Below are 57,671 nucleotides of genomic sequence, written 5' to 3' on the forward strand. Positions count from 1 at the left end.
TCCGCGGCGTGCCCGCCGAGCAGGCGGACCACCGCCGTCACGCCGGAGTAGAGCCCGTCCAGCAGACCGAACTGGAACGGGCTCAACCCGAGCGCGACCACGAAGTACAGCGGCAGCACCGCCGTCACCATCTCCGACGACACGTCGGTGACCAGGCTGACCAGGCCGAGCGCGAGCACGTTGCCCGCGACCCGACCCCGGTCGGCCTTCTTCTCGGACGGCGTCTGCCGCGCGGTCGCGATGTACATGTCAGTGGCAGGTGTAGGTCGGGGTGCTGTCGATCGGCTTGCCGTCCAGGCCCAGGTACTGCCAGGAGTAGGTGTTGTCGGTCAGCGTCATCTTCATCACGCCGTGGATCGACTTCGCGAACTCCGTGATGGCCGGGTTCGCCGACACCTTGTACAGCGCGGCGCCGCCACCGCCGCCGATCACCGAGCGGGTGCCCTTGGGGTCCGCCTTGCCGTCGGCGTTCAACGGCTTGAACCGCTCGTAGTGGTGGTCGTGGCCGGAGAGCACCAGGTCGACCTTGTTGGCCACCAACGTCTCCCACATCGTCGCGCTGCTGGTGTTGTTGCCGTGGCTGCCGGAACTCCAGCGCGGGTGGTGGAAGTACGCGGCCACGCAGCCCTTGTCGTTGGCCGCGAGGTCGCGCTTGAGCCACTCGTGCTGCGCCGAGCCGGGCTTGCTCGACTCGGTCGAGTCCAGGGCGATGAAGTGCCAGTTGCCGTGCTCCCACGAGTAGTAGGTCTTGCCGTTGGGCGTGGCGATCGAGCCGAAGTAGCCCTTGTAGCCGGACAGCGGCGGGTCGGAGTAGGTCTCGTGGTTGCCGGGGATCGGCTTGGTCTTGGCCTTGAAGCGGCCCCACGTCTTGTCGTAGTACTTCTGGAAGTCCGACAGGTGGGCGTCGTCGTACTGGTTGTCGCCCATCGTGATCACCGCGACGGGGTTCATCTGCTCGACCAGCTTGGCGGTCTTCGGGTGCACGCAGGAGGAGCTGCTCGCGGTGCACTGCTCGGCGATGTCGCCGGCCGCCGCGATCACGAACGACCCGGAGGACGCGCCGGTCGTGACGCGGACCTTGTTGCCGGGCGGCGACGTGTTGCCCGCCGCGTCCCTGGCCCGCACGGTGTAGTCGTACGCCGTGCTCGGCGCGAGGCCGCTGTCGGTGTACGCCGTGCCGGTGGCGGCGCCGACCACGACGCCGTCGCGGAGCACGTCGTAGCCGGCGACGCCGACGTTGTCGGTGGCCGCCGTCCAGGCGAGCGACGCGCTGCTCGCCGTCGTGCCGGTGACGCGGAGGTTGCCGGGTACGGTCGGCGGGCTCGTGTCGCCGCCGCTGCGGACCCCGTACACCTCCAGCTCCCAGATCGAGTAGCCGTAGTCGGTGGCCCGCTCGGTGCCCAGGACGCGGAGGTACCGGCCGGTGCCGTTGAGCCCGGAGTGGGTGTCGGAGTCACCGTCGCCGCTGCTGCGGCTGCTGAGGTCGGTCCAGGTGGAGCCGTTGGCGGAGAGCTGCACCTTGTACTTGGTGGCGTACGCGTCCTCCCAGCGGACGATCACCTCGTGGACCTCGGCTGCGCCGCCGAGGTCCACGGTGAGCGACTGGGGGTCGATGCCGGGCGCGCTGGCCCAGCGGGTGTCGGCGCGGCCGTCGACCGCGAACTGGCCGGCCAGCGAATCGTCCTCGACGGACGTCACGGTGACCGGTCTTCCTTGGGAGAGAAGGGAATCGGCTGGTGCGCTGGCGGCGGTCAGCGGATGCACGAGCAGGATGCACACCGCCACCGACGCCAGTGGGGCGACTCGGCGCACTGGGTTCTCCTCACGGTCCGTGGCGGCGGCTCGGGAGCAGGATCGTAAAGGTTGTTTACAATTCGCAGGCTAGCGCTCCGCCGACAGGGGTGTCAACGACCCGGTGGTGAACGCGCGCGGACCGGTGCGCGGCGCGCCACGCCCGCGGCGGGCACAACCCCTCACCAGCGAACCCTCGTCGAACTCGCGGCGACGCCGACCACAACGGACGGACGCGGGACGGCCGGGCGACCGCCCTCGGTCCGCGGTTCCGACGACCGCGGACCGGGGGCGGTCCAGGGCGGCCGGGCGCGGTCCCCGACGACCGCCCACCGGGCGCGATCCAGGACGACCGGTGCCGCGCGGTTCCGGACGACCACCGGCCGGGCGCGAGCCGGGAGCCGTCCTCGCGGCACCGCGCCGGCCTGCGCACCGCACCGCCCGAGTCGGCCCACCGCGCTCGGACCACCGCGCCTGGTCCACCGCGCCTGGTCGGGGTCGCCGCACCGGGTCCGAGCCACTCCGGGCACGTGCCGCACGCGAAGTCCCGACAACACCACCGACCGGGGTGCGAAGGCGGCAGAATGGTCCGATGCGGCGCGCATCGGCTCGGCTCGTTCTGCTGGTAGCGGTGGTACTCGTGGCCTCCGGGTGCACGCGGTGGGTCGACGGCCACCCGGGCGCGGGCAAGGTCGTCGCCAAGGGCGGCGTCGACCCCGGTTTCATCCGGGGCACCGACGGCGGACCCGTCGACCGGCTCGCGGCGACCGCCATCACCGACATCGACGCGTTCTGGGAGGCCGCCTTCCCGGACGCCTTCGGCGAGAAGTGGCGCCCCCTGGAGGGCGGCATCTACTCCGTCGACACCGCCGACCCGTCCGCCAAGCCGCCGCCCTGCACGGAGAAGGCGAGCGACGTGGAGGGCAACGCGTTCTACTGCCCCAGCGCCGACGCCATCGCCTGGGACCGGGCCGCCCTGCTGCCCGTCCTCCAGGACCGCTTCGGGGACGCGGCCGTGGTGATCGTCCTGGCGCACGAGGTCGGGCACGCGGTGCAGCGCCGCATGGGCATCACGCCCGAGGCGGAACGCCGCGACCCGCAGAAGTACCCGACGATCCTCACCGAGGCGATGGCCGACTGCTTCGCGGGCAGCTTCGTCAAGTGGGTGAACGACGGCAAGTCCGAGCACCTGGCCATCGGCACGGACACCCTCGACTCGGCGCTGGGCGCGCTGATCACCTTCCGCGACCCGGTCGGCACCTCGCCGCAGGACCGGGCGGCGCACGGCAACGCGTTCGACCGGGTGTCCGCGTTCCAGGACGGCTACCAGCAGGGCACCCGGTTCTGCGGCGCGATGACCGTGGAGAACCGGCCGTTCACCCAGCAGGCGTTCACCACGCTCGACGACCGCGACCGGGGCGGCAACCTCCCGTTCGACGAGATGCTGGAGGCCGTCACCGACGACCTGGGCAGGTACTACGGGGCCCTGGTGACCGCCAGGGGCAAGGCGTGGACCCCGCCGAAGACCACGCCGACCAGGGAGGAGCCCGACTGCTCCGGTGACCAGGGCCCGGTCGCGTTCTGCCCGAAGGACGGCTCGGTGGAGGTCGAGGTCACGCGGGAGCTGCCCGAGCTGCACGCCGAGATCGGCGACTACGCGACCGGTGTGCTGCTGGCGTCCCGCTACGGGCTGGCCGCGCGGTCGGCCGCGGGCGAGGGGGTCGAGGGCGCCGACGCGGCGGCTTCGGCGCTGTGCCTGGCCGGCGCGTACACCCGCGAGGTGTTCACCCGCCGGCAGGGGTTCGGCCTGTCGCCCGGCGACCTGGACGAGGCCGTGCAGGTGCTGCTCGCCCACGACTACGCGGCTCGGGACGCGACGGGCAGGCAGGCCGTCGAGCCGGGTTTCCAGCGGGTGGACGTGTTCCGCGGCGGTGTCTTCGAGGGCGTCAAGGCGTGCGGGCTGGGCTGACCGGCGCGGCCCGCTCGCGGCGCGGGCCCGCCCCGGTGCGGGAGTGGTGCCCCGGACAAGCGCCGGACCGGTCCCGCGGCGGCCGTTCGCCCAGTAGGGTTCGGGCGGACCGACGGAGCGGGATGGGGCTGGGGCATGGCTCGACGGGTGTTCACGGTCGCGGCGGTCGTCGCGGCGGCGGCGTTGGCCGGCGGGTGCACGCAGGCGGTGGACGGGCTGGCGCGCCCCGCGCGGCCGGACGTGTCGAAGGTGTCCGGCCTGGAGATCACCACCGGCGAGAGCGGCGCCAAGCCCGGCGTGCCGGACGCCGACCTGCGCGTGGAGAACGGTGACGGCGGCGAGATGGACCGGCTGGCCATCAACGCGCTCGCCGACGTGGCGGAGTACTGGACCGAGCAGCTGCCGGCGAACTTCGACGGCAAGGAGTTCGAGCCCGTCAAGCGCCTGGTCTCCTACGACTCCAACGGCGCGGGCGTCGAGATCTGCCGCACCAACACCAAGGGCGTGGCGAACGCGTTCTACTGCTCGCTGGACGACAGCATCGCGTGGGACCGCGGCGACCTGCTGCCGATGCTCGACGACGCCTTCGGCCCGATGGCGGTGGTCACCGTGCTGGCCCACGAGATGGGCCACGCCGTGCAGTACAAGCTGGGCGCGAAGGGCGGCGTCACCCAGGCCACGCCGTCGATCATCAAGGAGCAGCAGGCGGACTGCTACGCGGGCAACTTCTTCCGGTGGGTCGCGGAGGGCAAGTCGAAGCACTTCCGCATCTCCACCGGTCCCGGCCTCAACCAGGTCCTGGCGACGATGTTCTTCATCCGCGACGCGGCGGGCACCTCGGCCGAGAAGCAGGGGGCGCACGGCAGCGCGTTCGACCGCGTGGCCGCGTTCCAGTTCGGGTTCGAGGGCGACCCCGAGCGGTGCGCCCGGATCGACGAGCAGGAGATCAAGAGCCGGATCACGCAGCAGAAGTTCGACTCGCAGGACGCCGACTCCGGTCAGGGCAAGGGCAACCTGAAGGTGGACGAGCGCAGGCACCTCGAACTGCTGGAGACGAGCCTGCGCAACGCGTTCAAGCAGACCGGCGCGGCGCCGCCCGCCATCAAGACCGGCGGCTCGTCGTGCTCCGACGACCGGCCCACCTCGCCGGCGTCGTACTGCCCGGCCACCAACACCATCGCCGTCGACCTGCCCGACCTGGTGAAGATCGGCACGCCGCCGAAGCGCGGCCAGAAGGGCGGCATCGGCGACTTCGCGGCGTTCGCGGAGATCGCTTCGCGGTTCGCGCTGTCCATCCAGAAGGCGACCGGCTACTCGCTGGAGGGCCCGGCGGCGGGGTTGCGCACCGCGTGCCTGACCGGGGCGTGGGCCGGCACCACCACCGAGGCGTCCGCCCGGCTGAAGCTCTCGTCGGGCGACCTGGACGAGGCGGTGGCGGAACTGCTGGCGGACAAGAGCCTCATCGCGGCCGACGTGCGGGGCGCGGTCGTGCCGTCGGGCTTCGCCCGCGTGGAGGCGTTCCGGGACGGCTTCTTCGAGGGCTCCGGCCTCTGCACCCGGAAGTACTACGGCTGATCCCGCGCGGAGCGGTCGGCCCTCGCGCGGGGCCCTCGACCCCGGCGCGGGCCGGCCGAGTCCCGCGCGGTGCCCGACGGCGCGCGCCGGCGCGCACCCGCCCCGCACGCGCCGGACGTCACGGGGTCGCCCGAACCGCGGTGCGCCGGGGCATCGCCGCCGGACCGCACCGCGACCCGCACCGGGCACCAGCCGACGACCGCGCACCGACCGCGACCGCACCCGGTCCGGTGATCATCGCCCGGACCGGCCGTCACCCGGACCGGCGGTCCGGGTGGGGCAGCGGTCGCGCGCCCGGTGCGGTGGCCGCGCTCAGAACAGCGCGCTGGCCAGGTTCCGCCGTGCCTTCGCCACCCGCTCGTCGTCCGCCGGGAACAGCTCGAACAGCCCGACCAGGTGCTCGCGCACCTTGTCCCGGTCGTCGCCGAACACCCGCCGGACCGTGTCGACCAACCGCTTGAACGCGGCCTCCACGTCCTGGCCCGCCAGTTCCGCGTCGGCGGCGGCGAGCTGGGCGTCCACGTCGTCCGGTGCGGCGTCGGCCTTCGCGACCACGTCCGGGGACAGGCCCTCCGCCCGCGCGGTGAACCGCACCTGCGCCAGCGCGGCCTTCGCCTCGGCGTTGGCCGGCTCCGCGGACAGGATCGCCTCGTAGGCGGCCTCGGCGGCGGCGAAGTCGCCCCGCTCGAACGCCTCCTCGGCGGCGGTGAACCGCGGGTCCTCGGGCGTCTCGGCGGGCGCCTGCCCGGCCTCGGCTGCCTTGATGCCCGGCAGCCGGTCGCGCAGCGCGTCCAGCAGCCGGTTGATCCACTGGGTGAACTCGGCTTCCGGCAGCGGCCCGGCGAACGCGTCCACCGGCTGGCCGGCGGCCACCGCCACGACCGTCGGCACGGACTGCACGCCGAACGCCTGGCCCACCCTGGGGCTGGCGTCGAGGTCGACGCGCGCCAGGAGCCAGGCTCCGTTGCCCGCCCGCGCGGCCCGTTCCAGGATCGGGGAGAGCTGCCCGGCCTCGGGGCTCCACGACGCGGTCAGCTCGACCACGACCGGGACGTCCAGGGAGCGCTCGACCACCGACTGGAAGGTCGCCTCGGTGACGTCGAGCACCCACGGGCTTGGTCCGCCGCCGTCGGTGGGCGCGGGCGCGCCCGGCGGCGGCGCGGTGGCGCGCTGGCGGGCGGCGTCCGCCCGTGCCTTCAGCGCGCCGAGGTCGACCGCCCCGGACAGCGCGGCGGACAGTGCTGCGGTCTTTCGAGGGTCTGGCCTTGTCACGGTTCCATCCTGGCACGAGACCCGGAGTGGACGGCGACCGGTCAGGCGGTCAGTTCGCGCACCGCGTCCAAGCCCATCGGGTTCGTGCGCATGGCGTCGTTCCCGCGGCCCAGGGCCAGCGCGATCGGCGTCATCAGCGCCACGAACCGCGCGGTGCCCGCCTCGCCCAGGGCGCGCCACGGCGCGGCGGCGGCCTCCTCGGTCCGCCGCTCGACGTCGGCGCGCAGCGCGCGGCCCGCCGGCGTGAGCCCGTCGGCGAGCAGGCCGCGCGCGGCCAGCGACGCCTCCGCCGCGCGCCACTCGTCCTCGTCCCACCCGCGCGCCGCCCGCAGGTACGCCGCGTCGAGGCCCTTGTCCGCCCCGTACAGGACGAGGGCCTCGCACGCCGTCAACCCGGCCGCGACCAGCGCCGCCACGTGCCCGTCGCCGCGCGACTCGCGCAGCGTCGTACACGCCTGCCAGAGCGCCAGGTGCGGCTCGTCGGGCAGCGGGAGGGCTGCGTTGGCCGCGCCGAGCACCCGTCCCGGCAGCGGTGCCGCCGACGCGGCCCGGACCGCCAGCTCGGCGGCTTCCGCCACGTCCAGCGACGGCAGCAGCCGGCGCAGCGCCCCGTCGACGCCCCGCAGCCGCGCCGCCAGGAACTCCTCCGGCGACGCGACCCGCCACGCGTCGGGCAGCGCCCGCGCCACCCGGCGCGGGTGGAAGCTGAAGAACGCGGCCGTCACGGTCTCCGGGGCCGCCGCGCCCAGCGGCGCGGCGCGCATCCCGAAGTACCCCATCCAGCCGCCCCGGCAGCCGAGCGCGTCGGTGACCGCCCGTGATTCCGGCGTGAAGTACGTGACGTCGTGGTACGTCTCGAAGCGCAGCCAGAGGTCGCGGGGTGACATGGTCACCAAAGTAGTAGGACTTCCGACTATTCGCCAGAGGCGAGGTGCTGCTCCACGCGCTCGACCTTGGCCCGCAGCTGACCGGTGTGACCGGGCCGGATGTCGGCCTTGACGACCAGGCTCACGCGCGGCGCGGTGGCCTGCACGACCTCGGTCGCCTTCTTCACCACCGCCATCACCTCGTCCCACTCGCCCTCGACCAGCGTGAACATCGCGTTGGTCTCGTTGGGCAGCCCGGACTCCCGGACCACCCGCACCGCCTCGGCGACGGCCGCCGCCACGCTGTCGGACTCCCCGCCGAGCGGGCTGACGCTGAACGCGACGAGCACTGGTGCCTCCTGATAGTCGGGTACCCACTGGTAGCTTCAGCGCCATGACGTCCCAGCCGCTCCCGTTCGACCCCATCGCGCGCGCCGCCGAGCTGTGGGAGAAGCGGATCGGGCCGTCGACGTCGATGGCGGCGGTCACCAGCGTCATGCGAGTACAGCAGATCATCCAGTCCGCCGTGGACGCCGCCCTCAAACCGCACGGCCTGACCTTCGCCCGGTTCGAGGCGCTGGTGCTGCTGACCTTCGCGCGCACCGGCAGCCTCCCCATGCGGGTCATGGGCGAACGCCTCCAGCTGCACCCGACGAGCGTGACGAACATCGTGGACCGCCTGGAGGCCGACGGGCTGGTCCGCCGCAACGCCCACCCGACCGACCGGCGCACCACGCTGGTCGAGATCACGGAGGAGGGCCACGTCCGGCGCGAGGCCGCGACGCAGGCCGTGACCGAGGTCGACTTCGGCCTGCGCGGGCTCACCGAGCGGCAGACCGAGCAGCTGACCGAACTCCTGGCGAGGGTCCGCCGGGCCGTCGGCGACTTCCAGGACTGACCGCTCCCCCGGCTTATCCCCTCGACGCCGCGCGCGGGGTGGTCCACGCTGCACACGTGCGAGAGGTCTTGGCGTTGCTGACGGTGGACGGCCGCCACGTGGGCACCGTGCCGCCGTTCACGGTGGACAGCCCGTGGTGGAACGACGTCGAGCCGGTGACGGCCCACTTGGACGCGGTGCTGGGCGTGCCCACGAGCGTGCTCCGCCTCGTGTCCGCGACCGGTTCCGGGATGCGCGACGGCACGGTCACCTACCAGGTCGAACTCGCCGCCGCGCCGGACCGCCTGTCCACACCGGACCCGTCGACCGGGGCCCGGCACGACTTCCCCGACACGCCGCTGCGGATGCCGTGGGCCCGACCCGGCGGCCCGGCGGCGCTCGTGGCCTGGGCGGAGCGATCCGTGACCCGCACCGGTCCCGCCGTGCAGGTGAAGACGTGGAACCTGTCCTGCCTCTACCGCCTGCCGACCGACAGCGGGCACGTGTGGGCCAAGGAGTTCCCCTCGTTCATGGCCGACGAGGCCGAGGTGATCGCGCTCGTCGCGGCGGTCGACCCCGCGCTGGTGCCCCAAGTGCTCGCGGCGGAACCCCGACGGCTGCTCATGGCGGAGTCCCCCGGCGCCGACTGCTGGCACCCGGCACCCGAGGTGATCACCGACATCGTGCCCCGCTGGGTCGCGGTGCAGGCGGCCCTTGCAGGGCCCGCCCGCCTGCGGGTGCGGGGCGTGGACGTGCCCGCCTTCGGCCTGCCGCACACCCTGCTGCACGGCGACTTCCACCCCGGCAACTGGCGCTCGGGCGGGACGGTCCTGGACTGGGGCGACGCGCACTGGGGCCACCCGGCCCTGGACGCGGCCCGCCTGATCGACTTCGCACCCGCCGAGACCCGGCCGCTGATCGAGCGGACGTGGGCCGAGGCGTGGCGACGGCACCGACCCGACAGCGACCCGGAACGCGCGCTGGACCACGCGCGCTCGGCCGTGCACCTCGTGGGCGCGCTGGTGTACCAGGAGTTCCTGGACAACATCGAGGAGAGCGAACGGGTCTACCACGCCGGCGACCCGGAACGGGAGCTGGCGCTGGCTCAGTCCCGAGCGGTCCGCACCTCGTCCAGGTGACCCTTCCGCTGCGCCCAGCGCTCGAACACGACGGTGCCGAACGGCGGGATGCTCGCCAGCAACGCCCAGATCGTCGTCCTGCGGTCCCAGCGGTGGGCGACCATGAGGGTGACGACCACGTACCCCACGAAGATCACCCCGTGGAGCGGGCCGAACACCTTGACCCCGATCTCGTTGTTGACCACGACGTACTTGAAGAACATGCCGATCAACAACCCGGCCCACGACACGGCCTCGGCCAACGCAAGAAGACGGAAACGACCCTCGGGGGTGCTCAGCATGCCCCCATTGTGATGAGTGACCCCGCTCACCCCCGCCCAGGGTCCACCACCACGCAGCACCGCGCAGGACAGACCCAGGCCCACCGCACCGCGCCGCGCAGACTTCTGGTCTCGTGTTCTCCCCGTATGGCCTGCCCGCAGGGCAACCACAGTCGGTCAGGGGGCGCAAGCACGCTTCACCGCTTGCGCCCCCTGACCGACTGTGGTGGTCTTTGACAGGCCATGCGGGGAGAACACGACGCCCTTGGCTTTTGTTTTTCCTCCCCGGAGGTCTGCCCAGCGGCGAGCGCCTTCTTTTTCTTTCGGCTGAGATCAGCACGGAAGTTCATCGGTTTTAGCGGGTCAAAGCCTAAAGAAGGGCGCTCGCCGCTGGGCAGGCCACCAAGGATGAGGGCAAAGCTTCTTCGAAGCTTTGCAAGCTTTTCAAGCTTCTTCGAAGCTTGAAAAGCTTTGGCTGCGTGTCATCCCCGTACGACCTGTCAAAGACCACCACGCTCGTCAGAGGGGCGCAAGCGGTGAAGCGTGCTTGCGCCCCTCTGACGAGCGTGGTTGCCCTGCGGGCAGGCCGTACGGGGATGACACGCAGCCCGCCCGAAGTGTGCCCTTGCGGGCGGGCTGGTGGCGTTGGTCAGTCTTCCCAGCGGAAGACCTTTGCCGCGATGAAGCCCACCACGAGGGTGAAGCCGATCAGCACGGCCGACGGCAGCAGCAGCGCTTCCACGCCCTTGCCCCGCACGAGGACGTCGAGCATTCCGTCGTTCATGTGGCGGAGCGGGAAGATGTTCGACACCGCCTGGAGCCAGCCCGGCGCGTTCTGCACCGGGAAGAACGTCCCCGACAGGAACGCCATCGGCAGGATGACGATGTTCGCCGCGCCGCTCGCGGCTTCCTCGGTCTTGCAGAACGCACCGACGAGCATCCCGATGGCGAAGAACGCCGTGGTGCCGAGCACGAGCAGCGGCAGCGCCAGCCACCACTGGCCGGTCAGCTTCAGCCCGAACGGCGGCGTCAGGGCCACCGCCACGAAGACCACGCCCTGGGCGACCGCCGTGCCGATGCTGACCAGCACGCGCGAGCTGAGGACCGTCGTCGGGCCGACGGGCGCCAAGCGGATACGGCGCAGCACCTGCTTCTTCCGCCACGCCACGAGGGTGATGGACGCGCCGAAGACACCGGAGATCGACACCGCCCACGACAGGATGCCGGGTGTCAGGTACTGGATGGGCTTGAGCGACGAGTCCTCGACGGGCCTGGCGTCGAGCGTGAACGTCGGCCGCGTGCCGGTCGCCGCCAGGTTGGCCTGGTCGACCACGCCGGAGACGATCCCGACCACGGTCTGGGCCTGAACCTGGTCACTGGCCGCGAAGGTCAGCTCGACGTCGTCGCCGGTCACCGCCAGGAGCGCGGGCAGGTCGCCGTCGTGGACCTTCCGCCGCGCCGCGTCGGCGCTGTCGTGCCGCTCCAGCTCCAGCGCGCCGGTCCTCTCCAGCGCCGCGATCACGGGACCGTCGCCGACGACGGCGATCCTGGTCCGGTCGCCGCCGCCCTCCCGGAACAGCAGGCCGAACACGACCAGGAACATCAGCGGGAACAGGAAGACGAAGAACAGCGTCGTCCGGTCCCGCAGGAAGCCCTTCACCATCGCGGTGGACAGGCTCTTGAACGCGGTCACGCGCGGTACTCCCGTCCGGTCAGGCTGAGGAACACGTCCTCCAACGTGGCCGTGCGCACCTGGAGACCGTCGAGCGTCCCGCGCTCGGCGAGCGCGGACAGCACGGGCGCGGGTTTGCGGGTCGAGATGGTCAGCGAGACCTCGTCCTCCTGGGCCTGCTCGACGCCGGCGATCGCCTTCGCCTCCGCCAGCGGCAGGCTGCCCTTCTGGAGCACGACGTGGGTCGGCGCGTCGAGGCCGCGCACGAGGGTGGCGGGCGCGTCGAGCGCCAGGACCCGGCCCCGGTCCATGATCGCCACGCGGTCGCACAGGATCTCGGCCTCGTCGAGGTAGTGCGTCGTGTAGACGATGGTCTTGCCGCGCGCCTGGATCGCCCGCAGCACGTCCCACAGGTTGCGCCTGGCCTGCGGGTCCAGGGCCGCGGTCGGCTCGTCCAGGAAGACGACGTCCGGGTCGTGGACCAGGGCGCAGGCGATGGACAGGCGTTGCCGCTGGCCGCCGGAGAGCTTGTTCTCCTGCACGTCGGCCTTGTCGGTCAGCCCCACCAGTTCCAGCATCTCGTCGGCCTTCGCGGCGGTGACGCCGTACAGCGAGCCGAACGTCTGCAACTGCTCCCGAGCGGTGAGCTTCTCGAAGAAGCTGGACGCCTGGAGCTGCACGCCGATCCTGGGCAGCAGGTCCGCGTTGCGCGGCCACGGGTCCAGGCCGAGCAGCGTCACCGCGCCCGAGTCCGCCTTGCGCAGGCCCTCGACGATCTCCAGGGTGGTGGTCTTGCCCGCCCCGTTCGGCCCGAGGATGCCGAAGAACTCCCCCTCGGCGACGGTGAACGAGACACCGTCCACCGCCTTCAAGTCACCGTAGTGCTTGCGGATGTCCGCGACCACGACGGCTGGTATGCGCGCCCCTGTCATGGCCAGGAAGGTAAGCCCTCGCGACCGCCCCGCGGGGCCATCTCGACCATCCGAGAGACAAAAGTGAGCAAATCTCGTACCTTCCATCGACCTCGCGGTCCCGCGAACGACACCTTGATCGCACCGCGCACCCGCTCGGTCGCCCGGCGTGAGGTCAGGCGTCGGAGCACGGCGACGGCGGCGCGGCGGCCGGGTCGGTGCCCCAGGTGGCCTCCGCCGGGTCGGAGGTCAGGTCGAAGGCCACCTCGGCGCCGGCGACGAGGGTCTCGTGGTCCAGCCAGATCCGGTCGTGCGGCGCGCCGTCCACGGTCGCGGCCTTGACGTACTGGAGGCGGGCGGTGTCCGTGCCGGGCGCGGTGAGGGTGAGGTCGCGGCCCGGTCCCAGGTGAACCACGGCCCGGCCGAACCTCGGCGCGTGCAGCAGGAACCGGCCGGTGCCCGGTGTCGGCGGGTAGAGGCCGAGGGCGCTGAACACGTACCAGGCGGACATCGTGCCGAGGTCGTCGTTGCCGGTGACGCCGTTGGGCGCGTCGACGAACAGCGTCTGCGCCGCGCGGTTCACCGCCGAGGTCTTCCACGGCTGCCCGAACAGCGCGTACATCCAGGGCGCGTGCAGGTCCGGCTCGTTGTTGGGGTTGTAGCGGAACTGGTTGTAGTAGTCGTAAGGACCGACGACCCACTTCTTGCGCACGGTGCCGGCCGGGTCGGCGACCAGGTCCGCGTAGGCGAAGAAGTCGTCCAGCCGGGCGGCGGCCCGCTCCCGGCCGCCCAGGCGGGCCACCAGGCCCGGCACGTCCTGCTGCGCCAGCCACTGGTACTGCCAGGCCGTGCCCTCGTGGAAGCCGTCCTTGCCCTGCGGGGTGAACGGGTCCAACCACCGGCCGTCGGCGGTCTTCGGCCGGGGGAAACCGGTGAAGCCGCGGTCGGCCACCGCGTCGTCCCACAGGACGCGGTAGTTGCGACCGCGCCGGCACAGCTCCGCCGCGTCCCCCGGGTGGCCCAGCGCTTCCGCCATGATCGACAGCGACGCGTCGGCCAGCGCGTACTCCAGCGTGGCGGACGCGCCGTGGTGCGGGTCGACGTCCTGCCCCTTCTTGGGGAAGTCCCGGTCGAACTGGACGAACCCGTTCGCCAGGTACGAGGGGTTGCCCGCGCGGCCCTCGAACGGCGACCGCGCGGGCGGCACCCCGGTGGCGTTCTCCAGCAGCGCCGCGTAAGCCCGGTCCGCCAAGCCCTCCAGCGCGCCGAACCGCCAGAGGTCCACCAGGAAGGGGGTGACCGGGTCACCCGTCATCGTGTTCGTCTCCTGGTTGGCGTACGCCCAGCGCGGCAGCCAGCCGCCCTGCTCGCGGATCGCCAGGACGGATCGCGCCACGTCCTTCGCGCGGTCCGGGCGGAGCAGGGCGAGGAGCTGGTTGTGCGCGCGGTAGGTGTCCCACAGGGAGAAGTACTCGTAGTACGTCCAGCCGTCGGCGGTGTGCACCCGGTCGTCGAAACCCCGGTAGCGGCCGTCGATGTCGTTGCCCGTCAACGGTTGCAGCAGCACGTGGTACAGCGCCGTGTAGAAGACGGTGCGGTCGCGCGCGTCGGCCGCGTCGACGTCGATCGACCGGAGCTCGTCCCGCCACGCCGATTGCGCGGCGGCGCGCAGCGCGTCGAACGGCTTGCCGCGCGCCTCCGCCAGGTTCTTCACCGCGCCCTCGGCGTCGACGTGCGAGATCGCCGTCGCGGCGGTGACGGGTCCGCCGTCGAACGCCACCCACTGGCCGCGCAGCCCCTCGCCGCCCTCGGGGCCGCCCCAGTTCCCGGTCCGCGTGAACGGCCGGTCGAACGTCGTGGTGAAGTACGTCGTGTACGGCTTGCCGCCGCAGAACGCCTGTGCCGTCACGTGACCCGCGAGCGTCCGGTCGTCCACCACGCGGATCGCGCTGCCGGACACCGGCTCCCGGTCGTTGGCCTGCCCCACGTTCACCAGCACGTGCGGTGTGCCGCCCGCCGGGAACGTGAACCGCTCGACCCCGGTCCGCGTGGTGGCGGTGCTCTCCACGCCGACGCCGGACGCCAGCCGCACCCGGTAGTCGCCGGGCCGGCCGACCTCGCCGTCGTGCGAGTAGCCCACGCCGTACCGGCGGTGGTCGAACGTCGACGGCAGTCCGGTGGTCGGCAGGATCGACACGAGGCCGCCCTGTTCCGAGCAGCCCGCGCCGGACAGGAAGAAGTGCCCGAACCCGCGGATCACCGGATCGTCGTAACGCCAGCCCGCGTAATGCGAGCCGATCGGGCTGGAATGCGCCATGCCGAACGGCATGGAGGCACCGGGGAACGTGTTGCCCTCGTCCTTCGTGCCGATGAACGTGTTCACCGACTCGACCGGGTCCGCCCACGCGTCCGCCGCCACGGGTGTCACCATAGCGGCCAAAACCGGGAATACCAGCAGCATCCGCGACACGACGGCCACGTTATTGCGGACGGGTGCGCGCGGCCACCCGGATGGACGACCGCGGTGTGCGGCCACCCGGAAGGAGGGCGACCGCACGTGTCCCGATCAGCGCCAGCGCTGGTTCGCGCCACCGTGGTAGTCCCACTGGACGATCTTGCCGCCGTTCTGCTGCGACCAGTCGTAGACCTCCAGCGCCTTGCCGCTGTGCTTGCTGATGTACCGCAGGCTGTTGGTGTCGTTGTTCCACGACTGCGCCCAGCGCTGGTTGTTGCCCCCGTGGCAGTCCCACTGGACGATCTTGCCGCCGTTGGCCGTCGACCAGTTGTAGACGTCCGCGCACTTCCCGCTGTGCGCGCTCTTCAGCGAGTAGCTGCCGTCGTCGTGCCGGATGAAGGTCCACAGCTGGTTGTTGCCGTAGTGGCAGTCCCACTGGACGAGGTCCCCGCCGTTGGCCGTGGACCACTCGTAGACGTCCAGGCACTTGCCGCTGTTGTCGTTGCGCAGGGGGTAGGTGCCGTTCACCGCGAGTGCGCGGCCCTGGTCCGTCGCGACGGAGACGTCCTGGGGGTCGGCGGACGCGCCGGCGGGCGCCACGAGCAGCGCCAGCACCGCCGAGGCTCCCGTCAAGAAACTCACCGTGATTCGCCTCATCGGGTCTTCTCCCAATAGTAGAGGTAACGACCGGCACAGTCTGGGAGAACGTCCTTAAAGACGGCTGATTCTGGGCTGAACAACCGCCATCGACGGGACTCGGGAGGCAGCGGGTGAACTTCAAGGTGCTCGGTGAAGTGAGCATGTGGAAAGGGCACCAGGTAATTCCATTGGGTGGTCCTCGGATACGAGCGCTACTGGCTGTACTACTGCTGGAAGCCGACCGGGTGGTATCCGTAGATCGAATCATTCGGTTGTTCTGGGAAGACGACGTGCCGGTCACGGCGCGCAACGCCGTCCAGGGGCTGGTGGCGGCCCTGCGCCGGACGCTGCGCGCGGCCCCGGAGGTGCACCTGGTCACGCGCGGCCCCGGCTACCTGCTCCAGGTCGACCCCGATCGGGTGGACGTGTTCCGCTTCCGCGCCGAGGTGGAGCGGGCGCGCACGCTGCCCGATCGGGAGGCGGCGGTCGTGCTGCGGGACGCGCTGGCGCTGTGGCGGGGCGCGCCGATGGCCGACATCCCGTTCGAGTCGGTGCGGGTCCGGCTCGGCGGCGTGCTCGAACAGGAGCTGCTGGCCGCGCGGGAGATGCGCGCGGAGGTCGAGCTGCGGCTGGGCAGGCACCGCGACCTCGTGCCGGAGCTGACCCGGCTGGCGGACGAGCACCCGGTCCGCGAGTCGCTGCACCGGCTGCTGATCCTCGCGCAGCACCGCAGCGGGTGCACGGCGGAGGCCCTGGAGACCTACCGGCGGCTGAGCCACCGGCTGGTCACCGAGTACGGCATCACCACCGGCCCGGCGCTGCGCGAGCTGCACGAGGGGATGTTGAGGAGTTGTGTTTGAGGTGTGTCTGATGGCCCGACTCCGTCGGGCGGCTGTGTTGGATTGGCCCGACTCCGTCGGGCGGCTCGGCCGCCTGTTAGTCGGCGGCTCGCGGGGCGGGTTGCGCCGATCGAAAAGCGTGATCGGCGAAACCCGCGCCGCGAACCGCCGACGCGGCTGTGTTGAATGGCCCGACTCCGTCGGGCGGCTCGGCCGCCTGTTAGTCGGCGGCTCGCGGGGCGGGTTGCGCCGATCGAAAAGCGTGATCGGCGAAACCCGCGCCGCGAGCCGCCGACGCGGCCTCGCGTGCGAGCGGCGGCGAGCAGGGGCGGGAGGGAGAGGGGGAGAGGCGCGAGGAGGGGTGAGGAGGGGTGAGGGGGTCAGGTTGGGGACACGCCGATGGCGAAGACGTGGAAGGTGCCGCCGGTTACCGATGTTGGCAGGGTTACGGATCGGATTTGCTTGGCTTGCAGGGTGATGGGCGCGGTGGCGAAGACGAAGACCTTGACCGGTTGCGACTCGCCGCTCGGGCTGTTGCGGTACGGCGTGGTGGCCACGACGCGGTTGTCGAACGACGGCGGTGTCGACGGGTTGCCGCCCAGCGCCCAGTCCGAGAAGCCGACCTCCGCCTTCTGCTCCGTGCCGTCCGCGTAGGTGATGGTGAGCGTCCCGGAGGACCGGCCGTTCGCGGCGCTGCCCAGCAGGCCGAGCCGCGCGCCGGTCGCGTTCAGCGTCACGGTCTGGCCGGACGCCGTGACGTTGTCCGGCTCGCCGACCGGCGACGTGGGCCACGAGTAGGTGATGCCGTCCCGGCTGACCGGCGCGCCCGGCGTCAACCCGGCCTTCGCCAGCGCGTCCCGCGAGTAGCTCCAGCCCTGCCCGTCGAAGTTGCCGCTCGCCTGCTGGTCGTCCGGCGAGGTGCCGGTGTTGTCGAACGCCGCCCGCAGGCTGCCCGGCTCGGCCACCAGCACCGAGATGGTGCTGCGCTGACCGTTGGAGAACGCGACCGGCACCCGGTGGGTCAGCTCCGCGGCGTCCGGCGCGACGGTGACGGTGACCCGCTCGCCCGCCTTCTCCCCCGGCGGCAGCGCGACCTGGCCGTGCGCCGGTGTCACGGTGAGGCCGGCCGGCGGCTGCGCGCTCCAGCCCACCTTGCCGCCCTGCCCGGAGAAGTCCTGCGCGCCGACGGTCACCGCGCCCGTGCCGCCGGCGGGCAGCACCAGCCGCCCCGGTTCGACGAAGCCCTGCTGCCCGACTTCACCGTCCCGGAAGGACGGTGGCGCGTCGGCCGGGCCCGTGCCCCAGGTGGTGGGCGTGACCGAGCGGCGGAACTCGACCGTGCCGCCGTTGGCCGCGAACGACTCGGGCAGCCACGTCCGGGTCTGCGCGCGGCCGTCGAGGGTCAGCTCCGCGACGTGCTCACCCGTGCCGGACGCCTTCACGACGATCGGCTTGCCGTTCGGCCGGGTGATGGTGACCTCGTCGAACAGCGGCGTGTTGACGACGAGTTCGGCGCGGCCGGGTATCACCGGGTACATGCCGAGCGCCGCCCACACGTACCAGGAGGACATCTGGCCGAGGTCGTCGTTGCCGACCAGGCCGTCGGGCCCGGGGCCGAACAGCTCGCCCATCGCCTTGCGCGCCACCGCCTGCGCCTTGGCCGGCGCGCCCGCCCAGTTGTAGAGCCACGGGGTGTGCATGGTCGGCTCGTTGCCGAGGAACGCGTGCGGCTCGTGCGGGCCCGCGTCCAGCTCGGTGAAGAAGAAGTCCAGCCGGTCGCGGACCTTCGCGTCGCCGCCCATCGCGGTGAACAGGCCGCGCGCGTTGTACGGCACCATCCAGGTGTACTGGGCGGCGTTGCCCTCCACCCAGTTGTCGGGGTTGCCGGGCGCGAACGGCTCGACGAACGACCCGTCCCGGTTGCGCGGCTGGGTGTACCCCGTGGCGGGGTTGAACACGTTCTGCCAGTACTGGGCCCGTTTCATGAACGCCTGCCAGGTCGCGCCGTCACCGAGGCGGCGGGCCAGCTGGGCGATGGAGAAGTCCGCGGTGGTGTACTCCAGCGTGGTCGAGGGCGCGCCCCACACGCCCTTCGCGCCCACCGGCACGTAGCCGAGGTCCTGGTACTCCGGGAGACCGGGTCGCTCCTCGTAGCCCTGCGTGGGCTGGGTCGCGCCGCGCAGCATCAGCAGCAGCGCCTTGGCGGCGTCGAAGTCCCTGGCCCCGAAGGCGTACGCGCTCGACACCATCACGTGGTAGGGGTCGCCCGACATCACGCCGGTGTAGCCGTTGGCCACGGTCCAGCGGTCCCACGAGCCGCCCTGCTCGGCGAACGCCACCATCGAGCGGACCATGTCCGCCGTTTCCCCCGGCGCCAGGAGGGAGAGCAGTTGCATCTCCGACCGGTAGACGTCCCACCCGGAGAAGTTGGTGTAGATCGCGTGGCCGTCGTCCGCCCGGTGGACGCGGCCGTCGAAACCCGGGTAGCGGCCGTCGACGTCGGAGAACACGTTGGGCTGCAACAGGGAGTGGTACAGCGCCGTGTAGAACGTCGTGCGCTGCGCGTCCGTGCCGCCGGTGGCCCGGACCTGCCCGAGCCGGTCGTTCCACGCCTGGCGGGCGACGGCGCGGACCGCGTCGAAGGACTTCCCCGCGCTCTCGGCGTCGAGGTTGGCGCGCGCACCGTCGACGGACACGAACGACAGGCCGACCCGCATCGTCACGTCGGGGTCGTCGAACGTCACGTAGCCGCCGCTGCCCGGACCCGACACGGTGGTGTCGCGGGTGGCGACCTCGCGCTGCTCGGTCTGCGCCGCGAGGGTCTTGCGCGCGTCGCCGGGCTCCCGGCGCGGCGAGCCGCCGCGCTCGCTGGTCCGACCGGGCGTGACCGCGCCGTTCTTCCACGTGCCGACGGAGGCGAACGGCTGGTCGAAGCGCGCGTGGAAGTAGACGCGGTAGCGGTGGTCCGCGCCGCAGAACCGGCCGCTGGTGGCCCACCCGCTGATGGTGCCGTCGCCGATGACGACCTCGGCGTCGTCCGCGCCCGCGATCGAGCCGGCGGTGTTGACCAGCAACGTCGAGGTCGCGCCGCCGGGGTAGGCGAACCGGCCGACGCCGGTCCGCTGGGTCACGCTCAGCTCCACCCGCGCGCCGCTGTCCAGCGTCACGCCGTAGTAGCCGGGCGTCGCGCTCTCCTTCGCGTGCGAGAAGGTGGACACGTACCGGTTGGGGTCGGCCGCGGGCGAGGTCGTCACCTCGCCGACGAACGGCATGATCGGGACGTCCTGGTAGGTCGAGCAGCCCGCGCCGGACAGGTGGGTGAGGCTGAAGCCCTTGATCCGGTTGTCCTGGTAGTAGTAGCCGCCGTGCTGGCGGGTCACCGTGTCGGGGCTCCACTGCACCATGCCGAACGGCACGTCCGCGCCGGGGAAGGTGTTGCCCGCCCCGCCGCCGGTGCCGTGGTCGGGCCCGCCGGGCTGGGTGCCGACGAACGGGTTCACCCACCGCGCGAGGTCGTCCGGCTGGGCCTGGGCCGCGACCGGGTGGACCAGGGCCGCCGCCACGACCACCACCGCCGCCAGTGCTGTCTTCACGAGCCCTCCTCGGTGACAACGCTGTCCCTTACAACACGTGACTGCATACTTGCGGAGAGTGCGCGGGGTGCGTCAAGCCCGGGTGCGGGTGTTGTCTCGTTCCGGACAGTGCCGATCATTGACATCGCCGGGGCCCGGGTGTGTGATTCGGCGACCATGACAACGTTGTCCCCGAACGGCGCCGCGGGTGCCCGCAAAGTGCGGCGCGCCACGATGAACGACGTGGCGCGGCTCGCGGGCGTCAGCATCAAGACGGTCTCGCGGGTGGTGAACGACGAGGCGGGCGTGCACCCGGCGACCGCCGAACGGGTGCTGGCCGCGATCGACCAGCTGGGCTTCCGGCGCAACCTCAGCGCGCGCAACCTGCGCCGCGGCTCGTCCACCGGCACCATCGGGCTGGTGCTGGAGGACGTGGCCAACCCGTTCTACTCGGGCGTGACGCGGGCGGTGGAGGAAATCTCCCGGCTGCGCGGCAGGCAGGTGATCACCGGCTCGTCGGACGAGGACCCCGTGCGGGAACGCGAACTGGCGCTGGAGTTCTGCTCGCGCCGCGTCGACGGGCTGCTGATCGTGCCCGCCGGCCTCCAGCACGGCTACCTCGTGCCCGAGATGCGCGCGGGCACGCCGATCGTGTTCCTGGACCGCCCGGCGGGTGACGTCGTGGCGGACACCGTGCTGGTGGACAACGTCGGGGGCACGATGGAGGCCGTGCTGCACCTCGCGTCGTTCGGGCACCGCCGGATCGCGTTCCTCGGCGACGCGCCGGACATCTTCACCGCCAACGAGCGCCTGCGCGGCTACCGCGAGGGCTGCGTGCGCGCGGGCATCGGGTACCACGAGTCGCTGGTCGTGATGGGCCCGCACGACGCCGGGTCGGTGCGCCGGGCGCTGCACCACCTCGGGTGTGCGGCCGACCCGGCGACGGCGGTGGTCACCGGCAACAACCGGATCACCGTGCACGCGCTGCGCGCCCTGGCCGGCGCGGCGCGGCGGCCGGCCCTGGTCGGTTTCGACGACTTCGAGCTGGCCGACCTGCTGTCACCGCCGGTCAGCGTGATCGCGCACGACGCGAGCGCCCTCGGGAAGGCGGCCGCGGACCTGCTGTACGCCCGGTTGGACGGCGACGGCGCGCCGCCGCGCCGCGTGGTGCTGCCGGTGCGGTTGGTGGCACGTGGATCAGGGGAGGTTCGTGCGTGAGCAACCATCCGGTGGCGCTTCCGGCCAACCAGCCCGACCAGTTCTACCGGGGCGGCGCGGCCATCGCCGCGCTGCGCGGCGACCCCGCCGCGCGGCAGGGGCCCGAGGACTGGGTGGCGTCGACCACCACCCTGTTCGGGCAAGACGAGGCCGGCCTGTCCCGGCTGCCCGACGGGCGGTGGCTGCGCGACGCGGTGCGCGCGGACCCGGTGGCCTGGCTGGGCGACGCGCACGTGGCCGCGTTCGGGCCGGACACCGCGCTGCTGGTGAAGCTGCTCGACGCGGGCCAGCGGCTGCCGGTGCACTGCCACCCGTCGGACGCGTTCGCCGCCGAGCACCTGGCGTGCCGGCACGGCAAGACCGAGGCGTGGGTCGTGGTCGGCACCTCGGGCCCCGATCCCCTGGTGCACATCGGTTTCCGCGAGGACGTGCCCGCGCCGGTGATCGCCGACTGGGTGTCCACGCAGGACTCGGCCGCCATGCTGGGCGCGCTCAACGCGGTGTCGGTGAAGCCCGGTGACACGGTGTTCGTGCCCGCCGGGGTGCCGCACGCCATCGGCGAGGGCGTGTTCGTGGTGGAGCTCCAGCAACCGACCGACTTCTCCGTCACCCTGGAGTGGCGCGGCTTCCTGGCCGACCCGGACGCCTGGCACCTGGGGCTGGGCGGTGCGACGGCGCTGGCGTGCGTCGACCGCCGGGCCAAGCACGTCGAGGACCTCTTCACCCGCACCGGCTCGCGAGCCGCGCCCTCGGTGAACCTGTTGCGCGCCAAGGCCGATCCGTTCTTCCGGGCGGACCGCCTGCACGTGTCCGGCGCGCTGACCCTCGAACCGTCGTTCGCGGTGCTCGTGGTGCTGGAGGGCGAGGGCGTGCTGGACTCGCTCCCGCTGCGCCGGGGCAGCACGGTCGTCGTGCCGCACGCGGCCGGCGGGAGCGCGCTGACCGGCGACCTGGTCGCCGTGCGGTGCCGACCGCCGCTGCCGCCCAACCACGGGAGCTGACGTGGCCGATCCGCTGCTGGACGCCCGTGACCTGGTGAAGCGCTACGGCGGCGTCGAGGCGCTGCGCGGCGCGTCGTTCACCGCCAACGCGGGCGAGGTGGTGTCGCTGATCGGCGACAACGGGGCGGGCAAGTCGACGCTGGTGAAGTGCCTGTCCGGGGTCGAGCAGCCGGACTCGGGCACCGTCGTGTTCGACGGCGCGGAGGTCGCGCTGCCCACGCCGACGGCCGCGCGGGCGCTGGGCATCGAGACCGTCTACCAGGACCTGGCCGTCGCGCCGGACCTCGACCCGGCGGCGAACCTGTTCCTGGGCCGCGAGCTGCGCAAGCCGGGGCTGCTGGGCCGGTTGGGCGTGCTGGACAAGAAGGAGATGCGCCGGCGCGCCGCGGCGTCGTTCCGCGACCTGGGCGTGGCGCTGCAAAGCGTGGACGTGCCGATCGGGGCGCTGTCCGGCGGGCAGCGGCAGAGCGTGGCCGTGGCCCGCAGCGTCGTGTGGGCGAGCAGGCTCGTGTTCATGGACGAGCCGACCGCCGCGCTGGGCGTGGTGCAGCGGGAACGCGTGCTGGACGTGATCAGGCGCGTGCGCGACCAGGGCATGGCGGTGGTGCTGATCAGCCACAACATGCCCGAGGTGCTGGCCGTGTCGGACCGGGTGGAGGTGCTGCGGCTGGGCAGGCGGGTGGCGCGCTTCCGGGCCGCGGACACGACGGTGGAGGAGTTGGTCGGCGCGATGACCGGAGCCCTGTCGCAGGAGGACGCATGACACCGGACGTGCGGGAGCGGACCCTCGCGCAGCGCCTGCTCGGGGCGAACACGCTGTGGATCGCGCTGGTGCTGCTGGTGCTGGTCGCGGTGTTCGGCGCGCTCCGGCCGGACGCGGTGCTGACGACGTTCACCCTCCAGACGACGCTGGTCGAGACGGCGGTGCTGCTGGTGCTGTCGGTGGGCATGACGTACGTGATCATCACGTCCGGCATCGACCTGTCGGTGGGCTCGGTGCTGGTGTTCTCCGGCGTCACCTCCGCGATGACCATGAACTCGCTGCACGGCGGCGACGCCACCGGCGCCGGCTGGGGCACCGTCCTCATCGGACTGGTCGTCGCGCTGGTCAGCGGCGCGGCGTGGGGCCTGCTCAACGGCCTGCTGGTGGCGAGGACCGGCATCCCGGCGCTGATCGTCACCCTGGGCACGTTCGGCGCGGCGCTCGGCGCGGGGCAGCTGATCTCCAACGGCTCCAATGTCAGCGGCGTGCCTGCCGTGCTGAGCGACAACCTCGGCACCGGCACCTGGTTCGGCGTGCCCAACCTGGTGATCCTGGCCGCCCTGGTGACGGCCGTCGGCGCGCTCGTGCTCGGCACGACGCGGTTCGGCCGCCACACCTACGCGATCGGCTCCAACGAGGAGGCCGCGCGGCGGGTGGGCATCGGCGTGACCGGCCACCTCGTCAAGGTCTACCTGCTGGCGGGCACGCTGGCCGGCCTGGCCGGGTTCATGGCCCTGGCGTACTTCCGGGTCGCGTCCATCACCGGGCACGACACGGACAACCTGAACGCCATCGCGGGCGTGGTGCTCGGGGGCACCAGCCTGTTCGGCGGCACCGGGTCGGTCGTCGGCACGGTGCTGGGCGTGTTCATCCCCGCCGTGCTGCGCAAGGGTTTCGTGATCGTCGGCGTGAACGTGTACTGGCAGCCGATCGCGGTGGCCGTCGTGCTGGTCGCGGCGGTGTGGTTCGACCAGTCACGACGAAGGGCGCGCAATCGGCGCTGAGGCGAAAGGTGCGGGAGACATGTCAACGAGGACAGTTGCCCTGCTGGGGGCGGCGCTGCTGCTGGCCGGGTGCGGTGGCGGCGGGCAGATCGGCGACACCGGCGGCTCCGGCGACGGCAAGCGGATGGTGCTGATACCCGGCGCCGCGGCCGAGCCGTTCTACATCTCGATGGAGTGCGGGTTCCGCGAGGCGGCCGGCGCCAAGGGCTACGCGGTGGACGTCCAGGCGCCCGCGAAGTTCGACTCCACCCTCCAGACCCCGATCGTGACCGGTGTGCTGGCGAACAAGCCGGGCGCGGTGCTCATCGCGCCGACCGACGACAAGGCGATGGCCGGCCCGATGAAGCAGCTCAAGGACGCGGGCATCAAGGTCGTCGAGGTCGACACCAAGCTGGAGGACACGTCCGTCGCCGTGTCCACCGTGTCGTCGGACAACGAGCAGGGCGGCCGGCTCGCCGCGCAGACGCTCGCGCAGCTCGTCGGCGACAAGTCCGGTTCGGTGCTCGTGCTCAACACCAAGGCGGGCACGTCGACCACGGACGCCCGCGCCAAGGGGTTCGAGGACGAGGTCGTGAAGCACCCCAACCTGAGGTACGTCGGCCAGCAGTACACCGACAACGAGCCGGACCAGGCCGCGTCCAAGCTGACCGCGACCCTGGCCGCGAACGCCGACCTGATCGGCGTGTTCGCGACGAACCTGAACACCGGCGAGGGCGCGTCCACCGGCCTGCGCAACGCGGGCCGGACCGGCTCGGTCAACCTGGTCGGGTTCGACGCGAGCCCCAAGCAGGTGGAGGACCTCAGGGCGGGCGTGGTGCAGGCCCTGATCGCGCAGGACCCGGCCACCATCGGCCGCACCGGTGCCGAGCAGGCGATCGCGGCGCTCGAAGGCGGTGACGTCAAGCGCGACATCGAGACGAACCTGGTCGCGATCACCCAGGCCGACCTCCAGGCGAAGGAGAAGTACTTCTACAAGCAGAAGTGCTGACCGCGCGGGGACCGGGCCGGCTCAGGCGTCCAGGTACTTGTTGGCCAGCTCCGAGTACTCCTTCTCCAGGTCGTCGGCCAGGTACGCCACGTACGCCCACGGGACGTCGTGCACGTGGTCGCGCATCCCGAGCAGGTGGCGGCGGGCTCGCGGCGCGTCGTCGGCCAGCGCGAACGCCGCCGCGAACAGGTTGTGCGCCTGGAGCGAGCGGGGGTGCGGGCGCGCCGGCGACGCGTCCCACTTGTCCGCCGCCACCGCGATCTCCTCCCGCACGCGGCTGAAGTAGCGCAGCTTGAGCGTGGCGATCTTCAACGCGCTGCGCGCCTGCACGGCGTCCTCGAACTGCTCCAGGAAGATCTCGAAGTGCGCCAGCGGCAGCATCGCGACCACCGGGTCGCCCGGTTCGGCCGCGTCCACGCTGCCGTGCGCGAACGCCATCATCTCCTCGGCGGACCCGCCCCACTTGGCGGCGAGGATCTGCAACCGCGTCCAGTGCGCGGGGTACAGCGACGGGGCGCGGGCCACGACCTCCCGCCACACCTCGTCCTTCTGGTCCCGGTCGACCTGGAGGCCGAGCCCGGCGGTCTGGAGCTGCGCCCACGGGACCGCGTCGCGCGGCAGCAGCTTGGCCGCCTCGTGCAGCGGCCCGACGGCCTTGCGCAGCGTGCCGAAGAACACCTTGAACCGGTCCTTGCCGACCCCGTCCGCCCGCCCCGAGCCCCGGATCGCCCACGCCTCGCGGATGAACGCCGTGCCCGCGAGCAACCACAGGTCCGGGTCGGTGTTGGTCTTGGCCAGCTCCAGCAGCTCGTCCGCGTGCCCGATGGCGTGCTCGCCGAGCACCTCGACGCGCAGCGCGCGCACCTCCGGCTCGTCCCGGCACTCGGCGAGCACGGTGGTGGCCGCCCTCAGGTGCCCGGCGTCCATCTCCTCGGCCGCGATGTCCAGGATCGCGTCGTCGTACGTGTGATCCCGCACCACCTCACGGGCTACCGCGGCAGGCCGCTTCCTCCGGAAAATCCCCACCCTGCCGACCTTACTTTCCCGAGGCGCCGTCCGGCCTAGTGCTTTCGTAGACCCGAACACCACTCTTTGTGTGGTTGTCACCGCCCCCTCCGCACCGATGAGGTGGTGGGCACGACCGGAGGGGAATCCATGCGAAGACTGGTAGTAGCCGTGTCCACCGCCGTGCTGGCGGCGACGTTACCCGCGCAGGCCTTGGCCGAAGGACGGGACCAGAGCACGAGCCCGCACTTCACGCAGACCATCGCGTGGGGCCCGTGCACCGACCTGGACGCGCCGACCCTGGAGTGCGGCACGTACCGCGCGCCGCAGGACTGGCGCTCGCCGCGCGCGGGCAAGGACATCACGATCGCCGTCAGCCGCCTCAGGCCCAAGAGCGGCCAGGCCAGGGGCAGCGTCCTGACCAACCCCGGCGGCCCCGGCGGCCCCGGCAGGCTCCTGCCGAGGATCTACGAGGGCCGCGCCAAGCTCGTGGACAACTTCGAGGTCATCGGCATCGACCCGCGCGGCACCGGCGCCAGCACCAACGTCACGTGCGCGAACTTCGACTTCCGCGCACTGGCCGACCCGCGCGACCGCAGCCGGGAGAACGTCGAGCTGGTCTACGACGCGGCGGCGCTCCAGGCGGCGGCCTGCCAGCGCCACAGCGGCGAGTTCGGCAAGGTCGTCAACACCGAGCAGACGGTCAAGGACCTCGACCTCCTGCGCCACCTGCTCGGCCGCGAGAAGATCAGCTGGATCGGCTACTCCGGCGGCACCTGGATGGGCGCGTACTACGCGACCTACTTCCCGGACCGCGTGGACAAGTTCGTGCTCGACTCGAACACCGAGTTCACGACCACGTTCCAGGACATCTTCGACGAGTTCGGCCGGGGCTTCGAACGCCGCTTCCGCGTCGACTTCCTGCCCTGGGTCGCCAAGCACGACGACGTCTACCACCTGGGCAAGACCGCCGAGCAGGTGCGGCTGAAGTACGAGGAGACGCGCGCCAGGCTGGCGGAGCACCCGGTGCCGCTGCCCGACGGCCAACTCGTCAACGGCGTGGTGCTGGACTTCATCCTGGTGCAGGCGCAGTACAGCAAGCAGCTGTTCCCGACCACGGCGAGCACCTTCGCCCAGCTCAGCCAGGCGTCCACGACCAGCGCCGCGGCGGCCGTCGACGTGCGCTACCCGGACGCGCCGTCGGCGACCCTGTACTCCGTCACCTGCAACGACACGAAGTTCAAGGGCGGCCGCGCCTACCTGGCACGGGAGGCGGAACGCCTCGGCAGGCAGTACCCGCTGATCGGGTACTACCAACTGCTGGCCCCGTGCGCGTTCTGGGACCGACCGGCCCTGCGCCTCAAGACGCCGACCGGGGAGAACGTGCCGCCGGTGCTCATGGTGCAGTCGGTGCGCGACCCGGCGACCCCGGTGGAGGGGGCGCGGCGGGCCCATGAGAAGTTCGCCAACTCCCGCCTCCTCACCGTGACCGACGAGGGTGACCACGGCATCTACGGCTTCGGCAACAGCTGCGTGGACGACCTGGTCGAGTCCTTCATCGTCGACGGCAAGGTCCCGCCGAACGACCTGACCTGCCCCGGAACCCCGCTCCCCGAACCGACGTCGACCTTCGACACCACCAACACCGCCGTCATCAACGGCTGGCTGTAACACCCACGCAGCCCGCCGGGCACACCCCTGGCGGGCTGCGTGTCATCCCCGTACGGCCTGCCCGCAGGGCAACCACGCTCGTCAGAGGGGCGCAAGCACGCTTCACCGCTTGCGCCCCTCTGACGAGCGTGGTGGTCTTTGACAGGTCGTACGGGGATGACACGCAGCCACAAAGCTTTCAAGCGAAGCTTGAAAGCTTTGCCCCCATCCTTGGTGGCCTGCCCAGCGGCGAGCGCCCTTCTTTAAGCTTTGACCCGCTAAAACCGATGAGCTTCCGTGCTGATCTCAGCCGAAAGAAAAAGAAGCGCTCGCCGCTGGGCAGACCTCCGGGGAGGAAAAGCTTTAAAGGCGTCGTGTTCTCCCCGCATGGCATGTCAAAGACCACCACAGTCGGTCAGGGGGCGCAAGCGGTGAAGCGTGCTTGCGCCCCCTGACCGACTGTGGTTGCCCTGCGGGCAGGCCATACGGGGAGAACACGAGACCAGAAGTCTGTGCTGCGCGGTGCTGTGTGCCCGGATCTGTGCTGCGCGGTGCGGTGGGCCTGGGTCTGTGCAGCGGTGTTGGTCAAGTGCCGATGATGCCGCTTTGGCGACGGCGGGCCGCGTAGACGCCGGCTTCCGTGCGCCGGTCGAAACCCAGTTTGTGGAGCAGTGAGGAGACGTAGTTCTTCACCGTCTTCTCCGCCAGGTAGAGCCGCTGCGCGATCTGCCGGTTGGTCAGGCCCTCGGCGATCAGGTCGAGGATCCGCCGTTCCTGCGGGCTCAGCGCCGCGTACCGGGGATCTTCCACCGGCCCGCCGCGCAGGCGCTGCAACACCGTCGCGGTGACGCCGGAGTGCAGCAGCGAACCGCCGGCGGCCAGGGTGCGGATCGCCGAGACGAGGTCGTTCCCGGACACCTGCTTGAGCATGTAGCCCGCCGCGCCGGCCATGATCGCCCCGAACAGCGCCTCGTCGTCCGAGTACGACGTGAGCATCAGGCACGCCGGGGGCGGTTGGACCGTCGAGCGGATCTCACGGCACACGGTGACGCCGTCGCCGTCGGGCAGCCGCACGTCGATCACGGCCACGTCGGGCCGGTGCTCGGCCGCCGCCGCCACCGCCGCCGAAGCGCTCTCCGCCTCGCCGACGACCTCGATGTCCGCTTCCACGTCGAGCAGTTGGTGGAGGCCGCGTCGCACGATCTCGTGATCGTCGACGAGCAGCACCGAGATGGTCATGAGCCCCTCCGCTACCCCGATACCAACGGCACGGTCCACGTCACCGTCACGCCCTTGCCCGCTTCCGACCGCACTTCGCAACCACCGTCCCACCGCGCGGCCCGCGCGGCCATGTTGACCAGGCCACCGGTGTGCCGTGCGCCGTTGGCGGGCAGGCCGTCGCCGTCGTCGGACACGACCAGGTGCAGCTCGGTCGCCTCGCGGTCGACCATCACCCGCACGTCCACCCGCTTCGCCGACGCGTGGCGGGCCGCGTTGGCGAGGGCTTCCCGCAGCGTCGCCAGCAGGTCCGGTCGCACGTGGTCGGGCACCAGCGAGTCGACGGGACCGTCGGTCGTCAGCGCCGGCTCGAAACCCAGCAGGCGGCTCGAATCCTGCACCACCCGCAGCAGTTGCGCGCGCAGGCTCGCCGAGTCCGCCTGCGACTCCTGGAGCGAGAAGATGGTCCGCCGTATCTCGCGGATCGTCAGGTCGACCTCGGTGACGAAGTCGGCGAGCCGGTCCGCGACGAGCGGCTGCTCGACGAGCCCGTTGAGGCTCTGCAACCCGAGCCCCAGGCCGAACAGCCGCTGCACGACGAGGTCGTGCAGGTCGCGCGCGATGCGGTCGCGGTCCTCCAGCACCGCGAGCCGCCTGCCCGCGCCGGTGGCCCGCGTGAACTCCAGGATCAGCGCCGCCTGCCGGGCGAACGACTCGACCAGCGCGACGTCCGACGCGTCGAACGGGCGGTTGTCGCGCGAGCGCGCCACCATCAGCACGCCCAGGACGCGCTGGCCGGCGGCCAGCGGCACGACCACGACCGGTCCGATCCGGTCGAAGTGGCCGGGCAGCCCGTCCAGCACCTTGGTCTTGCCGGTCGCGTACACCTCCCGGCTGGCGCTGCCCTCGCGCGACACGGTGAACCCGCGCAGCTCGCCGTCCATGACGCGCACGGCCAGCTCGCCCTGCGCGTCGGGCAGCGCGAGCACGGCGTTCACGCCGTCGGCGGCCAGCCGGGCGCGGACGGCGACGAGCCGCAGCGCGTCCCGGTCCGGTGTGCCGGTGAGCAGCGCGTTCGTGACCTCGTTGGACGCGCGCAGCCACACCTCGCGCTGGCGGGACTGCTCGTAGAGGCGGGCGTTCTCGATCGCGATGCCGGCCGCCGCCGCGACGGCCACGACCACCTCCTGGTCCGCGCGCGTGAAGTCGGCCCCGTCCTGCTTGTCGGTCAGGTAGAGGTTGCCGAACACCTCGCCCCGCACGTGGACGGGCACGCCCAGGAACCCCGGCGCGGACGGGTCGAACGCGACGCCCTCGAAGTCGGTGTGCTGCCGCTCGGCGCCGTAGGTGAACTCCAACAGCTGCCGGTTGGGCCCGACCACGGCCAGCGCGCCGTACCGCGCGCCGACCAGGGTGCACGACGACTCCACGATGCGGCGCAGCACGTCCGGCAGCGACAGGTCGCTCGCGAGCGACACGACCGCGCCGAGCAGCCGGTGCATCCGTTCTCGGGAGCCGGCCACCTCGGCCGTCCGGTCGGTCAGCTCGCGCAGCAGCCCGTCCAGGCGGGTCGCGTTCGGGTCCGGGGAGCCAGGCAACCGTTCCACCCCTCGCAGCGGGAGTACCCGAGGTTATCGCCTCCGGTCACGGGATGCGACGACCGGACAGGACCTCCAGGGCGACCCGCAGGTAATGGTCCCGGTCGGTCACGCCGCGTGACGGGAGCGGCAGGTCGCGCAGCCTGGTCAGCAGGGCTTCGTCACTCACCTCGGTGACATGTCCGACCGCCATCACCGACCACCCCTTCGACAGGTCCGGTCGCACGTCGTCGATCTGGAACGCCACGATCGTGTCCCGCGCGACCAGCGTCTTGCTGCCTTCGGGCACCCTCAGCACCACCGACTCGCCGTCCAGCGCGTAGACGACGGGGTGCACCATCGGCAGTGCGCGGTCGGTGAAAACGAGCCTCCCGACCGCTGTCGTGGCCAGCAGTTCCAGGCACTCCTCGCGGGAGAGCACCTGGAGCCCAGCGGAGTCGTACATCGCACCTCTTATCCCCCAATTGCCGGACCAAATCGTTCTGCTCCGTGATCGCGCTGCCTAGAGGCGGAAGACCTGTGTTGGATGGCCGCTGCTCCGCAGACGGCGGCTCGGTCGCCTGGAAGTCGACCCATCGCGCCTGATTCCCCGCCGATCGAAGAGCGTGATCGGCGGGGAATGAGGCGCGACAGGTCGACGCGACCTCGCGTGGGGCCGGTGGGGTGACGGGTGAGAGGGAGGCCAGGTGGGGGAGGGCGGCCGGGGGGAGGGAGGCGGCGGGGGGCTGGGGAAGCGGCCGAACGGGGCGTCAGGTGGTCAGGGCGGTGATCAGGTGGTCGGCTGCGGTGTAGGGGTCGAGGGTGCCGGTTGCCACCTGTTCGGCCAGGCGGGTGGCTGCGGTACCGGCTTGCCCGGTGCCGAGCCTCGAACGGAGGGTGTTGAGGGCGATGGCCTCGATCTCGCCGGCTGCGCGGCGTGCTCGTCGGCGCGGCAGTTCGCCGCGGTCGCGCAGGTGGGCGTGGTGCGCGTCGAGGGCCGCCATGACGTCGTCGATGCCCTCCGCGCGGGCCGCCACCGCCTTCACCACGGGAGGCCGCCAGCCGGCGTCGGCGCGCTCGCGGCGGCCCAGTGAGATCACGTGCTTGAGGTCGCGCGCCGTGGCGTCCGCGCCGTCCCGGTCGGCCTTGTTCACCACGAACACGTCGGCGACCTCCAGGATGCCCGCCTTGGCCGCCTGGACGCCGTCGCCCATGCCGGGCGCGAGCAGCACCACGGTGGTGTCGGCCAGCGACACGACCTCCACCTCGGACTGCCCCACGCCGACGGTCTCGACCAGCACCACGTCGCAGCCGGCCGCGTCCAGCACGCGCAGCGCCTGCGGCGTGGCCCACGACAGCCCGCCCAGGTGGCCTCGGGTGGCCATCGACCGGATGAACACGCCGGGATCGGTGGCGTGCTCGCCCATCCGCACCCGGTCGCCCAGCAGCGCACCGCCCGAGAACGGCGACGACGGGTCGACCGCCAGCACGCCGACCCGCTCGCCCCGGTCCCGGTAGGCGCGCACCAGCGCCGAGGTGGACGTCGACTTGCCCACGCCCGGTGCGCCGGTCAACCCGATGACCCGCGCGTGCCCGGTGAACGGCGCGAGCGCCCGCGCGACCTCGCGCAACCGCGGACTGGCGTCCTCGACCAGCGAGATCAGCCTGGCGACCGCGCGCGGCTGGCCCGCACGCGCGCGGTCGACCAGGTCCGGGACGTCGACGGTGCGCGTCACACGCCTAGACCTTCGGGACGCGCACGATCAGGGCGTCGCCCTGACCACCGCCGCCGCACAGGGCGGCGGCGCCCACGCCGCCACCGCGGCGCTTCAGCTCCAGCGCGAGGTGCAGCGCGAGCCGGGCGCCCGACATGCCGATCGGGTGACCCAGGGCGATCGCGCCGCCGTTGACGTTGACCTTGTCCTCGGCGATGCCGAGCTGCCGGGTGGAGACGATGCCGACCGCGGCGAACGCCTCGTTGATCTCGACCAGGTCGAGGTCGGCGGGGTCGATGCCCTCCTTGGCGCACGCGGCCTTGATCGCGTTCGCGGGCTGCTCGTGCAGGCTGGCGTCCGGGCCGGCGACGACGCCGTGCGCGCCGATCTCGGCCAGCCACGTCAGGCCCAGCTCCTCGGCCTTGGCCTTGCTCATCACGACCACGGCCGCCGCGCCGTCGGAGATCTGCGACGCCGAGCCGGCCGTGATGGTGCCGTCGGCCGCGAACGCGGGGCGCAGCTTGGCCAGCACGTCGACGGTGGTGTCGCCGCGCACGCCCTCGTCCGTGTCGAACGTGATCGGGTCGCCCTTGCGCTGCGGGATCGCGACGGGCGTGATCTCCTCCGCGAACACGCCGTTCGCGGCGGCCTTGGCGGCGAGCTGGTGCGACCGGGCGGCGAACGCGTCCTGCTCCTCGCGCGTCACGCCGTGGCGTGCGTTGTGCTTCTCCGTGGACGCGCCCATCGCCACCTGGTCGAAGGCGCAGAACAGCCCGTCGAGGGCCATGTGGTCCTGGAGCGTGACGTCGCCGAACTTGTGCCCGCTGCGCGACTTGGGCAGCAGGTGGGGCGCCTGGGTCATCGACTCCTGGCCGCCCGCCACGACGACGTCGAACTCGCCCGCGCGGATCAGCTGGTCGGCGAGCGCGATCGCGTCGATGCCGGACAGGCACACCTTGTTGACCGTCAGCGCGGGCACGGTCATGGGGATGCCCGCGTGCACCGCCGCCTGGCGGGCCGGGATCTGGCCCGCGCCCGCGGTGAGCACCTGACCCATGATCACGTACTGCACCTGCTCGGGCGCGACGCCGGCCCGCTCCAGCGCCGCCTTGATCGCGACGCCGCCGAGCTGGGCGCCGGAGAAGTCCTTCAACGATCCGAGCAGTCGCCCCATCGGGGTACGGGCCCCGGCGACGATGACGGAACCGGACACATCGGCCTCCACGAGCATGTGTAAGCGGTTGTTAACTGGCTACGATACCCAGCGCTACTCGGGAGTAGCCGTGTGAGGCGCCGCACAGCCACCGCTGCACCGATTCGGCCGCTACTGTTCCCTGCCATGCAGGGAGAACTCCGCGGCTTCGTGACCGCCATCGACCACGTCGGCATCGCGGTGCCGGACCTCGACGCCGCGATCGCGTTCCACCGCGAGCACTTCGGCCTGGAGGTCGCCCACGAGGAGACCAACGAGGAGCAGGGCGTCCGGGAGGCGATGCTGCGCGCGCCCGGCGACGCGGGCGACGGCGCGGCCGTGCAGCTGCTCGCGCCGCTGACCCCGGAGTCGACCATCGCCAAGTTCATCGGGCGCTCCGGGCCGGGTCTCCAGCAGCTCGCCTACCGGGTGTCCGATGTGGACGCCGCCGCCGAGGCGTTGCGGGCCAAGGGCCTGCGGTTGCTCTACGAGCAGGCGCGGCGCGGCACGTCCGGCAGTCGGGTGAACTTCGTCCACCCGAAGGACGCAGGCGGTGTGCTGGTCGAGCTGGTCGAGCCGGCGGGCGGCCACTGATCGGACGAGCCGGGCGCGCCGGACGGGTAACGGTGCCGGCGGCGATCGCCGAACCGGCCGGCGGTCACCGGAGCGCGGCGGCGACGAAGGACAGCTCGCGGTCCATCCGGTCGTCGCCCGGCGCGTGCCGGGCGACCGAGTGGCGGTAGCTCACCGCGTGGGCGACGAGCGCGGACGCGCTGTCCACGTCCTTCGCGGCCACGGCCGCGCCACCGGCGGCCAGGATCACCTGCCGGACCTGCGCCGCCACCAGCCGGTAGCGGGCGTGCAGCGCCTCCCGCACCGCCGCGTGCGTGTCCGCCTCCCGCCACAGCAGGTGGCTGAGCAGCGGTGAGGCGTCGAGCCGGGCGTCCAGCGCGGCCACCAGCCTGCGCAGGCTCTCGGCGATGTCGCCGACGACCACGACCCGGCGCGCGTCCACCGCGCCGTCCGGCAGGCGTCGCACGAGCGCGGTCAGCAGGTCCTGCTTGCGCCGGAAGTAGTAGTGCACGAGCCCCTTGGGCACCCCGGCGCGCTCGGCGACGCGCGACGTCGGCGTGGCGTCGAACCCCGCCTCGGCGAACAACTCCTCGGCCGCGCTCAGAATCCGTTCCCTGGCCGACGAGTTCCCTGCCAACGGTCGAACCTTCCTCGGTGCGGTGGGTGGTCACGAGGCCGCGCCGGTCGTCCGGACCGCTCCGCGTCGACCCTCGCGAGCGACGCGGCGCGACGCGGCGTGACGAGCGCCGAGCCGACGGACGACCGGCTCTCGGGCGGCCTCGCCGCCCCGGCGGCACCGGGACGGCGTGGTGCGGAGCGGTGCTACGCGGTGCCCGCCAGTCGCGAGTGCGCCGCGTTCGCCGCGGGCATGGCCATCGCACCGGCGACGACGGTGAGCACGCCACCGATCCACGACACCCACGACGCGCCCGTCAGGTCGCTGTAGCCGAGCACCCACGGCGAGATGAACAGCAGCGCGCCGAGGACCACCTGGAACCACTCGCCGAACACCATCGACGGGTTGGCGAGCGACGCGAAGCCGTCGACGGCGATCAGCGCGCCGAGCACGATCATCGTCCACATCGCCGCGGCGGACGTCTCGACCACGAGGGGCGAGAGCAGCACCGCCACCCCGATCACGACTTCCACCCAGTCCTGCCACCTGGTCCACGCCTTGGTCATGACCTGCACCTCCGTCCTGCACGTCGGACGCCCCCGATGCTCCGCTTGGTTGGCCGCCCGGTCAAGGCTGCCCGAACGGGAAGGCCGCCAGTGCGATGGCTCACAGGGGCGACTCTGAATCGGTTACCGATGGGTAACCTCCGGCATCCACGTGGACCTGCGTCCATCGCCGCTCATCCCGAGCACCCCTGAGCAGGGAGGGAACGCCGTGCAGAAGATCCTCGACGCGATCCTCGCCGACGAACTGGACGCGATCGGATCATTGGACGTGCCGGAGACCTACCGGGGCGTCACCGTGCACGCCGACGAGGTCGAGATGTTCCAAGGCGTCGCGACCAAGGACAAGGACCCGCGCAAGTCGCTCCACCTGGACGAGGTCCCCACGCCGGAGCTCGGGCCGGGCGAGGCGCTGGTCGCCGTGATGGCGTCCGCGATCAACTACAACACGGTGTGGACGTCGATCTTCGAGCCGATGTCGACGTTCGGCTTCCTCCAGCGGTACGGCCGCAGCGCGCCGGAAGCGGCCAAGCACGACCTGCCCTACCACGTGGTCGGCTCCGACCTCGCCGGCGTCGTGCTGCGCACCGGTCCGGGGGTGAACGCGTGGCGGCCCGGCGACCGGGTCGTCGCGCACTGCCTGGACGTCCAGCTGGAGCACCCGGACGGGCACGGCGACACCATGCTCGACCCGGAGCAGCGGATCTGGGGCTTCGAGACGAACTTCGGCGGCCTCGCCGAGATCGCGCTGGTCAAGGCCAACCAGTTGATGCCCATGCCCCGGCACCTCACCTGGGAGGAGGCCGCGTCGCCCGGTCTGGTGAACTCCACCGCCTACCGGCAGCTCGTGTCGACCAACGGCGCGAACCTGAAGCAGGGCGACACCGTGCTGATCTGGGGCGCGTCCGGCGGTCTCGGCTCGTACGCCACGCAGTTCGCCCTCAACGGCGGCGCGACGCCGGTCTGCGTCGTGTCCTCGCCGGAGAAGGCGGAGATCTGCCGGCGCATGGGCGCGGAGCTGATCATCGACCGGACCGCGGAGGGTTACCGGTTCTGGAAGGACGAGCACGAACAGGACCCGAAGGAGTGGAAGCGGCTCGGCGCGAAGATCCGGGAACTCACCGGCGGTGACGACCCGGACATCGTGTTCGAGCACCCCGGTCGGGAGACGTTCGGCGCGTCGGTGTTCGTCGCCAAGCGCGGCGGCACGATCGTCACGTGCGCGTCCACCAGCGGGTACCTGCACCAGTACGACAACCGCTACCTGTGGATGAACCTCAAGCGGATCATCGGGTCGCACTTCGCGAACTACCGCGAGGCGTGGGAGGCCAACCGCTTGATCGCCAAGGGCCGCATCCACCCGACACTGTCCAAGGTGTACTCGTTGGCGGACACCGGCCAAGCGGCGCACGACGTCCACCGCAACGCCCACCAGGGCAAGGTCGGCGTGCTGTGCCTCGCGCCGGAGGAGGGCCTGGGTGTCCTCGATCACGAACTCCGCGCGGAGCACCTGACCGGGATCAACCGTTTCCGGGGCGTGTAAAGAAGAACGTGTGGTCGTGCGGGTGGCAGGGTGCCACCCGCACCCCCGGAACGGGTAGCGTGACCCTCATGGGCCTCGCCGACGACCGTGACCTCGTCCCCCTGGGAACCGGCTTCGACATCGTCAAGCGCGGCTACGACCGCGCGCAGGTCGAGGACCACCTGGAGCGCCTCGACTCGGACCTGCGGCTGCTCGCGGCCGACCGGGACGCGGCGGTGTCGCAGACGAACGACCTGAGCCGCCAGCTGGAGGCCGCGCGCTCCGAGATCGCCGAGCTGCGCGGTCAGGTCGAGCGGCTGTCCCTGCCGCCCACGACGCTGGAGGGCCTGAGCGAACGCCTCCAGCGGATGCTGCGGCTGGCCCAGGACGAGGCGAACGAGATCAAGGCGCGGGCGGAGGCCGAGGGCGGCCACATCCGCGCGAAGGCCGAGTCGGACGCGGCCGTGCTGCGCACGCGGTACGAGAAGCTGATCGCCGACCTCGACCAGCGCCGCACCGAGATGGAGGCCGAGCACCGCGGCGTGCTGGAGACGGCGCGCGCCGAGGCCGAGCGCATCGTGGGCGAGGCGCGCGACACGGCGGCGAAGCTCGACGAGGAGTCCCAGCAGCGCAGGACCACCGTCGAGGAGGACTTCGAGATCGCGATGGCCGCGCGCCGCGTCGAGTCGATGAAGGTGCTCGCCGAGCAGGAGGCGTCCAGCAAGGCCGAGGCCGACCGCCGGGTGCGGGAGGCGGCCGAGGAGGCGGCGCGGGTGCGCGCCCAGATCGCGCAGGAGCAGGCGGCGTCGAACGCGGAGGCCCAGCGACTGGTGCGCGAGGCGACCGAGGAGGCGAACCGCCGCCGCCACGACTCGATCAGCGAGGCCACCGCGCGGGTCCAGGAGGCGACCGACGAGGCGAACCGCCGGGTGCGGGAGGCCACCGAGGAGTCGAACCGCCGGGTCACGCAGGCGGCGCAGAAGGTCGACGCCCTCAAGCAGCTCCGCAACCGGCTGTCGCAGCAGTTGCACGCGGTCCGGACGGCGCTGCACGAGGTCACGCCGCTGCTGGACCCGCTGGAGGAGGAGCGCGCCCCGGCTCAGAACCAACCGGCACAGAACCAGCCCGCGCAGAACCAGCCCGCGCAGCAGCAGCCCGCGCAGCAGCAGCCCGCGCAGCAGCAGGCGGGCCAGGCGCAGAACCGGCCCGCGCAGCACCAGCAGCAGCCCGCGCAGGGCCAGGCTCCCCAGAACCCGACGCCCCAGAACCCCGCGACCCAGAACCCGGCGACCCAGGGCCAGCCCGCGCAGCACCAGCCGACCGCGGAGCCGCAGGGCGCGACCCCGGCGGCCACCGGCAAGCAGGCGTCCGACGGCAAGCCGCAGGCCGCGCCGGACGGGCCGACCCAGAAGATCGCCCGCCCGAACCCGAAGAGCCGCACCGGCAAGCGCTGACCGCTGCGATCCCGCGCGCCGACCGCCGATCCCGCGCGCTGATCGGCGGTCCCGCGCGCCCACCGCCGGTCGCGCGCTACACGCCGACCCGCCGCCGCCAGTCGAGCACCGCCGCCGCAAACGCTTTCGGTGCTTCCAGCGGCGTCAGGTGCCCCACGCCGGGCAGCTCCGCGTACTCACCGCGCGGCACCACGTCGGCCAGTTCGCGGGCCACGGCGGGCGGCGTCAGCGCGTCCTCCGCGCCGACCAGCACCAGCGCGGGCACGTCCACCGCCGCCAGCACCGCGCGGGAGTCCGGCCGCCCGGCCATCGCCCGCTGCGTCCAGGCCACCTCCGCGGCGGGCTGGTCCAGGATCAGCGCGCGGGCCCGCGCCACCACGGCGTCCGACGGCGACGGCCCCAGCAGCCCCGGCAGCACGGCGTCCGGCACCCACCCGACGCCCTCGGCGAGCACCCGCTCGGCCATGACCAGCCGACCGGCGCGGGCTTCGTCGCCGTCGGCCGTGAACCGCGTGTCGGCGAGCACCAGCCCGGCCACCCGCGACGGCTCGCGCCTCAGCAGCGACATGGCGACGTACCCGCCGAGCGAGCAGCCGCCGAGCACCACCCGGTCGACACCGCGCCGGTCCAGGTCGCGCAGCACGTCGTCGGCCAGCACGCCCAGGTCGGGTTCCCGGCCCGCGCCGCGCAGGTCGGGCGTGAGCGGGTCCAGCTCCGCCCGCACGCCGTCCCACAGGCGGCCGTCGAACGGGAACGCGTGCAGCAGCACCAACGGTGAGAGGTCCATACCCGGAATTGTCGGTCCCCGTCGCTAACGTGCCTCCCATGACGTCGAGCCCGGATGAGATCCGCACCGACCGGCTCCTGCTGCGGCGGGCCGGGCCGGGTGACCTGCGCGCCGCGATCACCGTCCTGTCCGACCCGCGGACCCACCGCTACAACCCGGCCGGTCCGCCGTCGCCGGAGGAGGTGGCCGGGATGCTGGCCGAGTGGCAGGCGCACTGGGCGCACGACGGCATCGGGTACTGGGCGGTGGAGCTGCCGCCGACCGGCGAGGTGGTCGGGTTCGGCGGCCTGCGCCACCACCGGCTGGACGGCGAGCCGACGCTCAACCTGTTCTACCGGTTCCGGCCCGCGCACTGGGGCCGGGGCTACGCGACGGAGATGGCGCGCGCGGCCGTCGAGTGGGCGGACCGGGCGCGGCCGGACCGGCCGGTCGTGATCATCACCGACCCGGACAACGAGCCCTCCCAGCGCGTGGCGAGGAAGCTGGGCTTCACGCACGCGGGCGACAGCATCACGATCGACGGCCCGGTGCTGGTCTACCGACGGGAGGAGGCGACCCTGCGCGCCTGACACCGACCTCTCCGACACCGGCCTCCGCCGGACGCCACCCACCCGGACCGCGCGGGTTGGCCGGCGAACGCCCGCACCCACTCAGACGGATAGCCCCGCCTCCTCTGGGCACACCGGTGACCGGCGAAGCGTGATCAGCGGCGGCGCATCGGGCCCCGGCGGGCGCGGCTGGTCCAGCAGTGCTGGTGCCAGTGCCGCCGGTCCTCGACCGAGCCGTAGTCGCCGGCCGGCCACGCCACGACGTGGGGCGTGCCCGGCCTGATCTCGTGGTCGCAGCCCGGACAGCGGTAGGTCTTCGTGGTGCTCGCGCCCGAGACGTTGCGGACCAGCCACTCGCCGTCCGGTGCGCTCTCCGACCTCGCCCACCCGTGGCCGCCGAGCGGAGGGGGCTCGTCGGGGCGTTGCGGGCGGTTGCGGCGGGGCACGGCGGACGAGGGTATCCCGAGCGCGACCGGTGATCGAATACGGTCCGTGGGGTGAACAGGTGGCAGCGGGCTGTGGTCGGCGTTCTGTTGTTACTGGAGATGGCGGTGGTCGCCCAACCCGCCGTGCGCGCCGGGGTGGGCGACCTGACCCCGGCGAACCGGCCGATCGGCCCCCACCAGGGCATGCTGCTGGCCTCGTGCACGATCCTGTTGGTCACGGCCGGCGCGGGGCTCGCGACGATGCTGGTGCGCCCCCGGTCGCGGACGTGGGTGGCGACGTTCACCGCGGCGCACGCCGCCGCCGCCGCGCTCGGCTGGGCGCACGGGCTGCCGCTGCTGACGCTGGTCTCCGCGCTGGCGGCGTCAGCCGTACCGGCGCTGGTGCTGCTGCCCGAGCAGCCGCCACAATAGGGACGTGCCCACCTACGAATTCCGCTGCAAGTCCTGCGGGTCGACGTTCGACGTGAAGCGCCCGATGAGCGAGGCGTCCGAGCCGGCCACCTGCCCGCACGGCCACGACGACACGGTCAAGCTGCTGTCGATGGTCGGCCTCGGCGGTGTCGGCGCGACCGCCGCGCCGGCCGGCGGTGGTGGCGGGTGCTGCGGCGGCGGGTGCTGTAGCTGACGCCCCCGCACCGCCCCACGCCGAGAGGCCGAGGGCGGTCGGACGTGTCACCCACCGCAACACCCCACCGCGCGCACGTCGCCGCAGGGGTCGAACGCGACGAGGTCGCCGCGGCGGCTCAGCCGGTCGGCTCCTTCGACCGGAGCACCTCGGCGACCTTCTTGCCCTGCTCGCAGATCGCCCCGTACCGGGCCGACCCGTCGATCACGATGATGCCGAGCCCACCACCGGCGTAGTCCATGACGAGCACGCACGACGGCTGCACGCTGGTGTCCGTGGTGCGGTCGAAGTACTTGACCTTGCGGTCGCCCAGGTCGAACTCGCCGTTCGTCTGCTCCAGCGTGATCGGCCGACCGGCGCGGAAGCGCAGCGTCACGCCGACGTCGAGCTGGTCGACCGTGGTCTGCCACTTGCACGACTGGTCGAACTTCGGGTCGTAGCCGGTGTCGGTGGGCGCCGCCGACTTGTCCCGCACCTCGTAGGGCAGGTCCTTCCACGTCAGCAGCTTGCACACGTCGCCGACGGCGTCCGCGTCGGGCTCACCGGACCGGGGCGTCGGTTCCCGCTCGCCGGACCGGGGCGTCGGCTTCTGCTCGGTGGACGAGAACGGCGGTTCGATGTCCAGCACGCCGGCCGACACCGGGGTGCCGTTCACCGTGTACGCGCAGCCGGACGTCAGGCCGAGCGCTGCCACCAGGACCGAGAGAACCGCACGCCGCATGCGACCACCATGCCAAACGCGGAGGACCACCCGGCACTCAGGTGTAGTCGCGGAAACCCTTGCCGGTCTTGCGGCCGAGCCTGCCCGCCGTCACCAGGTGCTCCAGCAGCGGCGCGGGCGCGAAGCCGGCTTCGCGGAACTCCAGGTAGAGCGTGCGCTCGATGGCCAGGGACACGTCCAGGCCGACGACGTCCAGCAGTTCGAACGGCCCCATCGGCAGCGAGCAGCCGACCTTCATGGCGTTGTCGATGTCGTCGGCGGACGCGTAGTGCGCCTCCAGCATCTTCACCGCGTCGTTGAGGTACGGGAAGAGCAGCGCGTTGACGATGAACCCGGCGCGGTCGCCGCAGTGCACCGGCTGCTTGCCCAGGTCCAGGCACACCCGCCGGGCGGTGGCGACGACGTCGGCGGACGTGGCGATGGTCCCGACGACCTCCACCAGCTTCATCACCTGCGCCGGGTTGAAGAAGTGCAGGCCCACCACGTCGCCGGGCCGCGAGGTGGCCGCCGCGCACTCGATCACCGGCAGCGAGGACGTGGTGGTGGCGAGCACCGCGCCCGGCTTGCAGACGTCGTCCAGCGCGCGGAACACGGACCTCTTGACCGCCAGCTCCTCCGCGACGGCCTCGACCACGAGGTCGCAGTCGGCGAGGTCCGCGAACTCGACCGCGGGTGTGACGCGGGCCAGCGCCGCGTCCCGGTCGGCCTCCGCCAGCCGGCCGCGCGCGACCGCCTTGTCCAGCGACCCGCGCACCCGGCCCAGCGCCGCCTCGGCCTTGTCCCGCGAACGGGCCCGCAGGACGACGTCGTAGCCGCGCTTGGCGAACACCTCCGCGATGCCGGTCGCCATGACGCCGGTGCCGACCACGCCGACCCGCCGCACCTCCCGCGCGGGCGCGGCGTCGGCGGACGCGACGGGTGTCAGCGCGTCGGGCACGACGGTCGGCGAGTCGGGCCCGTCGTAGGCGTAGAAGCCACGCCCGCTCTTGCGGCCCAGCAGTCCCGCCGTGATCATCTGCTTGAGCAGCGGGGCGGGCGCGTGGAGCCGGTTGCGGGACTGGTGGTACATCGTGTCGAGGATCTCGTAGGCCGTGTCGAGGCCGATGAGGTCGAGCAGCGCCAGCGGTCCCATCGGGTAGCCGCAGCCGTGGCGCATGGCCGCGTCGAGGTCTTCCCTTGTGGCGTAACGGGATTCGTACATCCGCACGGCGTGGTTGAGGTAGCCGAACAGCAGCGCGTTGGCGATGAACCCGGCGCGGTCGCCGATGACGACCGGTGTCTTGCCGAGGGATTCGGCGAACGCGACCACGTCGGTCACGACGTCCGGCTCGGTGACCACCGTGCGGACGACCTCGACCAGCTTCAGCACCGGCGCGGGGTTGAAGAAGTGCATCCCGACGACCTTGCCGGGACGTCCGGTGCGCACGCCGATCTCGGTGATCGACAGTGAGGACGTGTTGGACGCGAGGACGGTGTCCGGCCCGCAGATCCGGTCGAGGGCGGCGAGCACGTCGGCCTTGCGGTCGAGCTGTTCCGGCACGGCCTCGATGACGAGGTCGGCGTCGGCGAGGGCGTCCAGGGAGGTGTGGAAGGTGATCCGGTCCAGCAGCCGGGCGCGGTCGGCGGCGGTGAGCTTGCCCTTGGCCACCGCGCGCCCGGTCGAGTGGTCGAGGTGCCCGCGCCCGCGCGCCAACCCCTCGTCGTCGACGTCCACCGCGAGGACGGTGCGACCGGTCCGGGCAAGCACCTCCGCGATGCCCGCGCCCATCGTGCCGAGACCGATGACTCCGACCGTGTCGAACTGGCGCGTCACTGCTCTACCTCCCACTCGGCGGAGCTGCTACCGAACGGTAACTTGCGCCCGACTATCCCACGACGGCCACCCGGCCTTCACGTGACCTTCACCATCCACATCGAGCAAGAAACCGGTCAAGCCCACCCGCCCGGCCGACACCCCACAGCGCCACGGGAATCCATACGCGTACGTCGTACTCCTACCCCATCGCCCAATTTAGGCGTACACCATACTCCAACCCTGAAGAACGGGCAGCCGACACACAACCCGCCACACCAGCCCGTGCAGGATTCACATCCGCATCCCGCCACTGCCCACACATGCGCGTACACCGTACTCCTACGCGCAGTCATGCGTGTACACCGCATTCTTACGGGCAGTCATGCGCGTACATCGTACTCTCACGTGCGGCGAGTGAAGTTGGTCGACCGAGGTGGGTGCTTTTGTCCGCTATTCGTCGAAGTCGCGCGCGGCGAGGTCGCGCAATCGCCGCACCGCCTCGGCGGCGTCGGGTCCGGTCGCCACCACCTCGACCCGCGCGCCGCCCGGAGCGCCCAGCCCCATCAGGGCGAGCACGCTGGTCGCATCCGCTTCCCCCGGCCCGAAGCGCACGCGCACCCGTGCGTCCAGACCGGTCAGCGAACGCGCCACCAGGGCGGCGGGCCGGGCGTGCAGGCCGACCTCGTTGGTCAGCTCGACCTCCTCCCGGACGGCGTGCTCGGCGGGCGCACCGGGCGACCCTCCACCGGACAGCTCGGCCGAACCGCCACCCGACAGCTCGGCCGACCCTCCACCGGGGATCCCGGCGGCCCTGTCACCGGGCGTCTCGGCCGAACCGCCACCGGAGACCCCGGCGGGACCGCCACCAGGAACCCCGACGGAACCGTCCTCCGAACCCCCGGCGGAACCGTCACCGAGCACCCCTGCTGAACCGCCACCCGACGCCTCGCCCCTGGCCCCGGCGGGCGCGGCGCGGTCACCGGTCGCCGCGGCGGCCACCTCGTCCAGGTCCGACCCGCGCTGCGCCGCGACGGCGGCCGCGACCGCCCCCTCGACCAGCGGTGCGTCCACCACCCGCACGTCGCCGGCCGACGCCTCGGCCGCCATCTCGGCGACCATCCGCGCGCTGCCCAGGTCGAACAGCACCACGACGCCCGTACCCGAGTCCGCCCGCGAGACCGCCTCGGTGACCGCGTCGAAATCCGTGCCCAGCCCACCCGCACCGTCACCGCCGGACGGCGCGATCGTCACGTCCGGCGCCATCTGGCCGGCCAGCTCCGCCACCCCGTCGGCCAGCAACCTGCTGTGCGACACCACCACGAGCCCGATCACCACGACCTCCCACCACACCGGCCGACACCACGCGCCGCGACCTCCCGCAGGTCCTCACCGGACCCGGCCACCGCGACGCCACACCGAGCACGGGGCACCGCGACCCGCGCACCACCGCTCCCCCACCAGGCGAGCCGCCCCCTCGGCCCCGGCCGACCACTCAGCCCCGGCGAACCACCCCGCCCCGCCGCGCCGCACCCACCCGCGCGCCGCCTCACCGAGCGCTCCCGGCCAACGCCCGCAGCAGCAACGACGTCGACCGCGCACCGGGATCGAGGTGCCCGACCGCCCGCTCACCCAGGTAAGACGCCCGCCCCTTGCGCGCCACCAGCGGCACGGTCGACTCCGCACCCCGCTCCGCCGCCTCGGCCGCGGCGTCCAGCACCCCGGCCACGTCGCCGCCGGCGACCGCGGCCGACGCCGCACCCACCGCGGGCGTCAGCGCGTCCACCATCGTCTTGTCCCCCACGACCGCCTTGCCCCGCGCCACGACGCCCTCCAGCGCCGCCCGCAGCGCACCCGCCACCGCCGCCGCGTCCAACTCCCCCGCATCACCCACCGCCGCCGCCGCGCGCAGGAACCCCGTCCCGTACAGCGGACCGGCCGCACCGCCGACCGTGGAGATCAACGTGGTGGCCGCCAGCTTCAGCACCGCACCGGGCGTCGCGGGCACCTCGGCGTCCAATTTGGACACCACGGCCGCGAAGCCGCGGTTCAGGTTCTCGCCGTGGTCGCCGTCGCCGATCTCCCGGTCCAGCCGCACCAGCTCGTCCCGGTGCTCGGCGACCACCCGCGCCACCGCCCGCAGCGCCTCCGCCACCCGCTCGGCCGTGCACCCCATCAGACACCCCACCGCAGGGCCGCCGTGCGCACGGGCGCGTCCCACAGCTCGACCAGCTCGTCGTCCAGCTTCAGCAACGTCAGGCTCATGCCCTGCATCTCCAGGCTGGTGACGTACGGGCCGACCAGCCGCCGCTCCACGGTGATCCCGCGCTCGGCCAGCAGCCGCTCGGCGATGCCGTGCGCCAGGTACAGCTCCATCAGCGGTGTGCCGCCCATGCCGTTGGTGAACAGCAGCACCCTGTCGCCCTCGGCGAACGGCAGGTCCGCCAGGATCGGGTCGAGCAGCGCGGGCACCAGCGAGTCGGCGGGCGCGAGGGGCACCCGCCGCCGCCCCGGCTCGCCGTGGATGCCGACGCCCAGCTCCATCTCGTCGTCGCCCAGCGCGAAGCTCGGCTGCCCGGCGTGCGGGACGGTGCACGGCGACAGCGCCAGGCCCATCGAGCGGACCTGGCCGATCACCTTGCGCGCCAACGCCTCGCAGCCGTCGAGGCCGACACCGCGCTCGGCGGCGGCGCCGACGACCTTCTCCACCAGCACGGTGCCGCCCACGCCGCGGCGGCCGGCGGTGAACAGCGAGTCCCGCACCGCCACGTCGTCGTCGACCACCACCGTGCGCACGTCGACGCCGTCCACGGCGGCCAGTTCGGCGCCGGTCTCGAAGTTCAGCACGTCACCGGTGTAGTTCTTCACGATCAGCACCGCGCCCGCGCCGCCGTCCGTGCGGGCCAGGGCGGCCTGCACCTGGTCCGGGGTCGGCGAGGTGAACACCGCGCCGGGGCAGGCCGCGTCGAGCATCCCGCGCCCGACGAACCCGCCGTGCAGCGGCTCGTGGCCCGAGCCGCCGCCGGAGACCACCGCGACCTTGCGCGGCACCGGCGCGTCGGCCCGCACCACCACCGCCGGGTCGTACTGGACGTCGAGCAGGTCGGCGTGCGCGAGGGCCATGCCGCGCAGCGCGTCCGCCACCACCGTCGCCGGATCGTTGATGATCTTCTTCAAGGGTGACCTCCATCACCGATGGTCACCCACCTTCCTACCCCACCGGCACGGGGAACGCTCAGCGCCCGTAAAGCAGCCGCACGAGGCGCAGGACCCGCCGCATGGTGCGCGAGCCGCGCTCGTACGTCATCGGGTCGAGGGCCGCGCCGAACCGCTTGCGGGTCACCGCGTGCGCGTAGGCGAACTCGCGCAGGCCGTCCTCGCCGTGGATGCGCCCGAACCCCGAGTCGCCCACCCCGCCGAACGGCAGCCCCGGCACGGACGCGTACGCCAGCACGGAGTTCACCGACACCATCCCGCAGCGCAGCCGCGCCGCCAGCTCGTCGCCCCGGTTGCGCGAGAACACCGTCGCGCCCAGCCCGAAGGGCAGCGCGTTGGCGCGCCGCACGGCCTCGTCCACGTCGGCCACCCGGTTCACCACGAGGGTCGGCCCGAACGTCTCCTCGGTGACGGCCAGGGCGTCCTCGGGCACGTCCACCAGCACCACCGGCTCGACGTACGGCGGCCGGACCGACTCCAGCCCGCCCACGACCGCCCGCCCGCCCCGCGCCAGGGCGTCGGCGACGTGCGACCGGATGACCTCCACCTGCCGGGGCATGGTGATCGGCCCGAAGTCCGCGCCCGGCTCGCCACCGGGCCGCAGCCTGCGCGCCTTCTCGGCCACCAGCCCGACGAACCGGTCGTGCACGGCGTCCACCACGTACACCCGCTCGACGCCCGCGCACGTCTGGCCGGAGTTGAAGATCCCGCCCCACACGGCGGCCTCGGCGGCGGCCTCGACGTCCGCGTCCTCGGCCACGATCAGCGGGTCCTTGCCGCCGCACTCCACCAGCACGGGCGTCAGCGTCGCGGCGCACGCCGCCATGACCTTCCGCCCGGTCGCCGTGGAGCCGGTGAACGCGAGCTTGTCCACCCCGGCCGCGCACAGCGCCGCGCCGGTCTCGCCGAACCCCGTCACCACCTGGAACACCGGGTGCTCGGGCACGACCTCCGCGAACGCCTCGGCCAGGAACACCCCCACGCCGGGCGTGTACTCGCTCGGCTTGAACACCACGGCGTTGCCGGCGGCCAGCGCGTACGCGATCGACCCCATCGGGGTGAACGCCGGGTAGTTCCACGGCCCGATGACGCCCACCACGCCCAGCGGCCGGTACTCCAGCGTCGCCGCGTGGTTGTACATCAGCACGCCGGGTTTGACCTTGCGCCTGCCCAGCACCCCGGCCGCCTGCCGGGCCGCCCAGTGCAGGTGGTCGACGACCAGCGCCAGCTCGGTGCGCGCGTCGTCGGCCGACTTCCCGGTCTCGGCGCTGACCAGCGCCAGCAGCTCGTCGAGCCGGCGGACCAGCAGCCTGCGCCACGCGTCGAGCCGGGCGCGCCTGCCGTCGAACCCGAGGCCGTCCCAGAACGCCGCCGCCGCCCGGCCCGCCTCCACCGCCGCGCGCACCTCGGCCTCGCCGTGCACGGGGTGGTGCGCGACGACCTCGCCCGTGCGGGGGTCCAGCGAGGCGAACCTCCGCTGCTCGTCGACCCGCGGCGGGCCGGTGGGAGCGGTCTGCGTCATGAGGCCCTCCAAGGTGCACGAAGGTGTTACTCGACAGTAACGGCCGACACCGGCGATGTCAGCCCCGTCAGCCCTTCGGGATCTTGGGCAGCACGGCCTTGGCGAACGCCACGGCCGTCGCGCACCGGTCGAACTCCGCCTTCTTCTGACCCGCCGACTTGACCGCCACCAGCTCGCCCTCCTCGCCGGTGTTCATCCGCTGCACCCACTGCACCGTGCACGACGGGTACGCGCCGGTGTTCGCGAGCTGGTAGCCGGTGACCCCGCCGCCGAGGTCCACTTCGGTCTGCTTGGCGTCGAACCGGCGGTCCGGCGGGACGAAGGTCGACCGCAGGTCGAGGGAGACTTCCTTGGCGTCGGCCACCCACGAGCAGGTGTGCAGCCCGTACGGGAACATCCGGCTCGCGGGTCCGACGGCCGCGGCCACGGCGGACTGGTCCACCAGCGCGCACGGGTCCAGCCGGACCAGCGAGTCCTTCGGCGGCGACTGCGCGCCCGCCCTGGCCTTGAGCAGCCCCACCACGGACTCGGCCACCTTGCGGCCGGGGCCGCACGCGTCGCCGTCCTGGTAGCCGATCTGGACGGTCAGGCCCAGCGGTGGCCGCTCCTGCGTGATCACCGAGACGAAGCAGGCGCTGGAGTCCAGCGTCTGCTCGTAGCTCTTGAGGCCGGCGAGCTGCTTGTCCGCCTTCTTCAGCTCGGTGGCCATCGTCTGGCCGATCTCGACGCTGACCGCGAGGTCCTTGCCGTTCTTGTCCGCCATGTAGTTGGAGCACCGGCTGAACCCGGTGGGCGAGACCTCGCCGGGCTTGCCGAACTGCGCCAGGACCTCGCGGTCGAGCAGCTTGCACGGGTCGGTCAGCCGGAGCTTGTCCGGTGCGAAGGCCGGGTCGACCGGCTGACCGCTCGGGGTGTCGGTCGGCGTCGCGCCGGTGGTCTCGGTGACCTTCTCCGCGTTCGCCTGGATGGTGCTGCGCGGGTACGGCTTGTGCTTGGCGAGGTCGGCGCCGGCACAACCGGAGACGACGAGGAGCGCGCACAGGACAGCGACGAGGCGGGGCACGTGAGCACGGTAGCGATCGAATCCGCCATTCGTGGAGAGATCCCTGTGTCGGGCCTCACCAAGCGATACGGGAACGATTCAGTAGATCGACGCGCTGTACCCGGTGTACCCCTATCGAAAGGAGCACGAGTGCGCGACCGCATTCGCCGCGCTGTCCGCTGGCTCGACACCTGGACCGTCGAAGCCTTCAACCCCCTCCACGCGCGCCGCTAGGCGCGGTCGGCGGCGTCCTCGTCCGGCACCACGATCGGGCGCAGGAACGTCCACGTGGCGAACACCGCCGCCAGCACCACCATCCCGACGCCGGCCCACAGGTTGATGTTGAGCCCGTCGGACTTGGCCAGGTCGGCCTCGTCAGTGAAGCCGAGCCCGACCACCGCCAGGATCACCCCGTAGACGCCGAACAGGACGGCGATCACGAGCCTCAGGTCGAACAGACCGGCCTTGTGCGCCACGACGACCTCCCTCAGCCGAAGACGATGTTGAGCACGATGGTCAGCACGAGCACGCCGACGCCGAGCACCACCGGCGAGCGGTACCAGCCGGCGTCCTCACCCGTGGCGGAGTGCCGGCGGCTCTCCTTGGGCGTCAGGCTGTAGACCAGCCCCACCAGCCGCTCCTCCGGCACCGGCCGGGTGACCGACGTGACCGCCACGCTCACCAGGATGTCCACCGCGAACGCCACGCCCGCGCCGACGAAGCTCGCGCCCTGGCCGGGCAGGTCCACGACGCCGGTCTCGGCGAGCACGAACACCAGCACCGCCGCGAGCGTGCCCGAGACCAGGCCGATCCAGCCGGCCGCGGCCGACATCCGCTTCCAGAACATCGCCAGGATGAACGTCGCGAACAGCGGCGCGTTGAAGAACGAGAACAGCGCCTGGATGTAGTCCATGATGTTGCCGTAGCCGGCGGCGAGGAACGCCGTGCCGATGGCGACCAGCGTGCCGCCGATCGTGGCCAGCCGGCCGATCCGCAGGTAGTACTCGTCCGGGCGGTCCTTGCGCACGTAGTCCTGCCACAGGTCGTAGGTGAAGACCGTGTTGAACGAGGACACGTTCGCCGCGACGCCCGCCATGAACGAGGCCAGCAGGCCCGTGATGGCGATGCCGAGCATCCCGTTCGGCAGCAGCTCGCCGATCAGCGCGGGCAGCGCGTTGTTGTAGACGATGCCGGAGCTGTCGTCGCCCGCCTTCAGCGCGCTCAGCTCGGGCACCACCAGCGCCGCGATGATGCCGGGGATGATGACCACGAACGGGATCAGCGCCTTCGGGTACGCGCCGATGATCGGCGTGCGGCGGGCGGCCGACATGCTCTTGGCCGACAGCGCGCGCTGCACCTCGGCGAAGTTGGTCGTCCAGTAGCCGAACGACAGCACGAAGCCCAGGCCGAACACGATGCCGAGCACGCTGAGCACCGGGTTCTGGATGCCGGTCAGCTCGGTCGCCGGCCACGCGGACAGCTGCTCCGCGCCGCCGGGCCCGGCCGTCACCCGGTCGACCAGGCCGTCCCAGCCGCCGACCCGGTGCAGGCCGACGAGGGTCAGCGGCAGCAGCGCCGCGACGATCACGAAGAACTGGAGCACCTCGTTGTAGATGGCCGCGGACAGGCCGCCGAGCGTGGTGTAGGTGAGGACGACGAACGCCGCGATCACCACCGACAGCGGGATCGGCCAGCCGAGCATGAGGTTGAGCAGGAACGCCAGCGCGTAGAGGTTGACGCCCGCGATCAGCACCTGCGCGACGGCGAAGCTGACGGCGTTGACCAGGTGCGCGCCCTTGCCGAACCGGCGGCGCAGGAACTCGGGGACGCTGCGGACCTTGGAGCCGTAGTAGAACGGCATCATCACCAGGCCGAGGAAGACCATCGCCGGGATCGCGCCGATCCAGTAGTAGTGCACGGTCGCCATGCCGTACTGCGCGCCGTTGGCGGCCATGCCCAGCAGTTCGATCGCGCCGAGGTTGGCGGAGATGAACGCGAGGCCGGTGACCCAGGCGGGCAGCGAGCGGCCGGAGAGCAGGAAGTCCAGGCTGGACGACACCGAGCGCCGCGCCAGGAAGCCGATGCCCAGGACGAACGCGAAGTAGATCGCGAGCAGCGCGTAGTCGAGCGGCCCGGCGTCCAGCCGGAGATCCGCCTGCCCCTCGGCGAGCACGGGCACCGTCGCCCACCTCCTTGTTCAAACAAGGTCCAACAACACCGGACACTAGCGCACACCCGATCACGCCGACCGTAGTGCAACCGGGGGGACTTCGCTGGGCTGAACTACCCACGTCGAGGGGTGTTCAGTCCTCGACTTCGACCGGACCGCGAACTCGCGCGAGCGCGCCGGCCCGCACGGTTGGCGACGGGTGTCGACCTCGTCCGCCGGACGGGCGGTTCCCTGGCGTTTTCCGACTAACGGGTGAGCGCGGGCCGAGGGGTGGAGCGGTCGGGGCTAGCGGGTGAGCACGAACGGCGTCTCGGCGTAGAACGGGCCGGAGGTCGCGCCGAACACGAATTGCGCGCCGGGCTCGGCGTCGCGGAACGAATCCGGCACCACCACCGGCGCACCGGCGAACCGCCCGGCGGCGTCCGTCGTGGCGTCACCGACCCGCCGGCCGTGGAGGGTGAAGACGACCCGCGCGCCGGCGGGGTACCCCTCGCCGCTGAGCCGGACCTCGTCACCGGCGCGACCGGCGTTGGGCCGGGCGACCAGCTGGGCGGTGGGCGCGACGGCGGCCGAACTCGCCCCGACCCGCACCGGGACGTCCGGCTTCGGCACGAGCGCGGTCCGCTGCGCGCAGCCGGCGAGCACGGCGAGCGGCACCAGGACCAGGACGGCCGACAGGCCGGGTCTTCGTCCGCGCACGACGCCCTCCTTTGCCGGGCAGTCAGCGTATATCGCCGGATCGCGCCTGCCACGCGGCCGAACGGCGGATCGCGCGACCGGGCATTGCCGAGCACTTTTCGGATATGGGCGCGGCAAGGGGAATTCAGCGGTCGAACCGGCCGCCCGCCGTGGCCGGCGCTTCGGCCGACCACACGAGGTGCAGCCGCCGCACGTCCTCGTCCTCCGTGCTGATCTCGGACCGCCGCAGAGCGCCCTCCGCGCCGCGGGAGCCCAGCCGGAAGTGACAAGCCGTCCTGAGCAGGGAACAGCCCCTCAGGCTCTGGGCACGTCAGGGAAGGGCCACACGCCTCAGAACAGGCGGAACTCGTCGGGTTCGATGCCGCGCAGGGCGTCGTAGTCGAGGACCACGCAGCGGATGCCCCGGTCCTCCGCCAACGTCCGCGCCTGCGGCTTGATCTGCTGCGCCGCGAACACGCCCCGCACCGGGGCCAGCAGCGGGTCGCGGTTGAGCAGTTCCAGGTAGCGGGTCAGCTGTTCCACGCCGTCGATCTCGCCCCGGCGCTTGATCTCCACCGCCACCGACCCGCCCGCCGCGTCGCGGCACATCAGGTCGACCGGCCCGATCGCGGTCGGGAACTCGCGCCGGACCAGCGTCCAGCCCTCGCCCAGCGTCGTCACGTGCTCCGCGAGCAGCTTCTGGAGGTCGGCCTCCACGCCGTCCTTCACCAGGCCGGGCTCCGGGCCCAGCTCGTGCTTGGAGTCGTGCAGCACCTCGGCCAGGGTGATGATCAGCTTCTCGCCCGCCTTGTTCTGCACGACCCACAGGTCCGGTTCCTCGATGAGCCAGCACGGCGGGCTCATCCAGTTCAGCGGCTTGTACGCCCGGTCGTCGCTGTGCACGGACACCGAGCCGTCGGCCTTGATCAGCAGCAGGCGCTGGGCCATCGGCAGGTGGGCGGTGAGGCGTCCGACGTAGTCGACCTGGCAGCGAGCGATCACTAGGCGCACGGCCGACAGGCTACGGGGTGCCGGACCCGGACGACCGGCAGGTACCGTCGGGCGCCGTGTCACTCCTCCGCACCAAGCCGGTCGACCGCATCGCCGACGAGAGCGCGCACACGTCGCTGCGCCGCACGCTCGGCCTGGTGCCGCTGATCGCCCTGTCCGTCGGCGCGACGCTCGGCACGGGCATCTTCGTGGTGCTCGGGCAGGCCGCGCCGGTCGCCGGGCCGGCCGTCGCGGTGTCGTTCGCGGTCGCCGCGCTGGCCGCCCTGTTCTCCGCGCTGTCCTACGCCGAGCTGGCGGGCGCGGTGCCGGTGTCCGGCTCGGCCTACTCCTACGCCTACGCGACGCTCGGCGAGCTGGTCGCCTGGGTCTGCGGGTGGTGCCTGCTGCTGGAGTACGGCGTGTCGGTGGCCGCCGTCGCGGTCGGGTGGAGCGGCTACCTCAACGCCTTCCTCGACGCGACGCTGGGCGTGCAGCTGCCCGCGGCGCTGTCCGGCGACGTGGTCAACCTGCCGGCGGCGGTCGTGGTGCTGCTCGCCACCGCCGTGCTGGTGGGCGGCGTGCGGGAGAGCGCCGCGGTCACGACCGTGACGACCGTCCTCAAGGTCCTGGTGCTGCTGTTCTTCGTCGTGGTGGCGGTGTTCGGCTTCCGGTCGGCGAACCTCGCGCCGTTCGCGCCCGCCGGGGTGGCGGGCATCACCGGTGCCGCGTCGCTGGTGTTCTTCTCGTTCATCGGGTTCGACGCGGCGTCCACGGCGGGCGAGGAGGCGAAGAACCCGCAGCGGGACATGCCGCGCGCCATCGTGCTCTCGCTGGCCATCGTGACCGTCGTGTACGTGCTGGTCGCGCTCACCGCCGTCGGCGCGGTCGGGGTGGACGTGCTGGAGGGCTCGGACGCCTCGCTCGCGACCGTGCTCCAGCGGCTCACCGACGCGAGCTGGCCGGCGACGGTGCTCTCGGCGGGCGCGGTGATCGCGATCGCCTCCGTGGTCCTGACCGTCCTGTACGGACAGACGCGCGTGCTGGTCGCCATGTCCCGCGACGGGCTGGTGCCGAAGGTGTTCTCCCGCGTCGGGCCGAGGCGGGTGCCCACGGCCAACACCCTGATCGTGGGCGTGGTCGTCGCGGTGCTGGCCGCCCTGGTGCCGCTCGGCCAGCTCGCCGAGGCCACCAGCATCGGGACGCTGGTCGCGTTCGGGCTGGTCAACATCGGGGTGATCGTGCTGCGCCGCACCCGGCCGGACCTGCCGCGCGGGTTCCGGACGCCGTGGGTGCCGGTGGTGCCGCTGCTCGGGCTCGGCATGTGCGCGCTGCTGGTGGCCGGGCTCGCGCCGGCCACGTGGTTGGCGTTCGGCATCTGGTCCGTGGTGGGCTTGGTGGTGTACTTCGCGTACGGACGTCGGCACTCGGAGTTGGCACGGGGAGAGTGAACGTGGAGACCCTTGGATCGCGTGAGGTGTACGCGAACCCCTGGATGACGGTCCGGGAGGACCCGGTCCGGCGGGCGGACGGCACGACCGGGATCTACGGCGTGGTGGACAAGCCGGACTACGCGCTGATCATCCCGCTGGACGGGGAGCGGCTGCGGCTGGTCGAGCAGTTCCGGTACCCGCTCGGGATGCGGCGCTGGGAGTTCCCCCAGGGCACCGCGCCGGAGCGGGCCACCGAGGAGCCGATCGCGCTGGCCGAGCGGGAGCTGCGCGAGGAGACCGGGCTCCGCGCGGGCAGGCTGGTGGAGCTGGGCCTGCTGGACGTCGCGGCCGGCATGTCCAGCCAGCGCGGCCGGGTGTTCCTGGCGACGCAGCTCGTCGAGGGCTTCCACGAGCGGGAGCACGAGGAGCAGGACATGCGCTCGGCGTGGTTCCCGCGCGCGGAGTTCGAGGCGATGGTCGCGCGCGGCGACATCACCGACGCCCAGTCGATCGCCGCGTACACCCTGCTCCTGCTGCACGAGAACGCGCAGCCGTGACCGCCGTCGCGGAGCTGCTGTCCACCGACGTGCTGGCCGGGGCCGAGGAGCTGGCCGACGTGCTGGCCGACGCGGTCGAGGGCGGCGCGTCGGTCGGCTTCCTGTCGCCGCTGCCGCGCCCGCACGCGGTGTCGTGGTGGCGGGCGCAGGCGGCGGCCGTCGCGAACGGCGTGCTGGCGGTGTGGGTGGCCCGCGCGGAGGGGCGGATCGTCGGCACCGTCCAGGTCCGGTTCACCTCCACCCTCAACGGGACGCACCGCGCCGAGGTCGCCAAGCTGCTGGTGCTGCGCCGGGCGCGCGGCGCCGGCCTGGGCAGGCGGCTCCTGGCCGCCGCCGAGCGGGGCGCGGCCGGCCGGGGCGCGACCCTGCTGACGCTGGACACGCGGACCGGCTCGCCCGCCGAGGCGCTGTACCGGTCGGCGGGGTGGACGGAGGTCGGCGTGATCCCGGACTACGCGACCGACCCGCGCGGCGCGCTGCACCCGACCACGGTGTTCTTCAAGCGGCTCGGCACACCCGAGGAGCGCCGCGCCGGCTGACCGGTCCGGGCCGCCGGCGCTAATCGGTCCAGGTCGCCGACCGCTTCTCCAGGAACGACGACATGCCCTCCTTGGCGGCGGGCGTCTGGGACGCGGCGGCCATCACCTCGACGGCGATCGCGTACGCGTCCGCCTCCGGCCGGTCGAGCTGGGCGTACAGGGTCTGCTTGCCCAGCGCCTTGCTGGCCCGGCTGCCCCGCGTGGCGCGGCGCATCAGGTCGTCCACGGCCGCGTCCAGCTCGTCGGCGGGCACCACCCGGTTCACCAGGCCCCACCGCTCGGCGGTGCGCGCGTCGATCACGTCGCCGGTCAGCGCCAGCTCCATCAGCCGCTTGCGACCCACGGCCCGCGCCACCGGCACCGCCGGGGTGTGGCAGAACCAGCCGCCCTTGCCGCCGGGCAGCGCGAAACCGGCGTCCTCGGACGCCACCGCCAGGTCGCAGGAGGCGACCAGCTGGCAGCCCGCGGCCGTGGCCAGCCCGTGCACCCGCGCGATCACCACCTGCGGCACGGACTCGACGGTGCGCATCAGGTCCGTGCAGAGGGTGAGCAGGTCCCGCACGCCCTCCAGGTCGCGCGCGGCCACGTCCGCGAAGTCGTGGCCGGCGGAGAACACCGGGCCCTCACCCGCCAGGACCACCCCCGCGGCGTCGGTGGCGGCGATCGAGCGGAACGCCGCCAGCAGTTCGGCGAGGTGGTCGGCGGACAGCGAGTTGCGCTTCCGGGCCCGGTCCATCGTGACGCGGACGACGTCGTCCGCCCGTTCGACGCGGATGTGCTGGTACTCGGCCATGTGCCGACCGTAGTCGGCGGCGCAAACGCCCACCGCGCGCACGCCGCACCCCCTCAGGGGGACCGGTTCACCGCCGAGGCCCAGCACGACCTCACGCCCGCCTCCGCCGAACCCACGCGCCAGAACTCGTGCCGCCCGACCCACGCTGCCCGACCCACGCTGCCCGACCAGCGCTACCCGACCGCGCGCCGGGCCCAGGGCGTCACAGGCCGTTGGCCTCCCGCACCACGGTCACGATCTCGTCCATGATCCGGGTCAGCTCGTAGTCCTTGGGCGTGAACACCCGCGCGATGCCGCGCTCGCGGAGCTTGTCGGCGTCGTCGGGCGGCACGATGCCCCCGACGACCACCGGCACGTCCCCCGCGCCCGCCGCGCGCAGCCCGTCGACCACCGCGGGCACGACCTCCAGGTGCGAGCCGGACAGCACGGACAGGCCGACCACGTGCACGTCCTCCTGCACGGCCGCCGCGACGATCTGCGCCGGCGTCAGCCGGATGCCCTGGTACACGACCTCGAACCCGACGTCGCGCGCCCGGACGGCGACCTGCTCCGCCCCGTTCGAGTGCCCGTCCAAGCCGGGTTTGCCGACCAGCATCCGCAACCGCTCGCCCAGCTCCTCACCCGTCGCCCGGACCCGCTCGCGCACCCGCGCGACCTCCTCGCCCGCCTCACCGGACGCGGACGCGGCCGAGACGCCCGTGGGCGCGCGGTACTCGCCGAACGCCTCGCGCAGCGCCGCGGCCCACTCACCGGTCGTGACGCCCGCCCGCGCGCACGCGATGCTGGGCTCGACCAGGTTCCGGTCGCCGGCCGCCGCCGAGCGCAGCTCGTCCAGGGTGGACCGCACCAGGGCGTCGTCCCGCCCGGCGCGCCACTCGCGGACCGCCTCCACCGCGTGCCGCTCCACGCCCGGATCGACGGTCTCGATCGCGTTCGCGCCCTCGGCCTGCAACGGCGACGGCTCGGTGGTGGCGAACCGGTTCACGCCCACGACGACGTCCTCACCGGACTCCACGCGCCGCCGCCGCTCGGCCAGCGACGCCACCAGCGCCGACTTCATGTAGCCGGACTCGACCGCCGCCACCGCGCCGCCCATCGCCCGCACGCGGTCCAGCTCGGCCCGCGCGGCGGCCGCGATCTCCTCGACCTTCGCCTCGACCACCCGCGAGCCCTCGAAGAGGTCCTCGTACTCCAGCAGGTCCGTCTCGTAGGCGAGCACCTGCTGCATCCGCAGCGCCCACTGCTGGTCCCACGGGCGCGGCAGGCCGAGCGCCTCGTTCCACGCGGGCAGCTGGATCGCGCGGGCGCGGGCGTCGCGGGACAGCGAGACCGCCAGCATCTCCAGCACGATCCGCTGGACGTTGTTCTCCGGCTGCGCCTCGGTCAGGCCGAGCGAGTTGACCTGCACGCCGTACCGGAAGCGGCGGTGCCTCGGGTCCTCGATGCCGTAGCGCTCGCGGGTGATCTCGTCCCACAGCCGGACGAAGGCCCGCATCTTGCACATCTCCTCGACGAACCGCACACCGGCGTTCACGAAGAACGAGATGCGCGCGACCACCTCGCCGCGCCGCTCCTCGGGCACCTGGCCCGAGTCGAACACCGAGTCCAGCACGGCGATCGCGGTCGACAGCGAGTACGCGATCTCCTGCGCGGGCGTCGCGCCGACCTCCTGGAGGTGGTACGAGCAGATGTTGATCGGGTTCCACTTGGGCGCGTTCACCACGGTCCACGCGACCATGTCGGTGATCAGCCGCAGGCTCGGGCCGGGCGGGAACACGTACGTGCCGCGCGACAGGTACTCCTTGATGATGTCGTTCTGCGTCGTGCCGGCCAGGGCCGCGCGGTCCGTGCCCTGCTCCTCGGCGACGCTGACGTAGAGCGCGAACAGCCACATGGCCGTCGCGTTGATCGTCATGGAC

General features: G+C 72.5%; 54 protein-coding genes (2 of these 54 only partly in view). 20 read left to right on the plus strand and 34 right to left on the minus strand.

Going from position 1 to position 57,671, the window contains the following annotated elements:
* Positions 1-248, minus strand: the 5' end (the start) of a protein-coding gene (locus C8E97_RS29550) for an MFS transporter (RefSeq protein ID WP_121008762.1). Its footprint begins 949 nt before the window's first position; 248 of the gene's 1,197 nt are visible here — the first part of the coding sequence; the start codon lies at positions 246-248; its stop codon lies off the left edge, out of view.
* Position 249: 1 nt separating this feature from the next.
* Positions 250-1,812 (minus strand): discoidin domain-containing protein, encoded by a 1,563-nt coding sequence (locus tag C8E97_RS29555; RefSeq protein ID WP_121008764.1) that lies wholly within the window; start codon positions 1,810-1,812, stop codon positions 250-252.
* A 610-nt stretch (positions 1,813-2,422) separates the two neighbouring features.
* Between C8E97_RS29555 and C8E97_RS29565 the strand changes: the two genes are divergently transcribed.
* Both C8E97_RS29565 and C8E97_RS29570 read left to right on the plus strand, forming a co-directional pair.
* Entirely contained in the window at positions 2,423-3,760 is a 1,338-nt protein-coding gene (locus tag C8E97_RS29565; RefSeq protein WP_246019259.1) for a neutral zinc metallopeptidase, read from the plus strand.
* Positions 3,761-3,895: 135 nt separating this feature from the next.
* Positions 3,896-5,335, plus strand: a complete 1,440-nt coding sequence (locus C8E97_RS29570) for a neutral zinc metallopeptidase (protein WP_121008770.1) — start codon at positions 3,896-3,898, stop codon at positions 5,333-5,335.
* 312 nt (positions 5,336-5,647) lie between these two features.
* Here C8E97_RS29570 and C8E97_RS29575 read toward each other — a convergent pair whose 3' ends face one another.
* The 3 genes from C8E97_RS29575 to C8E97_RS29585 are packed head-to-tail and all read right to left on the minus strand — an operon-like array spanning position 5,648 to position 7,823.
* Positions 5,648-6,607 (minus strand): tetratricopeptide repeat protein, encoded by a 960-nt coding sequence (locus C8E97_RS29575; RefSeq protein ID WP_121008772.1) that lies wholly within the window; start codon positions 6,605-6,607, stop codon positions 5,648-5,650.
* Positions 6,608-6,648: 41 nt separating this feature from the next.
* Positions 6,649-7,494 (minus strand): SCO6745 family protein, encoded by an 846-nt coding sequence (locus C8E97_RS29580; protein WP_121012678.1) that lies wholly within the window; start codon positions 7,492-7,494, stop codon positions 6,649-6,651.
* A 26-nt stretch (positions 7,495-7,520) separates the two neighbouring features.
* Positions 7,521-7,823 carry an MTH1187 family thiamine-binding protein gene (locus C8E97_RS29585; RefSeq protein WP_121008774.1) on the minus strand — a complete coding sequence of 101 codons (303 nt, stop codon included), beginning with the start codon at positions 7,821-7,823 and terminating at the stop codon, positions 7,521-7,523.
* Between the two features lie 44 nt (positions 7,824-7,867).
* Between C8E97_RS29585 and C8E97_RS29590 the strand changes: the two genes are divergently transcribed.
* Positions 7,868-8,371, plus strand: a complete 504-nt coding sequence (locus C8E97_RS29590; RefSeq protein WP_121008776.1) for a MarR family winged helix-turn-helix transcriptional regulator — start codon at positions 7,868-7,870, stop codon at positions 8,369-8,371.
* Positions 8,372-8,427: 56 nt separating this feature from the next.
* Positions 8,428-9,489, plus strand: coding sequence for an aminoglycoside phosphotransferase family protein (locus C8E97_RS29595; RefSeq protein WP_211347154.1), 1,062 nt, complete (start codon positions 8,428-8,430; stop codon positions 9,487-9,489).
* Here C8E97_RS29595 and C8E97_RS29600 read toward each other — a convergent pair.
* The 5 genes from C8E97_RS29600 to C8E97_RS29620 form a co-directional block, all read right to left on the minus strand.
* Positions 9,456-9,770, minus strand: coding sequence for a DUF3817 domain-containing protein (locus C8E97_RS29600; RefSeq protein WP_121012681.1), 315 nt, complete (start codon positions 9,768-9,770; stop codon positions 9,456-9,458). The two genes, C8E97_RS29595 and C8E97_RS29600, sit on opposite strands and share 34 nt — an antisense overlap.
* Positions 9,771-10,398: 628 nt before the next feature.
* Complete coding sequence (locus C8E97_RS29605; RefSeq protein ID WP_246019260.1) at positions 10,399-11,442, minus strand: ABC transporter permease; 1,044 nt, start codon at positions 11,440-11,442, stop codon at positions 10,399-10,401.
* Entirely contained in the window at positions 11,439-12,353 is a 915-nt protein-coding gene (locus C8E97_RS29610) for an ABC transporter ATP-binding protein (RefSeq protein WP_121008778.1), read from the minus strand. The genes C8E97_RS29605 and C8E97_RS29610 overlap by 4 nt, the downstream gene beginning before the upstream one ends.
* Positions 12,354-12,507: 154 nt before the next feature.
* On the minus strand, positions 12,508-14,793 hold the full coding sequence (locus C8E97_RS29615; protein ID WP_121012690.1) for a GH92 family glycosyl hydrolase: 2,286 nt from the start codon (positions 14,791-14,793) through the stop codon (positions 12,508-12,510).
* 105 nt (positions 14,794-14,898) lie between these two features.
* Positions 14,899-15,420 (minus strand): RICIN domain-containing protein, encoded by a 522-nt coding sequence (locus C8E97_RS29620; RefSeq protein WP_170212029.1) that lies wholly within the window; start codon positions 15,418-15,420, stop codon positions 14,899-14,901.
* Positions 15,421-15,587: 167 nt separating this feature from the next.
* Between C8E97_RS29620 and C8E97_RS29625 the strand changes: the two genes are divergently transcribed.
* Positions 15,588-16,286: an AfsR/SARP family transcriptional regulator gene (locus C8E97_RS29625; RefSeq protein WP_246019440.1), complete on the plus strand. Its 699-nt coding sequence runs from the start codon at positions 15,588-15,590 to the stop codon at positions 16,284-16,286.
* 359 nt (positions 16,287-16,645) lie between these two features.
* Here the strand turns inward: C8E97_RS29625 and C8E97_RS29630 are convergent, their stop codons facing one another.
* Positions 16,646-19,858: a GH92 family glycosyl hydrolase gene (locus C8E97_RS29630; protein WP_121008784.1), complete on the minus strand. Its 3,213-nt coding sequence runs from the start codon at positions 19,856-19,858 to the stop codon at positions 16,646-16,648.
* Between the two features lie 213 nt (positions 19,859-20,071).
* Here C8E97_RS29630 and C8E97_RS29635 point away from each other — a divergent pair, with 213 nt between their 5' ends.
* From C8E97_RS29635 to C8E97_RS29655, 5 genes are read left to right on the plus strand one after another with little or no spacing between them, the layout of a single operon-like run.
* On the plus strand, positions 20,072-21,055 hold the full coding sequence (locus tag C8E97_RS29635; RefSeq protein WP_121012693.1) for a LacI family DNA-binding transcriptional regulator: 984 nt from the start codon (positions 20,072-20,074) through the stop codon (positions 21,053-21,055).
* Positions 21,052-22,056: a class I mannose-6-phosphate isomerase gene (locus C8E97_RS29640; protein ID WP_121008786.1), complete on the plus strand. Its 1,005-nt coding sequence runs from the start codon at positions 21,052-21,054 to the stop codon at positions 22,054-22,056. Before C8E97_RS29635 ends, C8E97_RS29640 begins: the two co-directional genes overlap by 4 nt.
* A gap of 1 nt (position 22,057) precedes the next feature.
* Positions 22,058-22,819: an ATP-binding cassette domain-containing protein gene (locus tag C8E97_RS29645; RefSeq protein WP_121008788.1), complete on the plus strand. Its 762-nt coding sequence runs from the start codon at positions 22,058-22,060 to the stop codon at positions 22,817-22,819.
* On the plus strand, positions 22,816-23,823 hold the full coding sequence (locus C8E97_RS29650) for an ABC transporter permease (RefSeq protein WP_121008790.1): 1,008 nt from the start codon (positions 22,816-22,818) through the stop codon (positions 23,821-23,823). Before C8E97_RS29645 ends, C8E97_RS29650 begins: the two co-directional genes overlap by 4 nt.
* Before the next feature lie 19 nt (positions 23,824-23,842).
* Complete coding sequence (locus C8E97_RS29655; protein WP_121008792.1) at positions 23,843-24,811, plus strand: ABC transporter substrate-binding protein; 969 nt, start codon at positions 23,843-23,845, stop codon at positions 24,809-24,811.
* 21 nt (positions 24,812-24,832) lie between these two features.
* On the opposite strand, the gene C8E97_RS29660 is transcribed toward C8E97_RS29655, so the two are convergent.
* Positions 24,833-25,789 carry a hypothetical protein gene (locus C8E97_RS29660; protein ID WP_246019261.1) on the minus strand — a complete coding sequence of 319 codons (957 nt, stop codon included), beginning with the start codon at positions 25,787-25,789 and terminating at the stop codon, positions 24,833-24,835.
* Between the two features lie 240 nt (positions 25,790-26,029).
* On the opposite strand from C8E97_RS29660, the gene C8E97_RS29665 reads away from it, so the two are divergent.
* On the plus strand, positions 26,030-27,487 hold the full coding sequence (locus tag C8E97_RS29665; RefSeq protein ID WP_246019262.1) for an alpha/beta hydrolase: 1,458 nt from the start codon (positions 26,030-26,032) through the stop codon (positions 27,485-27,487).
* Positions 27,488-28,051: 564 nt separating this feature from the next.
* On the opposite strand, the gene C8E97_RS29670 is transcribed toward C8E97_RS29665, so the two are convergent.
* The 5 genes from C8E97_RS29670 to C8E97_RS29690 form a co-directional block, all read right to left on the minus strand.
* The gene (locus tag C8E97_RS29670) at positions 28,052-28,705 is read right to left on the minus strand and encodes a response regulator (RefSeq protein WP_121008798.1); all 654 of its coding nucleotides are present in this window, start codon (positions 28,703-28,705) and stop codon (positions 28,052-28,054) included.
* Positions 28,706-28,716: 11 nt separating this feature from the next.
* Complete coding sequence (locus tag C8E97_RS29675) at positions 28,717-30,282, minus strand: GAF domain-containing sensor histidine kinase (RefSeq protein WP_121012696.1); 1,566 nt, start codon at positions 30,280-30,282, stop codon at positions 28,717-28,719.
* Between the two features lie 46 nt (positions 30,283-30,328).
* Positions 30,329-30,727 carry a pyridoxamine 5'-phosphate oxidase family protein gene (locus C8E97_RS29680; RefSeq protein ID WP_121008800.1) on the minus strand — a complete coding sequence of 133 codons (399 nt, stop codon included), beginning with the start codon at positions 30,725-30,727 and terminating at the stop codon, positions 30,329-30,331.
* Positions 30,728-31,031: 304 nt separating this feature from the next.
* Positions 31,032-31,997 (minus strand): methylmalonyl Co-A mutase-associated GTPase MeaB, encoded by a 966-nt coding sequence (gene meaB / locus C8E97_RS29685; protein WP_121008802.1) that lies wholly within the window; start codon positions 31,995-31,997, stop codon positions 31,032-31,034.
* Positions 31,998-32,001: 4 nt separating this feature from the next.
* A complete protein-coding gene (locus C8E97_RS29690; RefSeq protein ID WP_121012699.1) occupies positions 32,002-33,189 on the minus strand; it encodes an acetyl-CoA C-acetyltransferase in 1,188 nt (395 codons plus the stop codon).
* 126 nt (positions 33,190-33,315) lie between these two features.
* Between C8E97_RS29690 and mce the strand changes: the two genes are divergently transcribed.
* Positions 33,316-33,762: a methylmalonyl-CoA epimerase gene (gene mce / locus C8E97_RS29695; protein ID WP_121008804.1), complete on the plus strand. Its 447-nt coding sequence runs from the start codon at positions 33,316-33,318 to the stop codon at positions 33,760-33,762.
* A 64-nt stretch (positions 33,763-33,826) separates the two neighbouring features.
* Here mce and C8E97_RS29700 read toward each other — a convergent pair whose 3' ends face one another.
* Positions 33,827-34,378, minus strand: coding sequence for a TetR/AcrR family transcriptional regulator (locus tag C8E97_RS29700; RefSeq protein ID WP_121008806.1), 552 nt, complete (start codon positions 34,376-34,378; stop codon positions 33,827-33,829).
* 185 nt (positions 34,379-34,563) lie between these two features.
* Positions 34,564-34,923, minus strand: a complete 360-nt coding sequence (locus tag C8E97_RS29705) for an SPW repeat protein (RefSeq protein WP_121012702.1) — start codon at positions 34,921-34,923, stop codon at positions 34,564-34,566.
* 208 nt (positions 34,924-35,131) lie between these two features.
* Between C8E97_RS29705 and ccrA the strand changes: the two genes are divergently transcribed.
* Both ccrA and C8E97_RS29715 read left to right on the plus strand, forming a co-directional pair.
* Positions 35,132-36,463 carry a crotonyl-CoA carboxylase/reductase gene (gene ccrA / locus C8E97_RS29710; protein WP_121008808.1) on the plus strand — a complete coding sequence of 444 codons (1,332 nt, stop codon included), beginning with the start codon at positions 35,132-35,134 and terminating at the stop codon, positions 36,461-36,463.
* Between the two features lie 68 nt (positions 36,464-36,531).
* Positions 36,532-37,896, plus strand: coding sequence for a coiled-coil domain-containing protein (locus C8E97_RS29715; RefSeq protein ID WP_121008810.1), 1,365 nt, complete (start codon positions 36,532-36,534; stop codon positions 37,894-37,896).
* A gap of 76 nt (positions 37,897-37,972) precedes the next feature.
* On the opposite strand, the gene C8E97_RS29720 is transcribed toward C8E97_RS29715, so the two are convergent.
* Positions 37,973-38,683 (minus strand): alpha/beta fold hydrolase, encoded by a 711-nt coding sequence (locus C8E97_RS29720; protein WP_121008812.1) that lies wholly within the window; start codon positions 38,681-38,683, stop codon positions 37,973-37,975.
* 38 nt (positions 38,684-38,721) lie between these two features.
* On the opposite strand from C8E97_RS29720, the gene C8E97_RS29725 reads away from it, so the two are divergent.
* Positions 38,722-39,252: a GNAT family N-acetyltransferase gene (locus C8E97_RS29725; RefSeq protein WP_121008814.1), complete on the plus strand. Its 531-nt coding sequence runs from the start codon at positions 38,722-38,724 to the stop codon at positions 39,250-39,252.
* A 134-nt stretch (positions 39,253-39,386) separates the two neighbouring features.
* Here C8E97_RS29725 and C8E97_RS29730 read toward each other — a convergent pair whose 3' ends face one another.
* Positions 39,387-39,677, minus strand: coding sequence for a hypothetical protein (locus tag C8E97_RS29730; RefSeq protein ID WP_121008816.1), 291 nt, complete (start codon positions 39,675-39,677; stop codon positions 39,387-39,389).
* 51 nt (positions 39,678-39,728) lie between these two features.
* On the opposite strand from C8E97_RS29730, the gene C8E97_RS29735 reads away from it, so the two are divergent.
* Together C8E97_RS29735 and C8E97_RS29740 are read left to right on the plus strand one after the other, a co-directional pair.
* A complete protein-coding gene (locus C8E97_RS29735) occupies positions 39,729-40,088 on the plus strand; it encodes a hypothetical protein (RefSeq protein WP_147455271.1) in 360 nt (119 codons plus the stop codon).
* Between the two features lie 4 nt (positions 40,089-40,092).
* Positions 40,093-40,302, plus strand: a complete 210-nt coding sequence (locus C8E97_RS29740; protein ID WP_121008820.1) for an FmdB family zinc ribbon protein — start codon at positions 40,093-40,095, stop codon at positions 40,300-40,302.
* Between the two features lie 118 nt (positions 40,303-40,420).
* On the opposite strand, the gene C8E97_RS29745 is transcribed toward C8E97_RS29740, so the two are convergent.
* The 11 genes from C8E97_RS29745 to nucS form a co-directional block, all read right to left on the minus strand.
* Positions 40,421-41,023 carry a DUF3558 family protein gene (locus C8E97_RS29745; protein WP_121008822.1) on the minus strand — a complete coding sequence of 201 codons (603 nt, stop codon included), beginning with the start codon at positions 41,021-41,023 and terminating at the stop codon, positions 40,421-40,423.
* 37 nt (positions 41,024-41,060) lie between these two features.
* Entirely contained in the window at positions 41,061-42,836 is a 1,776-nt protein-coding gene (locus C8E97_RS29750) for a 3-hydroxyacyl-CoA dehydrogenase family protein (protein WP_121008825.1), read from the minus strand.
* Positions 42,837-43,268: 432 nt separating this feature from the next.
* Positions 43,269-44,153 (minus strand): dihydroxyacetone kinase phosphoryl donor subunit DhaM, encoded by an 885-nt coding sequence (dhaM, locus tag C8E97_RS29755; RefSeq protein WP_484336685.1) that lies wholly within the window; start codon positions 44,151-44,153, stop codon positions 43,269-43,271.
* A gap of 211 nt (positions 44,154-44,364) precedes the next feature.
* A complete protein-coding gene (gene dhaL / locus C8E97_RS29760) occupies positions 44,365-44,991 on the minus strand; it encodes a dihydroxyacetone kinase subunit DhaL (protein ID WP_121008827.1) in 627 nt (208 codons plus the stop codon).
* Complete coding sequence (gene dhaK, locus C8E97_RS29765) at positions 44,991-45,992, minus strand: dihydroxyacetone kinase subunit DhaK (protein WP_121008829.1); 1,002 nt, start codon at positions 45,990-45,992, stop codon at positions 44,991-44,993. Before dhaK ends, dhaL begins: the two co-directional genes overlap by 1 nt.
* A gap of 58 nt (positions 45,993-46,050) precedes the next feature.
* Positions 46,051-47,553: an aldehyde dehydrogenase family protein gene (locus tag C8E97_RS29770; protein WP_121008831.1), complete on the minus strand. Its 1,503-nt coding sequence runs from the start codon at positions 47,551-47,553 to the stop codon at positions 46,051-46,053.
* Between the two features lie 67 nt (positions 47,554-47,620).
* The gene (locus tag C8E97_RS29775; RefSeq protein ID WP_121008833.1) at positions 47,621-48,616 is read right to left on the minus strand and encodes a DUF3558 domain-containing protein; all 996 of its coding nucleotides are present in this window, start codon (positions 48,614-48,616) and stop codon (positions 47,621-47,623) included.
* 209 nt (positions 48,617-48,825) lie between these two features.
* On the minus strand, positions 48,826-49,071 hold the full coding sequence (locus C8E97_RS29780; protein ID WP_121008835.1) for a hypothetical protein: 246 nt from the start codon (positions 49,069-49,071) through the stop codon (positions 48,826-48,828).
* An 11-nt stretch (positions 49,072-49,082) separates the two neighbouring features.
* A complete protein-coding gene (locus tag C8E97_RS29785; RefSeq protein WP_121008837.1) occupies positions 49,083-50,774 on the minus strand; it encodes a sodium:solute symporter family protein in 1,692 nt (563 codons plus the stop codon).
* 276 nt (positions 50,775-51,050) lie between these two features.
* Positions 51,051-51,464, minus strand: a complete 414-nt coding sequence (locus C8E97_RS29790) for a hypothetical protein (RefSeq protein WP_121008839.1) — start codon at positions 51,462-51,464, stop codon at positions 51,051-51,053.
* 330 nt (positions 51,465-51,794) lie between these two features.
* The gene (nucS, locus tag C8E97_RS29795) at positions 51,795-52,454 is read right to left on the minus strand and encodes an endonuclease NucS (RefSeq protein WP_121008841.1); all 660 of its coding nucleotides are present in this window, start codon (positions 52,452-52,454) and stop codon (positions 51,795-51,797) included.
* 56 nt (positions 52,455-52,510) lie between these two features.
* Between nucS and C8E97_RS29800 the strand changes: the two genes are divergently transcribed.
* The 3 genes from C8E97_RS29800 to C8E97_RS29810 are packed head-to-tail and all read left to right on the plus strand — an operon-like array spanning position 52,511 to position 54,959.
* Complete coding sequence (locus C8E97_RS29800; protein WP_246019264.1) at positions 52,511-53,881, plus strand: amino acid permease; 1,371 nt, start codon at positions 52,511-52,513, stop codon at positions 53,879-53,881.
* A gap of 2 nt (positions 53,882-53,883) precedes the next feature.
* On the plus strand, positions 53,884-54,420 hold the full coding sequence (locus C8E97_RS29805) for an NUDIX domain-containing protein (RefSeq protein ID WP_121012709.1): 537 nt from the start codon (positions 53,884-53,886) through the stop codon (positions 54,418-54,420).
* Positions 54,417-54,959 (plus strand): GNAT family N-acetyltransferase, encoded by a 543-nt coding sequence (locus C8E97_RS29810; RefSeq protein ID WP_121008845.1) that lies wholly within the window; start codon positions 54,417-54,419, stop codon positions 54,957-54,959. Before C8E97_RS29805 ends, C8E97_RS29810 begins: the two co-directional genes overlap by 4 nt.
* Before the next feature lie 19 nt (positions 54,960-54,978).
* Here the strand turns inward: C8E97_RS29810 and C8E97_RS29815 are convergent, their stop codons facing one another.
* On the minus strand, positions 54,979-55,752 hold the full coding sequence (locus tag C8E97_RS29815) for an enoyl-CoA hydratase-related protein (protein WP_121012712.1): 774 nt from the start codon (positions 55,750-55,752) through the stop codon (positions 54,979-54,981).
* Between the two features lie 202 nt (positions 55,753-55,954).
* On the minus strand, positions 55,955-57,671 hold the 3' portion of the coding sequence (locus C8E97_RS29820) for a methylmalonyl-CoA mutase family protein (RefSeq protein WP_121008847.1). Its footprint extends 275 nt past the window's final position; the window shows 1,717 of its 1,992 coding nt (coding positions 276-1,992); its start codon lies beyond the right edge, outside the window — the gene reads right to left on this strand; it ends in the stop codon at positions 55,955-55,957.

The sequence above is a fragment of the Saccharothrix australiensis genome, from assembly GCF_003634935.1.
Taxonomy (GTDB): domain Bacteria; phylum Actinomycetota; class Actinomycetes; order Mycobacteriales; family Pseudonocardiaceae; genus Actinosynnema; species Actinosynnema australiense.

What these genes read in the sequence shown, in the direction of transcription:
- C8E97_RS29570 (WP_121008770.1), top strand. Translation starts at nt 3,896, where the DNA reads ATGGCTCGACGGGTGTTCACGGTCGCGGCGGTCGTCGCGGCGGCGGCG.
- C8E97_RS29580 (WP_121012678.1), bottom strand. Translation starts at nt 7,494, where the DNA reads ATGTCACCCCGCGACCTCTGGCTGCGCTTCGAGACGTACCACGACGTC.
- C8E97_RS29590 (WP_121008776.1), top strand. Translation starts at nt 7,868, where the DNA reads ATGACGTCCCAGCCGCTCCCGTTCGACCCCATCGCGCGCGCCGCCGAG.
- C8E97_RS29600 (WP_121012681.1), bottom strand. Translation starts at nt 9,770, where the DNA reads ATGCTGAGCACCCCCGAGGGTCGTTTCCGTCTTCTTGCGTTGGCCGAG.
- C8E97_RS29610 (WP_121008778.1), bottom strand. Translation starts at nt 12,353, where the DNA reads ATGACAGGGGCGCGCATACCAGCCGTCGTGGTCGCGGACATCCGCAAG.
- C8E97_RS29615 (WP_121012690.1), bottom strand. Translation starts at nt 14,793, where the DNA reads ATGCTGCTGGTATTCCCGGTTTTGGCCGCTATGGTGACACCCGTGGCG.
- C8E97_RS29625 (WP_246019440.1), top strand. Translation starts at nt 15,588, where the DNA reads ATGTGGAAAGGGCACCAGGTAATTCCATTGGGTGGTCCTCGGATACGA.
- C8E97_RS29635 (WP_121012693.1), top strand. Translation starts at nt 20,072, where the DNA reads ATGAACGACGTGGCGCGGCTCGCGGGCGTCAGCATCAAGACGGTCTCG.
- C8E97_RS29650 (WP_121008790.1), top strand. Translation starts at nt 22,816, where the DNA reads ATGACACCGGACGTGCGGGAGCGGACCCTCGCGCAGCGCCTGCTCGGG.
- C8E97_RS29655 (WP_121008792.1), top strand. Translation starts at nt 23,843, where the DNA reads ATGTCAACGAGGACAGTTGCCCTGCTGGGGGCGGCGCTGCTGCTGGCC.
- C8E97_RS29670 (WP_121008798.1), bottom strand. Translation starts at nt 28,705, where the DNA reads ATGACCATCTCGGTGCTGCTCGTCGACGATCACGAGATCGTGCGACGC.
- C8E97_RS29680 (WP_121008800.1), bottom strand. Translation starts at nt 30,727, where the DNA reads ATGTACGACTCCGCTGGGCTCCAGGTGCTCTCCCGCGAGGAGTGCCTG.
- mce (WP_121008804.1), top strand. Translation starts at nt 33,316, where the DNA reads ATGCAGGGAGAACTCCGCGGCTTCGTGACCGCCATCGACCACGTCGGC.
- C8E97_RS29705 (WP_121012702.1), bottom strand. Translation starts at nt 34,923, where the DNA reads ATGACCAAGGCGTGGACCAGGTGGCAGGACTGGGTGGAAGTCGTGATC.
- C8E97_RS29715 (WP_121008810.1), top strand. Translation starts at nt 36,532, where the DNA reads ATGGGCCTCGCCGACGACCGTGACCTCGTCCCCCTGGGAACCGGCTTC.
- C8E97_RS29720 (WP_121008812.1), bottom strand. Translation starts at nt 38,683, where the DNA reads ATGGACCTCTCACCGTTGGTGCTGCTGCACGCGTTCCCGTTCGACGGC.
- C8E97_RS29725 (WP_121008814.1), top strand. Translation starts at nt 38,722, where the DNA reads ATGACGTCGAGCCCGGATGAGATCCGCACCGACCGGCTCCTGCTGCGG.
- C8E97_RS29745 (WP_121008822.1), bottom strand. Translation starts at nt 41,023, where the DNA reads ATGCGGCGTGCGGTTCTCTCGGTCCTGGTGGCAGCGCTCGGCCTGACG.
- dhaL (WP_121008827.1), bottom strand. Translation starts at nt 44,991, where the DNA reads ATGGGGTGCACGGCCGAGCGGGTGGCGGAGGCGCTGCGGGCGGTGGCG.
- C8E97_RS29770 (WP_121008831.1), bottom strand. Translation starts at nt 47,553, where the DNA reads ATGACGCAGACCGCTCCCACCGGCCCGCCGCGGGTCGACGAGCAGCGG.
- C8E97_RS29815 (WP_121012712.1), bottom strand. Translation starts at nt 55,752, where the DNA reads ATGGCCGAGTACCAGCACATCCGCGTCGAACGGGCGGACGACGTCGTC.